Below are 57,415 nucleotides of genomic sequence, written 5' to 3' on the forward strand. Positions count from 1 at the left end.
GAACAAAAACGATGTATGTTTCTTTGTGTTTGTAGCTGAAGCCTTCAGCCCATTCCTGGTATAAGGAATAACCCAGCAGTGGAAACAGCATATCATAAAATTTTCTGGAAGTTTTCAAATTCGATACATTCAACTCAATGTGATGAAGCATCATTGCACCTCTTTCCCCTTGCTCTCGAAAATTTATTTAAAATGAAAATGCTGCAGCTCCATGGAACAGCTGAAGCAAATCGATCTATACTTTAGTTGTGGAAGCCTTTTTCTCCGAAAGAAAAATTCCGAGTGCCAGCAGCAGCGCGATCAATAGCATTGTCAATCCTGCTGACCACCAGAAATCCCCCAAGTCCGGAGCTGCCTCTAACCATGATGCCGCATACGCCGGCAGTTTTAATGGTGAAACGGGCCAGTAGGTACCGAACAAACTATCAATCACCTGACTGATGAAAATCACGCCCAGTGAAACCGCTGCCGCAAGCCCTGCATTGGGCATGAGGGCGCTGGATACGAGTACAATCGAAACCACCAATAGGATCCATAGACTATAAGTCGCGCCAAATTGCAGGAAATCAACCCAGTTGATGCTGCCAAACAACAGGTATGTATAATAATAGCCCCCCAGGAACCCCAGCCATACACTCAGCAAGGAAATGATGGCAGCCATCACCCATTTACTCATGAAATACGCCATAAAAGATAATGGTCGAACATATAATAAAGTGGCCGTCCCGCTCTTCCGCTCGCCGGCGATCGTTCCCATATATGCCAGTGCTATAACCAGGAGCCCAACCAGCTGATACTGCCCCATTATCGCTGCCATAATCTGTTCGGGCAGAGGTGTAGGAAATTCCAGCACCGTTCCTTCCGGCAAATTTCCGACAGAATCCAGGATCTGCGGCAGAAAATAATTGGTGAGGGGTTCCATTATACCGAGCAGTATAAAAACTACCGGTATCCAGAACAATTTATAATTCCTAAGGTTTTCCCGCCATTCCTTTTTCAATAAAACGCCGAATTGATTCATTTTTCCCCAGCCACCTTCAGAAAGATTTCTTCCAGCGAAACATTTTGTCTGTTTACTCCGGAGATGCCGCTGCCATCTTGTGCCAGCGCTTCGAGAACCTGTTGCATTGTCGGGCCATGCTCAGTCAGCGGAAGATCGATCAAATTCCTCGTTCTATCCATCGGCCAAAGCACGCGGCTTTGAAACGCAGCGGCCGCCTGTTCCGATTCAAAGCGTATTTGAATCTTTGGTTCTGCATAGCGATTTTTGACCTCTGCCAACGAACCGTGCTCAACCAATTTCCCCTGTTTCAGGAATAATAATTGATCGGTCATCTCTTCTGCATCGTTCAGAATGTGTGTCGAGTAAAGGATTGTCGTATCTTTCTGCAACGATTTCAGCAGATCCATAATTTCACGCCGCCCAGTCGGATCAAGTGCAGAAACCGGTTCATCCAGCAGCAATAGTATGGGCTGGTGCACAATAGCCTGTGCCAATCCGAGGCGCTGCCTCATTCCTCCTGAAAAAGCACCTGTTTTTTTATTGACCGCAGCTCCGAGCCCCACGAATTCGAGGGTCCGGATCGATTGCTGCCTTATATTTTTACTTTCTACTCCACTTATTTTTGCGGCCATTTCAATAAACTCAAGTGCACTCAGCCAGGAAAAAAACTGAGGATATTGCGGCAAAAAGCCGACACCCGATTTGAAGTCTTTATGTATCGTCCCTTCCGTTTCCTTTAAGAGGCCCGCAATCATGGACAATGTGGTCGTTTTGCCGGAACCGTTCGGCCCGATCAGCGCGGTAGCCGTGCCTTCCTCCAACGCAAAAGAAACGTGGTCAACAGCCAGCGTGCCAGCATAAGATTTCGTCAGTTCTTTCACTTCCAATACGCTCAATGATTTCGCCTCCCAATGACAAAGTATAAAATTGGCCCGATAATATTTACGACTACAATTATGATTGCCCACATCCATTTCGGACCATTTATATATTGGTTCCGAATCAGATCCACCAAGGCAAAAATCATCAACGCCAATTGGATTACTATTACCGGCAACAGCAGCAATACCAGTCTTGATGTCTCCACTGACTTTCACTTCCTTTCGATCCGCAAAATTGGAGCCCGTTGATCTGCACCTTCCCGATATCTTCAGTATTCATTGTAAATCAAAATCCGGCCCTAAATCCTTTTCCCATTAATAGATATTCACCAACCGGTGCATCATCTCCTGCCTTACCGGTCAACAAAAAAGCCGCGCCTGAGTCGGCGGGCTTTTCCCCTGTTGTCACCATTTGATTGTTCCGAGTTTATTGAGCAAAGTTTCCCGGTGCTCTTCTTCAATATTCCAGGATGCGATTTCGTTTTTCAATGAAGACAGCTTTCCAAATCCTTTTACAAAACCGTTCAGCCTTGCCGCAAAAGTGGAATTGACAAGATGCTCTGTGTGCGGCAGGAGATCCTCCAATTGCTTGAGTGTATTCGGATAACGCTTCAGATAATATTTCTGGTGTTTTTCCTCTGCCAGCGTAAAATCATTAAAGACTGCTATATCTGTTTCAATGGACTCGCCCAGTTTCTTTTCCATTTCCCGCTTCACTCTGTCGATTGCTTCCTTTTGCCGGTCGCCATGATAACGCAGCAAGGAAATATACTGCCTGCCTTTATAATTTCCGCGGTTCGGATAATGGTTCAGCCAGAACTTTCTTAAAATCTCTTCGTAACTGATGACAGACGGATCAAAATCAATTTCGACTGTTTCGGTATGATCGCCCATATGAAGGTAAGTTGGTTTCAGGGACGTTCCACCGGCAAAGCCGACTCTGGTCCGCAGCACGCCATGCAAACTCCCAAACATTGCTTCCGGTCCCCAGAAGCAGCCCATGCCAAATGTAGCTGTTTCCACTGTTTCAGATTTCGGATTGAATTTATTTATCATATCTTCTACTGTTTGATAGCCTTGAAACATATAAATCAACTCCTCTTTTAATTTATTCCCGAAATCTCCTGATTTAAGCATTCAAATCATATCAGCATGCCAAAAATAAAAGAGAATTCATGACAGGATAAACAGTTTCTTTATAGAATAGGAGTAGTAATAACAAGCTTATTTCTTCGTGAACTATTATCCCAACGAAAGATGGTGATGATCTTGAAGAAAAGGGATCGGGAAATCAAAGCGTTTTTCCGTAATCTGGACAGAGGTTTTTTTATGGACAGCTTCAAAGAGATGGCGTTTGTTGATGAAGCTGTTCCGATCGGCCATGAACAGACAATTTCACAGCCTTCCCTAGTTCTTGAAATGACACTCTCATTAGACCTTGCCCCGGATTCAAAAGTCTTGGAAATCGGTACAGGTTCCGGCTTTCAAACTGCCTTACTGGCAGAATTCTCAGGAAGTGTCTTTACTGTTGAACGGATCAAGGAACTGCATCAACGGGCGAAAGAAAGGCTGGGAGAATTGGGATATGACAATATTTCTTTTAAACTTGATGACGGCAGTTTTGGATGGCAGGAAAATGCCCCTTACGACCGCATCATGGTGACAGCTGCAGCTTCTGAAATTCCAGAGGAGCTGATCAGTCAACTGGCCCCCGGAGGCAAAATGATCATACCAGTCGGTTCTTCATTCACACAGGAACTGCGGCTTATTGAAAAAGATGACAACGGCAAGCTGTATTCCACTCTATTGAACCAGGTGCGTTTTGTGCCTTTAAAGGGGAAATATGAATGATTAAGAAATGCGACGGCCCCCGTTCAGCTCTGAAAGGCGTAAGACAATCTGGCGAAGCGGCATCTTTTCAGCCGCACAGCCAGAGTGGCTTACGACCCGAAGAGCTGGGCCGCCGGAGTCTGGACAATAGAAATGCGACGGCGCCCGTTCAGCTCTGAAAGGCGTAAGACGGGTCAGCGAAGCGGCATCTTTTCAGCCGCACAGCCAGAGTGGCTTACGACCCGAAGAGCTGGGCCGCCGGAGTCTGGACAATAGAAATGCGACGGCGCCCGTTCAGCTCTGAAAGGCGTAAGACGGGTCAGCGGAGCGGCGTTCTTTGCCGCAGAGCTGATACGGCTTACGACCCGAAGAGCTGGGCCGCCGGAGTCTGGACAATAGAAATGCGACGGCGCCCGTTCAGCTCTGAAGCCTGGACACCAAAAAAGCTGTGCTCAATCCTTTTTCCAGAGGAAGGAGCGCAGCTTTTGAAGTTAAAGCAGCAATACTATTTACGGTGATTCTCTTTTTTTGTCTGCAGAACCATAAACAGTCCGGTGAGAAAGAAAATGGCCCCACTTATATTCCAGGCAAGATCATAAGGAAGGATTTCAAAACCGTAGCGAATTTGATGAAGGCTCAATAGTTTGCGGATGACCAATCCGTCAAATAAAAGATAGATGCCGGAGCCCATCAACGCTGCCCCTACCCACCTCTTTGGCCACAGTGCTTTGCGTTTACGAAGGCCCGACAGCAGGAACAGCCCGGAAACAGTGACGATCCAGGCGACCAGATTCAATATTCCATCCGAAAAAATTCCAGATGCTTCGTCTGAAAGATCGTAGAAATGATGCCATTGCAATAATTGATGAAAAACCGTTCCGACGCCGAATGCCATAATGCCAATCCCAAACAGGAGGCCGGACCAGAAATTCCTGACGGCAAACACAGCTCGATTTTTCAAATTTCCATAGGGAATTGTCTTGTCAGAATTCGCTGCCATAATAATTCCCCCATAGAATATCAGCATTTGGACGGGCTATTTAGCGTGTCTTAAATTCAATGTGAATAAATTGTCCATATAGGATAAAATACCCTTTACGTTTATTTTTAAACAAAAAAATGAATTTCCGTGATTATATTTACTTATTCACATGACGAGTTGCGGTGTTTGGCAATACGAACAGATTCTGAAACCTTCGGACATTTCCAACGTCTCCACATAGCTTTTCGATTTCGTAAATTCGCGTTCGCTTACAGGGGTATCCAGAAATCCACATTTATCTCCGGCAAATTGCTGTTGATGAATTTTCTTGTTTTTATGATCTACAAAATACATGTGTAGTGGCACTCCTTTTATTCAAAATTAAAAAAAGCCGAAAAGAACCCGTTTTCACGGAATCTTCTCGGCTTTGTATACAGCACTATTGTCTGAAACATTTTACCAATGGTTTTTAATCTTTCCTATGTAAAACAGGGATTGGTCCCTGCATTTGTAACTGAATTACAAAATGGAAATGCTAGTTGTTTTCCAGGCACTTTTATCTTACTAAAGACCCCGCTTTACGTAAAGCGAATCGCTTTAAATGACGTGGAAACCCTTGAGCTGTATTCTCTGAATAATTTGCTGTTCTGTAATTTGCTCCTCGTCAAAAGTGATTTTGACTTCTCCGTTCTCCACATCAACTAGAGCTCTTTCGATTTCCTTTACTTCCGCCAATACCCCTTCCAGCGATTGAATGGGATTTTCAGCAGTGGCTTCTTTTACAAAAATCGTCACCGTTCTCATCAAATCATCCTTTCATACTGAATATCTGCTATAAGCGTTTTTCTTCCAGCCTTTTCAGATCGTTTCGATGTCCCATCACAACCAGTATATCTCCTACACCGATAACATCGTCTGGATGCGGGGCAATATTTACATCCTCGCCTTTTTTTATTGCCAGCGTAATACAGTTGAACTTTACACGGAAGTCCAAGTTGAACAGCGTTTTGCCTGCAATTTTTTCGGTAGCTGCCATCTCGACGATGCTATAGTCATCTGAAAGATCGATATAATCGACGATTTTTTCGGAATCGACGTGGTGGGCAGTTCGGATGCCCATTTCATATTCAGGTTGGATGACCCGGTCCGCCCCCACCTTTTCCAGAATTTTCTTATGCTGTAGATCCCGCGCTTTTACCCAAACCTTTTCAAGGCCGATTTCCTTCAACATGAGCGTGCACAGGACACTGGCCTGTAAATCATCTCCGATGGCGATAATGGCCTGGTCGAAATTTCTGACGCCTAAAGCTTTCAACTGCGATTTATCCGTCGCATCTGCCACCGATGCCTGAGAAGCATAGTCGGCAATATTCTCCACCTTTTCCGGATCCATATCGAGCGCCATCACTTCATGTCCGAGTTTAAATAACTCCATGCAGACACTGCTGCCAAACCTGCCTAATCCAACAACCACAACTTGTTTTTTCTTCACGCCATTCCCTCATTTCCACTAAAACTAAAATTCCATTTTCAATTTGCCATCTTCAAGGATGAGCTTGGCACTGAACTTCTTGCCATTCTTCGAGACAAAGCCTTTCATCACAGGCGTCTTGCCTTTCGTACACAGATATTCGATCGTTTTTGCCGTCAGCCTCTTTTTCAGGAATATTCCCGGAAACGACTGTTTGCAGCCATTGGCATTTTCTGTGCAGGTGAAGGACCCCCTGCTGGAAACGATACTGCCTTTTTTGCAGCGTGGGCAAAGCGCAATGGCGTTTTTACTGGTATCCATCTCCATAAGCGCCGGCAAGCCATTCGATTGCAGTTGGCCCGGAACATCCGCCAGCAGCTTTTCGATGAACTTTCCGATGGTTTCAAGAAACACTTCCGGGGATCCTTCGCCACGGCCGATCTTCTTCAAATAACTCTCCCATTTTGCCGTCATGGAAGGGCTGGACAATAAATTCCCTTCAATCGCCTGGCACAGTATCCTGCCTTTTTCGGTGACTGAAACGATATTCTTCCTTATTTGGATGTATTCATGCCTTTTAATCGTTTCAATGATACCACTGCGTGTCGCTTCCGTGCCAAGACCTTCGACTTCCTTCAGGATTTCGCTGTCTTCTGCATCTTCCGCAAATTTCCCGCAAGTTTTCATCATCGCGATCAATTGCCCTTCCGTATAAGGCTTCGGCGGAGTTGTCATCCCTTCTTTTACAGCTACTTTAGCCGCAACGGGTTCCTGTTCACGAAGTTCGGGCAGCGCCGGTTCGGATTTGTTCTCGTTGGCTGGTGGAAATAATTCTTTCCAGCCTTTATCGATTTCTGTTTTGCCGGTAGTGAAAAAATGCAATCCTTTTACGTCAGTTGTCACTTTTGTTTCGGCATAGCGATAATCTCTGTGAAACATCGCCAGTGTCGTACGGAGCACTTCCTCATATAAGTTTCGCGCATCCGGGGCCAGGCCGTTCACTTTCCTTGCGGTCGGTATGCTTTTCGTCGGGATGATGGCATAATGCTCCTGAACTTTCGCATTGTCGACAAACCGTTTTTTCGGCGTTCTGGAAGCGACCGGAAATTCTTCACCGATCAATTTCTGGTAGGATTCCACTTGGCTCGCCAGGTAATTAAATTCTGCATTTGTAATGTGCTGGGCATCGGTACGCGGATAACTGACCAGCTTTTTCTCATATAAAGTCTGCATGACGGACAGCACTTTCGCCGGGCTGTACTTCCATTTCCTGTTTGCTGCTGCCTGCAGGCTGGATAATGAATGAAGCTGCGGAGGCGGCTGGCGTTTTTCTGCGGTTTTGACTTGCAGAACCGTTCCTTGTTCCTTCGCTCCGACCGCATGCTTATCGAGTAATCTTTCCGCTTCTTTCCGCTCTTTTGCCTTTATCTTCGCTTTCCCTTTGTATTTTCCTCTTTCCGCCTGGAAATCTCCTTCGATTTCATAAAAGGGCTCCGGCACAAAAGCTTCTATTTCCTTTTCCCGCTGGTAGATCAAATAGACCGTCGGCGTCTGAACTCTGCCGATCGCAAACACTTCCCGTATGCCTTTTTCCTGCAGCAGCAATGAATATAACCGCGAGCCGTTCATGCCGACCAGCCAATCGCTGATCTGCCTGGCTCTCGCTTCCTGATACAGCAGCAGGTCATGTTTATTATCGCGGAGCTGCTGAAAGCCTTGTCGCACTTCATCCACTTCGAGTGAATTGATCCATAGCCGTTTGACCGTTTTTCGTTTTGCGCCGGTGTGGTTAAAGATGCTGTAAAAGATATTGGAACCTTCTCTATCAACATCACATGCATTGATGACGGTATCCGTCTGGCTGATCAATTTTTTGATGATATTAAATTGCTTGGCTTTGCCCCGTGCTACTTGAAATTGGTAGTTCACCGGCAAAATCGGAAGAGCTGCGAGCGACCATTTACCCCATTTGGGATCGTAGGCTTTCGGTTCCTTCAATTCCACCAGATGGCCGATTCCCCAAGTGATATAGGCACCTTCGGGAAATATCGCGTCCGGCATGATTTCCAGAAAACCTTCTCTTTTCTCTGTCTTGAATGCTTCCGCGTAAGCTTTTGCCTGGCTCGGCTTTTCAGCCACGATCACTGGTTTCATCAATTTCTTCCTTTCGTACGCTGTCTTTTCTTTTATTGTACCCTGCCGGTCAATAAACGACAGCAAACCGAATCTGCTATTCGTGGATATCCTGCTCAGGAGCTGTATAATTACTTAAAAAGAGGAGGCATCAATTCACATGTCCGAAAAATCCGCATTAATTGCCGGTGCTACCGGCCTTACCGGCAACGAACTGGTAAAAATTCTGTTGGACCACCATGCTTACACTAAAATACGTATTTTTGTGCGGCGTCCTTTGGACATCGAACATCCGAAGCTTGAGCAGGTGAAAGTTGATTTTAACAGACTTGATGATTATAAGGAGTATTTTGAGGTTGATGATGTATTCTGCTGCCTCGGCACGACCATCAAGAAAGCAGGGTCAAAAAATGCTTTCCGGAAGGTGGATTATGAATTTTCGACAATGCTTGCGGGTCTTGCAAAATCTGCCGGCGTTAAAAAATTTCTCGTCATTTCCGCGATGGGGGCAGATTCCCGATCGAATATTTTCTATAACCGGGTCAAAGGTCAGACGGAAGACCACTTGAAAAAATTGGATCTGCCGGCTCTTCACATTTTTCGCCCTTCGCTGCTGCTTGGTGACCGAAAGGAATTCCGGCTCGGTGAAAAGGCAGCAAGCCTGATTGCGCCCGCTTTTAGTCCCTTGCTTCGCGGCGATATGAAAAAATACAAGCCGATTCAGGCGAAACAGGTTGCGCAGGCAATGTGTGCAGCAGCACAAACCGACAGTGACGGGGTTCAGGTTTACACGTCCGACCAGATTGCTGAAATGGCCGGGCAGTAATTTTATTCTCTATCTATATAAGCTGAACTAATTATTTTTAATAATTGATATTCCGCAAAACAGCTCCGCTTGCCTGGGGGCTCGCGCTGAGCTAACTCGGTCTCGTTTCACTTCGCCCGAGTGGATCTCAGCACTTCGCTTGGTCCCCTGGGCGTCTTCGCTGTTTTGCTCCATATCTCTAGAGAATTCTCTCAGCAAAGGCGCGGCTCAGGACTGGACGGAGCAATAAGACCAGCGGGCTTCTCGGCTTATTGCGGGAGTCAAGGTGTGCCACACGAAGATGGCATCACCTTTGCGACGAGCTTGCGCAGGAGCATAGTCTTTGCTTTGGCCCTTCTGCGACGAGCAGTGCGCAGGAGCATTGTTCTTGCCCTTCCATAGCGCCGAAGCATTATATATACTATTTCTTAAGTTCAACTTAAATTTATTGAACAACAGAAGAGCTGCCTGCTTTAAAAAGCTGGCGGCTCTTCTGCATTTTATTCTGCTGCGGAAATATCCGCCTCCAGTTCGACTTCCACGTTCCCTTTAATGGCACGCGTGATCATACAGGAGCCCTCCGCTTTCTCTGCAAGTTTTTGCGCCAATGAAAAATCCTTTTCGGTGGCATCTTTCTTCAATACTAACTTCGGCCTGTGAATAATCTTCTGATAGGTGATGACGCCATTCGTCACATCGACCAATCCTTCAGATGCCATTGTCAGCGCTTCTTTCTCGATTTTGCTGCGCTCCAGCATTGCCGCAAGTGTAATGATGTAGCAGGTCGCTGCTGCCCCGAGCAGCATCTCATCCGGGTTCGTCCCGGCCCCCGGCCCATCCATTTCAGGCGGGATGGAAATCTCCGTCTTCAGGTTTCCAGTTTCGATCGTGCCCACATCATTGCGCAGACCCGGCCAATCGGCTTTTAAATGAAAGCTGTGAACAGCCATCCAATCTCCTCCAATAAACGAATTCTACATCTGATTTTGGCATTTATTGCGTTGGCGCGCAAGAAAACCGGCTGCTTCCGGTGTGGACATATGAAGTCAAACTGTTTAAGATTTGGATAAGATACGCAAAAATTTAGAAAATGAGGGATTGCATGATGGAATTTTCAAAACGCTTGCAGCAATTGCCGGAGCAGTTCTTTTCTTCGCTTGCCGCACAGACGATGAAAGCTATGGCCGAAGGGCGTGATGTCATCAATTTGGGGCAGGGCAACCCTGATCAGCCGACACCTGCCCATATCGTCAAGGCAATGCAGCAAGCTGTCGCCGATCCGAAGAACCATAAATATTCGCCGTTTCGCGGAATTAAGGAGATGCGCCAGGCTGCTGCAGATTTCTATAAACGTGAATACAATGTTGATATCGACCCGGATCTCGAAGTGGCCCTGCTTGCCGGCACAAAAATCGGCTTGGTAGAAATGCCGCTCGCATTTCTCAATCCCGGCGATTCACTGCTGTTGCCGGATCCCGGTTATCCGGATTATATGTCGGGTGCTCCGCTGGCTGGAATCGATATGGACCTGATGAAATTAAAGCCTGAAAATAACTATCTTCCGCAATACGGGGAGTTGGAAAGAAACGTAATTGAGCGGGCTGCGATGATGTATTTGAATTACCCCAACAATCCGACAGGCGCGGTTGCCACCAAAGAATTTTTCGATGAAACCGTTCAGTTTGCAAAAGCGAACGACATTGCCGTCGTCCATGATTTTGCCTATGGAGCAATCGGTTATGAAGGGGTCAAGCCACCGAGCTTCCTTCAATCTGAAGGTGCGAAGGATATTGGCATTGAAATGTACACATTATCGAAAACCTATAATATGGCCGGATGGAGAGTCGGTTTCGCTGTCGGCAATTCAAAAATGATCGAAGCGTTGAATCTCATCCAGGACCATCTATTCGCCGGGCTTCCGACTGCGCTGCAGCTGGCAGCGGCTGAAGCTTTGTCCGGCGACCAGTCTTGCGTTACCGAGCTTGTCGAAACCTATGAAAAGCGCCGGCAGGTCTTAAAAGAGGAATGCGCCAGAATCGGCTGGAAGATCGAAGCACCAAAAGGTTCGTTTTTCGCCTGGCTGCCTGTTCCAAAAGGATTCACAAGCATCGAATTCGTCAACCACTTGCTGGAGCACGCCGATATTTCGGTAGCAGCGGGCAGTGGTTTCGGTGAAAACGGCGAAGGATTTGTCCGCGTCGGCCTGCTGGTTGAAGAAGAACGCATTGTTGAAGCCATCCGCCGAATTGAAAAATTGGATCTTTTTTAAATACCGAAAAGGAAATAACATCCACATTTTTTCCATCAGGTTTTATTCCATTTCATATTTTTCAGCAGTATATTGCCTATAAATCGAGAACCCCCGGCAACCTTGTCTATACGAGGTTGCCGGGGGTTCTTCAATTTAGCTGAGAGAACTGCTGAATGAACCGTTTAATAAGCCTGAAACATAAAATCTGCATAAAGAGTTGGAGCAGGTTTCAGAAATCGGCGCTGCACGGTGCGTCATCCTGAACCTTCAGAAGTGTAATAGCCGGAAGGTGCATCATCCTGTGCTTGTTCAGTACGGACAACCAGAACATCGCATTTGGCTGAACGCACAATATGTTCTGAGATACTGCCGATAAGAAAACGCTCTACTGCGTTCATGCCGGTTGCACCACAGATGATTAAGTCCGCATGGATTCGCCGGGAGATATCCCAGGATATCATGGATTTCGGCGACCCATACTCTACCAGCACATTAACGTTCTTAACCCCTGCACTCATAGCCTCTTCCTTGTAATTATTCAGCATTTCTTCTGCAAATTTTTGAGCACGGTCTGCTAAGGAAGGGTCGTAGGGTTCAATCGCCGAAAATGACCGGGTATCAATCACATTCACTAAATTCAATGTTGCATTATTTCGCACAGCAATACCGACAGATTTTCTAAATGCCCATTCCGCTTCTTTCGAACCGTCGACAGCCACTAATATCTGCTTGTACACTAATGCCATAACTTACTTCCTCCTTTTGAAGAATATTCGACTAGAAGAACTGACCGGATAGGTTAAGAAACAGTTTTTTGTATTTTTTATCGTGGAGTATCTTTCATGGTGAAAAACTTAATCGATGTAACCAGCATCCAAAGCTGCAACACGCCGATATTGATCCGCTCCACCAACCCGAAATACGGCCATTGATTGGCAAAAAAATCGCCGCACTGCCTCCTGCAAGAAAGATGAGGATTCCGGTCAAAATTGAATACATCCCATAACGTTCAAGGCCATTAACCTTTCTTAAACCGAGACCGGTCAGCAGCGGTGCCAAAATTGTCAGCGGGATGATAAGAGCTGTGATGACGAGATGCATAATGCCTTCGAAAGTCACAGGTGCACCCGGCAGATCCTGCGGAAACAGCCCGTATGTTATCGAAACCAGATGCATAACAAGAAACAACAACATCCCGACCCTAGAAATTTTTGGAGCGAACTGTTTGATGAAAACATAGGCGCTTGCAGCAAAAATGATTGAAAAGACGCCGTATGAAAATGTGATAGCACTTAGCAAGCCTTTATCCGGAGCTCCTTGTGCCGTCAGATCACTGATCGGCTGCTGCAGATGGCGATAGCCTTCCCATAAAATGCCGCCAAGAACTACGTATGCGAACACACTCAATGCGCCAAAAATGGTCAGTTTTTTCGCCATATCAGCCAATCCTCCCTGTGCTGAACTCCGGACCCGCTCCTTGAGTTTAAATTTCAGGACAATTAAAAACGAAACCATTCTTGCAGCATTTTTCTTGATACAGTTAAATTCAGTTCACTCTACCTGTTTCCAACTTTTTTCTGGTTCTTCCTCTCCGAGCGAGGCTTTCCAGAACCCTTGGATGGCATCGATCAACGAGAACAGAGCAACTGCAAAAATGACACCTCCGATAACCCAATTCAGCGTATTCATCGCCCCGAAAAGATTCTCCAACCAAGCCAGAAAATCTTCTGCGAAAATATTCGGATTCCAGAAAATAATGAAAAAAGCCAGAACAGAAAGCGCATTAATGGTTAGATTGAGCGCAGCAAGCTTCATATCCCAACGTCTGCGCATCCATTTCCACACATCCATCACCACTTGCAGGATGACGATGAGTATCACGAGCGGCCAAAATCTGGTCTTTTTCTCTTGCCCAGTGGCAGTTGTGATTTCACGGGCTAACCTGGTTAATAAAGTGATGAAGGTCACACCACTTTCCATCTGTACATCTTTGGATTTGAGAAAGAAATAAGCAACTCGCTTTTCAGGAGTCAACAGGTTTCGAACCATTTTTTGAGTCCCCTTTCCTGTTTCAATAAGGTTTTTTGTAAATAAAACTAACGGATCGGAAAGTTAGTTTCAGGTTCCTGAAAAATTCAGCCAGTTTGAAGAAAAATACTTAACTCAAGTCGGCTCTATGCCTTTCCTTCTAAGGCAATAAGTTTTCAAATACGATTTCACCTTTTATCATTTCTGATTTCCTTATAATTTGACCTCTATCATACATGGAATAGGCAGTTTTCTTAGAAATGGTTTTTTTGTATACATTGTCCAAAAAGCCGATTGTATAGCAATTTCCATCAACAGTTTCAACAAAATCCAGAAGTTTAAAGTCCACTTCTTTTACTAACATTTCAGTTCCCTCCAGTTTCTTATCAATAAACTTCTTTTCAACACACTCGAAAATCCAGATCATTTGAATTTTTTGCATCCTATACATGCATGTTTCGGGATTCTTACGAATAGTTTCTTGTTATGACTGGAATCTGTTGGTTTAGAATTCGAAATGCCTCGAAAAGACGGCTAGCAAAATTCTCAGGGGGTTCCAGCGATTCGATTTGCAGACACCACATGTCATCCCCCCTCGTCACCTTTTGCACATAGTTGGGCGGAAACAGCAGGGCCTGCTGCCGGAGTGCTGACGCAAAAACAGAAACTTATTCAGACAACAGCAATAGTTCAGCCAAGTTAACAGCAGAACCCCCATTTTGAGTTTCATAAAAGAATACTTCCATATTCAGAGAAACTTGATAACCGGATGTTCTATCCTCCAGTTTGACCATCCGTTTCTTCCTGAAACTCCATATTCCTGAATCCCATTCAACTTCGGCGTTCATCAAATGGCTGATGGCTGCTGCTGATTGCGCCAGTGGCTTTGTTCCTGTCACCCGGAACACTCCTTCCGAACCTTGCGAGAGCAATCCATTAACTTCTTATATAAAGTCCTTTAATGTCGAATTCACAACAATACCATTATTCAGAAATCTTTTTTGATTAAAAAAATACATGATTAAAAATCTGTTGTCTTTGTTCCTGCTCCGATTATATCTGGAGCAATTTCAGGTATCGAAGTTTTTACGGGTGGAATTGAGGTAATGCGGTGTGATGTAAAAAAGCTCAGCCGGACAGGTCTTCGTTAATTCATACAGACTATAGAAGACATTAGGTGTCAGCTCGTAGCGTTCCATACGATTTGGCAGTGCTCTCGCTCTGTCAGTTGCGTGGCCCTCCTTCACCTCATCCAGGTCCACCCACACAGCCTGAATCCTTGTCTTTTCCTTGCCTTCTTTTCTTAATGAAGTTTCTCTTGTCAGGCGGATAAAAAACGTGATAAAAGCAGCTCCATTTTCAATATGCACCTCTTTGGATCTGAGAAAATAATAGCCAACTGACTGTTGAGGCAATTGCTCTGTCTGTTCCATTTGCATTTTTCCCCTTTAACTATCCATAATTGTACGTACCCTCAATTTTTCTGCCTATTGCGCAAAGCCCTTCGCAGATGCTTCCTGGAACCCTCTGCATGCTCCTGTAAATTTAATTTCTTAAATTAGGTTGAGTTTCCAAACACCAGTTTTCCTGATAAACGCAAATTTGCTTTTTTCATATGTTCAGCCTAAGCTACCAAGTTTGAGTTTGCTGTGTTATTTCTCACACTTCACGAACTTTTTTAGTGACTGTCAAATTTCCGACAATAAAACCCGTTTCCTTGAATAAAAGATAATATTAAAAATTAATATTTTTAATCGAAAAACATCATATATATATTCCTCAGATAATCAAATTTAACTATTTTTCTTAGCTCAACCCTATACTTAAGAACAACTAAAGTAAAGAGTTTTTTTATTATTAATAATATTCAGATTACTTATACACTTTACAAATCCTAAATATTCAATGTCTTTGTAAATGACCGCTTGATAAGGGATTGATGCAATAAAATAAATCAGATTTATCAGCTGGCCAACTGAGCTTTCGATAACCTTGTAATTCGCATGAAATTTCCGGCGTATGTGGCATTTTCAGCGATAACCTTCCATTTAATAATCTTCGGGTTTCAGATAAAAAATTATCCTTTCTCAAATAGTTTGTGGCAACTCTGTTTCGCAAAAAAGGGTTTTTTTATACGCTTAGGAGAACTGGCCTAGAGCTCCGTCGGTTTGGACATCAGCTTTTTCTTTTGTATACAAAAAAGGGACTGTCCCAAAAAATCATTTTTCATGACCTTTTGGGACAGCCCCATTTTATATATTATTTGAAATCCACCCGTTCAATGTAATTAATAATAATACAAATTTCTATGGTCCCTTTTTAAGAAACCACACTCTTTTTGACACCGTGATAAGCCTCTTCCAACAGGAAAGATGCAATTCGCTCAATATCGGGACTGAATACGCGGTCTTCGTCAATCGGGCCAGCGACTCTGCGGATTGCGCCGAGGCGCTCCGCAGTTCTCGGCGACATGCGTTCTGCTCCACGGTATTCCGCAGCCTGTGCCGCGCAGAACGCTTCAATGGCAAGCACACGCCTTGCATTATCCGTAATATCGCGGGCATGGCGCGACCCGATTGTGCCCATACTGACATGGTCTTCCTGGTTGGCAGAAGATGGGATTGAATCGACAGAAGCCGGATGTGCCAGCGTTTTATTTTCTGACACGAGACTTGCCGCTGCATATTGCAGGATCATCGCACCAGATTGAAGTCCGGGCTCCGGGCTGAGAAATGGGGGAAGCCCCTCATTCAATGACGGATTGACAAGGCGTTCGATGCGCCGCTCCGAGATATTCGCAAGTTCTGCAACAGCAACTTTCAGGAAATCCATCGCAAAAGCGATCGGCTGGCCGTGGAAGTTCCCTCCAGAGATCACAACTTCCCCATCTTCAAAGATCAACGGATTGTCGGTAGCCGCATTCATTTCAATTTCAAGTTTTTCTTTTACATAAGCGAGCGTCTGCCAGCTTGCCCCGTGAACTTGCGGAATGCAGCGCAGTGAATAGGCGTCCTGCACACGCTTTTCCCCCTGGATCGTCGACAGGCGGCTGCCTTCGAGCCACCAGCGCATGCGCTCGGCTACTGCCATTTGTTCTTTATAGCCTCGGACTTCGTGGACCGCGGGATGGAAGGCATCCATGACGCCGAACAGGGATTCGAAGGTCATCGCCGCAATCCATTCACTTTGCAGCGCCAGCGTTTCTGCTTCGATATAAGTGACTGCGCCTTGTGCGGTCATCGTCTGTGTGCCGTTGATCAGCGCCAGCCCTTCTTTCGCCGCCAGTTCGACAGGCGACAGGCCGTATTGTTGCCACACAGAAGAAGCATCTGCGGTTTTTCCGTCTTTCCAGTATTCACCTTCTCCAATCAGCACCAGCGCCAAATGGGATAGCGGCGCGAGATCACCTGAAGCACCGAGCGAACCTTGCTGCGGAATGACCGGATGGATTCTTTCATTGACCATCATCGCCAGCCGTTCAGCCACAATCGGCCGGATTCCGGAAAAACCTTTTAACAGCGCATTGAGGCGCAGTACGACCATCGCCCGTGAAACGGATTCCGAAAATGGTTTGCCTATACCGCAGGCATGCGACCGGATCAAATGGAGCTGCAGCGGATTCACGTCTTCTTCCGAAATGCTGACATCACTGAATTTGCCGAATCCTGTGTTGATGCCGTAAACCGTCTTTCCTTCTGCCACAATCCGTTCCACAGCTGCTCTGCTGTTGCTGACGCGTTCCATTGCAGCGGCGTCCAGTACAACGGTTTCGTTCTTAAATAGGATTCTTCGCAATTGTTCTATCGTCAAATCGTTTCCTGTTAACGTAATCATTTTTCATCCGTCCTTTAAGAATCATTTTTCTTGTGTGTGAATTATAAATTTTCAAATAATAAAAAGCAAACAATAAATGTATTTTTTTACCAAGATGCAGTGTTAGCACATTAGCATGCTAAAGTATTTAAAGCACCATTGCAGCAATGATTCCAAAAATGAATAGCGGAATATTATAATGCAAGAATGTCGGCACACAGGTTTCCCAAATATGGTGGTGTCGCCCATCAGCATTCAATCCCGCAGTCGGACCCAATGTACTGTCCGATGCAGGGGACCCGGCGTCACCCAATGCCCCGGCTGTTCCAATCAGCGCAGCCGTTGCCATGGGTGACAGTCCTACAGCTAGGCAAATAGGCACGTAAAGTGCTGCAAGAATCGGTATGGTACCAAACGATGAACCAATTCCCATTGTAATGACAAGACCAACTGCCAACATGACAACCGCCACGATGAAATGCGAATCTCCTGTCAGTGCCGTCGTTTTTTCTACCAGTTCATCGACCGCTCCTGTCTCTTGAAGCACCGTCGCATAACCTGAAGCAATCAGCATAACGAAAGCGATCATCCCCAGCATTCCGATTCCCTCATTCACCACACGGTCTCCTTCATTAAAAGGAACCACTCTCGTTAAGAACATAATGATGATACCCGCTAATGCACCTAGAACGAGCGATTCTGTCCACAACTGGATGCTAAGCGCTGAGAGAATCGCTATGACGGTCATCGTATGCTGAACGTTCCAGTGTATGATTTCTTTGTTTTCTTCTAAACTCTTACCAATTTCAAGATCCAGCGTATGTAAATTTGCTGCTTTTTTTGATACACGGTCCTTTCGGTATGTAATGAAAACAGCAATGAATAATCCAATAAACATTCCAGCTCCAGGAAGCAGCATTGACAAGGTTACTTCTTTAAGCGCAATTTCCATTCCGTTCGCTATCATTTCTTCCTGTATAATACCTTGGAAAATGAGACCGAATCCGAGGGGTACCATCATATATGGTGTCTTCAGACCAAAAGTTAATGCGGCTGCTACAGCTCGACGATCAAGTTTCATTTTGTCGAATAATGACAGCAATGGCGGTATTAAAATTGGAATAAATGCAATATGTACAGGAATTACGTTTTGCGATAAACTTGCGATTCCAGCAATGGTGAAAACAAGAAACTTTCTTTTGCCCTCAAAGGCAAGTAGCATTTTGTTGACAAGTATACTTGTAATGCCCGAGAGACCAATCATGACAGCGAACATTCCGAGAAGAATGTAACTCAGCGCCGTGTTAGCCTGACCGCCCATTCCTGACACTAGAACTTCCACTGTTTCTGTAAGACCCATACCTGCTGCAATTCCTCCTGTAAGCGCCGCCAAAAGAATCGCAAAGATAACGTTGACTCTCAATAAACTTAAAACGACCATAACAATGACACTAATCAAGACTGCATTAAAAATTAACATAAACATCCTCCCAAGAATGCGACCGTTCTAGTCATCACATTTATTTTCACTTAATATAAATTTGTAGAGTAAAATTTATACGATAATATTTCATTTTCACTCAAATGTATAATGAGATGTAGCTCGTCGAACGGTTAAGATGGTTAAATTCAATGCTACAATCGAACATAAATAAATTTTTTAAGCGGTTGCTTTTTTCTCTCCTCTCTTTTTTTGGATTATTTCCTCATTGCAACTCCGGTCATAAATTGCAGCCACGCATAGACCCCTGTTTTGACTGTGGCTGAAACGTGATTGTCTTTTTGCGGATCCAGACAGACAAAATCGATATGCTTCACTCTTTCTGTTTTGCCGATTTCAAGCAACGCTTCGAACAGCTCTTCCGATTTCATGCCGCCCGGCGTTGAAGCCGGCACACCCGGAGCAACGCTGATATCCAGCACATCCATATCGATGGTTGCGTAGATGCGGTCCACGTGGCCAAGAGATTTCACAGCCCTTTGGATTGTCTCAGTAAGACCATCCCTTCTTGCACGCTGCATCGTCACCATTTGGATGCCTTTTTCGTCAGCATATTCCACAAGTTCTTTCGTATTGAAATAGCCATGGAGACCGATATTCACAACGTCTTCCCCTTTGACTGTTCCGCCGTCGATCAGTTGGCGGATTGGTGTACCATTCGCCGGTCCCAATTCTTTCGGATCCCGCACGTCCAGGTGCGTATCGAGCTGCAAAATGCCAATTTGTTCATATGGAAATGCTTTTTTCACACCTCTCACAGCACATGCGGTCGTTGAATGATCGCCGCCGATCATGCAAGTCAACTTGCTGTCTGCCAGACTTTCTGCTGTGTCTTCAATGCGCCGATGCGATTCTTTGATATTGGTCGTGTGCATCATGATATCGCCGGCGTCGCGCACGGAAACTTTTGTCAGATCGATTCGTTCATCCAGATTATAAGCGGCAAAACCTTTCCACATTTTTCGGAACGCCTCGGGATAATACGAAGCCGCCGAAGCCGAAATCGATGAACGGGAAAGAGGCGCACCAAACAAAATGACGTCCGCCTTCCCCTCCTGTTTGACCCATTGATGCACGTGGGTAACACTTTCCGACGGCCGCCAGCTCCAGTCCGGTTTCTGCAAATAAATCATCCAACCATCCTCTCACCATTTTTCCAAACGGTCTGCACGTGATTAACGCCAAATAAATACTGAAGCTCCTGATAGGATTTCACTTTCCAAAGAACGATATCTGCCTGTTTGCCGACTTCTATCGAACCGGCTCGGTCTTCGCGCTTGATTGCGCAGGCGGCATTATACGTAGCCGCCACCAAAGCTTCCGCTGGAGTCAGGCGCATCGAGATGCACGCCAGATTCATAACGAGCGGCATCGACACAGTAGGAGACGAGCCCGGATTGCAATCTGTTGAAATGGCGACCGCCACACCTGAGTCGATCATTTTCCGTCCCTGCGCTGCTTCTTCCCGAAGATAAAGTGCGGTCGCAGGCAGCAGACAGGCAATGACGCCGGCATCTGCCATCGCTTGGATGCCTTCATCGGAAGCTTTCAATAAATGCTCCGCTGAAATGGCGCCGACTTTTGCAGCGAGTTCGGCACCGCCGTAGGAAACGATTTCATCCGCATGGATTTTCGGCGTCAGGCCATATTTTTTTCCTGCCTCCAGAATGCGTTCCGACTGTTCCGGGGTGTAGACATTCTTTTCGCAGAACACGTCATTGAACTCCGCCAGCTCGGCGACTTCCGGCAGCATCGTGTCGATCAGGTAATCGACGAATTTGTCTTCTTTTCCTTTGTATTCGAATGGCACCGCATGAGCTCCCATAAATGTTGGAACGAGATCTATCGGATGTTCGGCATTCAGTCTTTTCATGACTTTCAATTGTTTCATCTCGGTTTCGAGGTTCATGCCGTAGCCGCTTTTGCCCTCAACTGTCGTTACGCCGTGTTCCAGAAAAGAATTGAGCCGTTTCGTTGTTTGCTCCACCAATTCCTCTTCGGTCGCTTCGCGGGTCATGCGCATCGTTGCGTGGATGCCCCCGCCCGCATTCATGATATCCATATAGGAAGTGCCCTGCAGCCGCTTTTCGAATTCATCTTCGCGGCTGCCTCCGTATGCAACATGCGTATGCGGATCGACGAGGCCGGGTGTCACCAATTGACCTTTGGCATCGATGACTTTGGCTTCTGCCGATCGATCTGCATATTTCCCTTCCAATTCAGCCGTTGTGCCCACTGCGCTGATCCTCCCGTCTTCCAGCCAGACACTTCCGTCTTCGATTAAGCCGAGTTCGCTCATCGCTTCTTTTGATCTTGGCCCTTGCTGCCCTTTGATGGTTGCAAGAAGTGCATGTTTGATCCAAACCGTGTTAGTCATTTTGAGGGTTGCCACCTTTCATCATCGGAATATTGACCCCTTTTTCGCGCGCCGTGTTCTCAGCAATTTCATAGCCCGCATCAACATGCCGCGCTACGCCCATTCCCGGATCTGTCGTCAATACGCGTTGGATCCGCGCTTCGGCATCTTTCGTGCCATCCGCAACTATGACCATACCGGAGTGTATGGAATAACCCATGCCGACTCCGCCGCCGTGGTGAAGTGAAATCCAAGTTGCGCCGCCGACAGCATTGACCATTGCGTTAAGGATTGGCCAGTCAGCCACTACATCCGAGCCATCTTTCATCGATTCTGTTTCGCGGTTTGGCGATGCCACAGAACCGGAGTCCAGATGATCGCGCCCGATGACGATCGGTGCACTCAGTTCGCCGCTTGCCACCATGTCGTTGATGATCTTTCCGAAGCGTGCGCGTTCGCCATATCCAAGCCAGCAAATGCGCGCAGGCAATCCCTGGAATTGAATCTTCTCCTGCGCCATCTTGATCCAATTGCAAAGATGCGTATTGTAACTGAACTCGCGAAGAATCACTTCATCCGTTTTGCGGATATCTTCCGGATCGCCGGATAATGCAACCCAGCGGAACGGGCCTTTACCTTCACAAAATTGTGGACGGATATAGGCGGGAACAAAGCCCGGGAAATCGAAAGCATTCTCGACACCTTCGTCTTTGGCGACCTGGCGGATGTTATTGCCGTAGTCGAACGTGATGGCACCTTTCTTCTGCATTTCAAGCATCGCCCGAACATGCTGTGCCATCGACGCTTTGGAAAGCTTCACATAGCCAGCCGGCTCCCTTTCACGCAGAGCCGCTGCATCTTCCAGTGACATCTTCGACGGAATATAGCCGTTCAACGGATCATGTGCCGACGTCTGGTCAGTCAGAACATCCGGCATAAATCCTCTTTCGATCATTTCCGGCAGCATATCCGCTGCGTTGCCCAGTAATCCGATCGACAATGCGCGGCCCTCTCCCCTCGCCTCTTCCGCCAAACGGATCGCTTCATCCAGGGAATCGGTTTTTACATCCGTGTAGCGCGTCGCAATGCGGCGGTCAATTCTTGTTTCATCCACTTCGATGCCGATGCAGACGCCGCCTGCCATCGTTACCGCAAGCGGCTGAGCGCCCCCCATTCCGCCAAGTCCCGCGGTAAGCGTGATGGTTCCTTTCAATGATTCGCCGAAATGCTGCTTCGCAAGTTCCACGAAAGTTTCATAGGTTCCCTGCACGATTCCCTGCGAACCGATGTAAATCCAACTGCCCGCTGTCATTTGGCCATACATCATCAGGCCCTTTTTATCGAGGTCATGGAACGTTTCCCAGTTGGCATAAGCCGGCACGATATTGGAATTAGCGATTAACACCCTCGGCGCATTTTCATGCGTTTTAAAGATGGCCACCGGTTTTCCGGATTGCACCATCAGCGTTTCATCGTTTTCCAGCTCTTTCAAGGATTTGACGATTGCATCAAAGCTTTCCCAATTTCTCGCCGCTTTGCCGATGCCGCCGTAAACCACCAGATCCTCCGGACGTTCCGCAACATCCGGGTCCAGGTTGTTCATCAGCATGCGCAACGCCGCTTCCTGCTGCCAGCCTTTAGTATTCAGCTTTGTTCCTCTATATTGGATTACTTTTTGCTCTGAAACCGTTTTCATTTCAACTTCCTCCTTTGTGTATATTTTCATTCTAAATGAATTATTCAGTTATTTTATTGTGAAATATTTCATTTTTATTAATTTATATTTAACATTTCTATTTTAACTCATATATTTTAGTTTTATTTCACTCCGGTAAATTATAGAAGCATATTTTAACAAATAGAAAAACGGCTCTCAGGACGAGGCCGTTTTATTTCAATAAATGCACTTCACCCTGCCGGTACTGGGAAGGCGTCACCCCTTCATGCTTTTTGTAGACCGCGCTGAAATAGGAAGCGGTGCCGAATCCGCTGAGTCTTGCCACTTCATCAAGCGGGATACCCGTTTCTTTCATCAGCCGATTGGCTTCGCGGATGCGGATCTGCATCAGCAAGTCGCTGAACTTTCGGCCATTTTGTTGTTGGAAACGGCGGCTCAAGGTGCTTTTGTTCATGCCGAGATGGTCCGCGCATGCGGAAAGATTCCAATCCGGATTCCAATAATTTGCTTCCATTAAAGCACGAATTTCCTCCGCGGCGGCAGATTCCCCACTTTCTGCACTTTTAACCGCAGCTGAAACGATGTTCACGATGAAGTTCAGCGTCGCTTGGGCAATTTTATAAACGACTGGATCTTTGACGATAATTTCAAAAACGTCATAATAGCTCCGCTCCCACTGCTCATCCTGCAGATGGACGGATTTCATATAACGGCGCGCCTGGGCCAATACACTCGTCAGCCGGACGCGAATCATCTCGGGATCCGGGTAGGGACGCGTATAAGATAGAAACTCATTTTGCATCCAGGCATGGATGGCGCGACTATCCTTTTTCTCCAGCATTTCAATCCATTGCCGCTGTTCAACCGGTGACAGGAACGGATCAAGAGGCTGCCAGGCAATCGGCTCGTATTCGATGACCGATATGTCATAGCCTTCATAGAAAATGAGCGAGGTCATATCCCTGGTTCCTTGATAATATTCTTTCAGCCGGTTTTGGCGATTGGCATTGACGAAAATTGATAAGTCCCCTTTTTTCTCCCGTTTCCATGATTCATAGAACATCCGGCATTCTTCGATACAGGATTGCTCATCTTCAGTCAAAAAGGCGACCAGCACAAAATCGGAGAAAGCAAAAACCTCAGCTCCTTTATGGAACGGGTAATTCTTCAGCTCTTTACTCAGCACAGGATAGTCCGATTTTTCGGGCAACACAAAAGCTGCCAGCGTCACAGCCGGTGTTAAAACATCTGCATCAAAAAAATCTTCATATCTTAAAAGACTCCTTCTGACGTTCTCTTCTTCCTGATTTTCATTGCGCAGCTGGAACCGGATCTGCTGAAGCTGCTTCACCAGCAGCAATGGATCGAATGGACGGAACAGCAAATCAGCTGCTTTCCCCTTCAGCGCCCGGTAAGCGGTTAAGAATGTTCGGCCAGAAGAAAGTCCGATCCACGGGATATCGCGCTGGGCAAATTCCTTCTCCAGTTCCTCACTCCAAAGATCCATATCAACAATCAGACAATCTGCTGCATCTTCTTTGGCGAACGACACTTCCACGCCGTTCAAATGGGATTCCGCGATCCATTTCAACCCCTGTGCTTCCAGTTCATTTTGCGTGATGACAGTGATTTTCACAAAACCCCCCCTTCCTGGCCTACTCTGTTTTCTCTCATCATACTATACGGCCGAGCAGCCCGCATCCCGGCTTTTGCTATTCAAACCGCCAATTGCTACAATTAACTAAATTATTAGAAAAGGAGAGATTCCATGTATAAATTATCTACCAATGATGTCATTTACTCATTCTCCAGTATAAATCCCCCGGTTCTTCGGGTGCAATCCGGTGATACCGTTGCAATCGACACCTTCGATTGCTTTACCGATCAGATTCAGAGGGCCGACCAGGAAGTATCGGCAATCGACTGGGACCGCATCAATCCTGCGACGGGACCCATATACATTGAAGGTGCGGCCGCCGGAGATTTGCTTAAAGTAACGATCGACGATCTGGAAATCGGCAATCAGGGCGTGATGGTCACCGGCCCCGATCTGGGGGTAATGGGCCATCGAATGGAAAAGATGGAAGCCAAAATCGTTCCAATTGAGGACGGCAAAGCTCTTTTCAATGAAAAATTGCACCTGCCGCTCAATCCGATGATCGGTGTTATCGGTGTAGCTCCGGAAGGCAAAGCGGTTTCCTGCGGAACGCCGGGTGCGCATGGCGGAAATATGGATACAAAGCAGATCACTAAGGGAGCCACCTTGTATTTCCCTGTCTTTGCAGAAGGTGCCTTGTTTGCACTTGGTGATTTTCACGCGGCCATGGGCGACGGTGAAATCAGTGTCTCCGGCATCGAAGTGCCCGGACGTGCAACGGTCACGCTTGAAGTGATCAAAGGATTTCATTCAAAATATCCGGTGCTGGCTAATAAAGATGGGGTCTCACTCCTTGTTTCCGCAATGACGCTCGATGAAGCTGTAAAAATTGCAGCCGAAGAGATGATCGATCTTTTATTGCCATTCACCGATTTGAGTGTCAGTGAAATGACGATGCTCATGAGTGCCGCAGGTGAAGCGCAGATCAGCCAGGTAGTCGACCCGCTAGTAACGGTCCGTTTTTTTGTCCCGCAGCATGTGCTGGATGCATTGGACATCCGATTATTCAGTCACGAATAAAGAAATCCTTATTGAAATCGACGTCAGAATCGTCGGACTTTTGAGTGAAGCCGCAATGTATGGTACACTCAAGAAAAAATGTAGGTGATTGGAATGGTAGGAAGAAATGATCCATGCCCATGCGGCAGCGGAAAGAAATACAAGAAATGTCACGGAAAAGAACAATCTGTGTCGATTAATGATTTGGTGAACGAAGAACTATTCAAAGTGCGCCAATTGTTCTTTTCAGAAAACCCGAATCAGGATCAGATTGTGGATTTCCGCGAATTACAGCAGGAATGGCAACCACGCCTGATGGAATCTATGGCAGAAAATGATGCGCAGGCATTTGTCATCGAGAATTTCCTGTTCATGAAAAAACCCGAACTTTGGCAGGAGCACCTGGACAAACAGATTGAAAACTCCCAGCGCCCTTCCACTCAGGATGTTCTTAAAAACTGGAATGATGTGAAAGTATTCGTCGGCCAATATGTAAAAGGCGACGAGAGTTCAGCCCAGTTCAAAGATGCCTTTACCGGCGACACGTATACAATGGCTGACCAGCCGCCGACAGATATGGAAGATGGCCAGGGCTTGCTTGCAATTCTCCTGCCGGATTCGCGCGTCGGAGGGGAAGGTGCTTTATTCCTTAATGGCTATTTGACCATCGTGGGTGAATTTGCACCATTCTTCGAGCAATTGAAAGCCGAAATGGCGAAAGAAAATGCAACGGATGGCGAGCACTATGTCCGTGATAATTATTTATCGGTTGTAGAAAGCATCGTCAAGTATTCCACAGGAACTGTTGACGACAGCATCGACTTGTCACCGGAACATCAATCCGTGATGGATGAGCTCGAAAAACATGTGCAGAAAGCTGACTTTGATGAAGAAACGGTCGAAAACGTGACAAGCATCATGAGCAGCTACCTCGCGAGCCAACAGCCAAGCGTGCAAAAGCCCGAGGCACTTGTGGGCGGTTATTGGAGATTCCTGCAGGATCATGAATTGATCAAGGGACCTATGCTTGCACCAAAAGACTTGAGTGAAAAATTCGATGTCTCTTCAAGCACAATCCTGAAGCGTTCGAAGGAATTCGGTTCATATTTTGAGGAATTGCTTTCTAAAAAGTAAATATGTATGAAAGTAAAAGAGCAGCTTCGGCTGCTCTTTTTTTATTTTGATAAGAACATTATTGACTGATAACCGATATTCCGCAAAACAGCTTGCTTGCCAAAAACCGTGCTCCTGCATCGCTGCGCTAGCTTCGTCGCAAAGAGTCGGCCGAACTTCCTTCGGCCGACTCTTGCCTGCTCTTTTTTTATTTCCTTCTCCGAAACCTAACCAGGATGTAGGCAAGAATTCCTGTGACGGCGAAGAATAGATAGAGCCGGATAAAGATTGGTTGCATCCACTGCATGTCCGTGAACGATACAAAGAAATTGAGGATAGTCGCCAGCAGCAACAGGATACTTAATACGAAAAGGACCAACCCTGCATACCGGATGAATTTCAGTAAAACTTTCATTTTTCTCCACCTCTTTTATATTCTGTCTTCTATATGTATCTATACCCAAATTTAAGTTTAACGCTGCATTACTGAGAAATGAAAAGCTGAAATCAGTTTGGCTTCAGCGATAAGGGGAAAGGATGGAATACAGGAAAACTTTGAGTGTAATGAGAATAAATTTTTCATTCATATTAAAGGATTCCACTGTATCGACTTATCAACATGTGGGTAAGTCCAGCGATGAACGTTTTCCCACAGGAAAGGATTGAGATATCATGTTTGAAATCACTTTAAGCAGTTTTATCCGTATTGTCACCGTCGGATTTTTAGCGTATGTAGGACTGATTTTCTTTCTGCGAATATCCGGCAAACGGACGCTGACAAAACTGAACGCTTTCGATCTTGTCGTGACCGTTGCACTCGGTTCAACACTCGCTACGATTTTACTGAGCAAAGATGTCAGCCTTCTCGAAGGATTGACGGCATTCGCACTGCTGATTGCCATGCAATACGCAATGACTTTTCTGGCAGTTCGCTCGAACAGTTTCAATAAATTCATAAAGTCAGAACCCAGATTGCTGTATTTAAACGGCACGTTTCTGGAGGATACCATGAAAAAAGAGCGAATCAACGAAGTTGAAGTTTTGCAGGCTGTCCGCAATCAAGGCAAAGGCAGCCTTGAGGAAGTGCAGGCTGTCGTTCTCGAAACCGATGGCAGCATGTCGGTCATTCAAGGCGAACCGGGAAATACACTCGCTAACGTTCAATCTAAAAAGAAAATATAAAAAGGTTCCGGATTTTTCCGGAACCTTTTTTATTATCTCGGTGTTTTCGCTCTTTGTTTTCGATGTTCGCGGCGCGCTGGCGCAGTTTCAAAGAATCGTTTTTCCCCCTCGGATTCCGGGATCACAGCTGCAACCGGTGTAGGCTTGCCGTCGTCGCCCATCGCGACCATCGTCAGGAACGATTCGGTCGTCAGACGCTCTTCTCCCGTCTGCAGATTCTTCGATTTCACCCGCACATAGACTTCCATCGAAGTGCGGCCGGTTGAAGTGACATTCGCTTCAAGTTCTAGGACATCCCCGACATGTGCGGATGACAGAAAGTCGACCGAATCGATGGAGGCCGTCACCACAACTTGTCTGCGGGCATGCTTCATTGCCGTAATACCGGCAATTTCATCTATATACGCCAACACTTTTCCTCCAAAAATCGAGTTCATGTGATTCGTGTCGGGTGGAAGCACCAACTTCGTCTGGATTGTGCGGGATTCTTTCATTAGCCTGGCTTCCATATTTTCCACTCCAATTCTATTTGAATATAAACTTCCTATAAGTTGAATTAAAGATTCAGCATAAATATGCCGCTTCGTCGCTTTGGATAACGGCAAAGATTATGATCCTGCTCAAACCGGAGGCGCGCCGGCGCTAGAGAAATCTCTAGAGATATGGAGCAAAACAGCGCAGACGCCCAGGGGACCAAGCGAAGTGCTGAGATCCACTCGGGCGAAGAGCCCGAGTTAGCTCAGCGCGAGCCCCCAGGCAAGCAAGCTGTTTTGCGGAATATCGGTTGCCTCGAATTATTATTTCAACTTATATAATATTTTATTGTTTGATTGCTCTCCATCTAATAATGCTATACCCAAAATTCTTAGCCGGCAACTTTTAGCCTTATGGTATATTGAAGGAACAGGAGGTGCTGTATGTCAGAATTGATGAGCATTTTAAACACACCCGTTTTCCAATCAAAGGAATCTCTGAAAAAACAATTAAAAGAACTCGGCATCGGAAAAAGCAGCCGGATCATGGTCCACTCTTCATTGATGTCGATGGGTTGGATTGCAGGCGGCGCCCAAGCGGTCGTTGAAGCCCTCATGGAAACCGTGACGGAGAGCGGGACGATTGTGATGCCTTCACAATCCGCTGACAACTCCGATCCAGTTTACTGGATGGAACCGCCCATTCCCGAAAATTGGCACAAAGAACTGCGTCAAAAACTGCCAGCTTATGATCCCTATCTGTCGCCGCTGAGGGGCATGGGCAAGATTGCCGAATGCTTCCACCGACATCCTGACACTATCCGCAGCGCGCACCCTGCCCACTCGCTAATGGCTTGGGGGAAGGATGCTGAGCTGTGGATGTGTGATCACCCGTTGGATGATTCTTTCGGCGCAGGATCACCGCTCGCGAAAATGATGGATGCTGATGTTCAGATCCTGCTCATCGGAGTCGGTTTTGACACTTGTACAGCATTGCATTATGCCGAATATGCGCAAGACCATCGTACGACATCCCCGCAAGGAGCGGCGATTACGCGAAACGGCCAAAGAGTTTGGCAAAGGTTTGAATGTGTTGATATGGATTCGGACCGCTTTCCGGATATCGCCAAAGATTATCCGGATGAAATTAAAATTAGCCAACTGGGACAGGCGGAGGTGAAACTGGTCTATATGAGGCCCTTGGTGGAATTTGGAATTGAGTGGCTGCAGAAAAATAAAAAACAATAAAACCATAGGATTTCCGCCTTTCGCATGCGGCAATCCTATGGTTTTATCATTTCATCAAGAAGGTTTTTCAGCCGGTCGTTTGTGGAATTGAATGAATCCACAAATGCATTGATAATTTCTGCAGGACCCGCAATCTTTTCCCAGTTCAATTGATAACCTGCATTTGCCATCAATTGGCGCGCAAATTCACGCACAGTCCGCCCGTTGCCTTCCCTGAATGGGTGCAGCGCATTAAGCTCAGCAAGATAATGGGCCAATCGCTCGATCATCTTGTCGCGCGGCAGATCTTTCAAATAATTTTCTTCTTCCAGTTCATTAAAAATCCTGTGCATCTGGACTTCTATATGGTCCGGATGTGCGAAGGAAGAAGACCCTTTGGAAATCATCTCTTTGCGCAATTCACCGGCAAAAGGATAGACATCCTGAAGAATAGTCCGATGGATTTCTATGAAAGCATTCATATCCAGCGGATCAGCCGGTTCTTTCAACTTCAATTCAGAGAGGCGCAACAATGTATACACCGTCTCCAATTCCTTCAATTTGTTATCATCCTTGATGGAAAAGTGATTGATCAGAACGTCCGAGTCCGGATAGCAATACATGGAAGAATGCTTATACCTAGACATCAAATCTGTTTCGAATGGCCTTATGGAATTGAGCTTCCGTTTTTTCTCCTGTCAAAACCGCGCGGACAAAATTACAGTCCTCATGTGTCACATCAAAGCCTTCAATATGAAGTGAATGTGAAGCATAGGAAATGGCGTGTTCGGCTTGCTCAAAAGAAATACGGTTAACTAATTTCGTCAAATTGATGACCACCTTTCATTCTCCCATTATACCATTTAACAAGTGCGGAATCTATTGACAGCAAGCGGTTTTGAAGAAAAAATACACTTTGTCGGGCTTGATATTCAATGCATTTTTTAGGATTTCAGAAAGGATGAAAATCATGCAGTTTTTCACTTGAAATTCTTTACAGAAATAATTATTAACAAGTCTTGGCAGCTCAAATATTGAAATACTTGAAATTACATTTCCATAATTTGGCGATACTTTCCGGTTCAACCAAAATACTTTCCAGTTCTGCTAAAATACTTTCCAAAACACCTAAAATACTTTCCAATTCGGCTCAAATACTTTCCAATTTCATTTTCGAAATTCATACGTGAATTTATTGTATATATATAACAGTCCCATCCCCATAATTTTGCCAAACAAAAAAAGACGGGATCAAAATCCCGCCTTCTCTTTAAACCTGTTCTTGCAATTCCTTCGTTTCTTCCGTTGTAAACGCTCGGGATCTCGTCAAAAAGCGTTTTCCTTCGACGCCTTCAAGTGAAAACATCCCCCCGCGCCCCGGTACTACATCAATTATCAATTGAGTATGGCGCCAGTATTCAAACTGATTTTTGTGCATATAGAATTTACTGCCTCCAATGTCTCCCATGTAAACGTCCTGGTCACCGATAAACAAGTCGCCTTCCGGATAGCACATTGGCGAACTGCCGTCACAGCAGCCGCCTGACTGGTGGAACATCAGAGGTCCATGCTTCTCTTTTAAAAACTCAATCAATTCAAGGGCGGCATCAGTAGCTATGACACGTTCAACCATTGGAATTCCTCCCTTTCAATGAAGAAGGACCTTTTCTTCCGATCAAAAGAACCCTTGCTTGTCCTGGCTGTAGCTGACCAGCATATTTTTCGTGTTTTGGTAATGGTCCAGCATCATTTTGTGGTTTTCACGGCCAAAACCGGACATTTTGTAGCCACCGAATGCAGCGTGAGCTGGATACTGGTGATAGCAGTTTGTCCAGACTCGTCCCGCTTGGATGCCGCGGCCGAAACGGTAAGCCGTATGCGTATCGCGTGTCCAGATGCCGGCTCCCAGTCCATATAATGTATCATTTGCAATTTCCATCGCTTCTTCTTTAGTTTTGAAAGTTGTTACGGAAACGACCGGTCCAAAAATCTCTTCCTGGAATACGCGCATTTTGTTGTTTCCTTTAAACACGGTCGGTTTGATATAGAAGCCTTCCGCCAAATCACCTTCAAGCACATTTCGGTCGCCGCCGGCAAGGACTTCCGCGCCTTCCTGCTTGCCGATGTCCAGATAGGACATGATTTTTTCCATCTGCTCCTGGGAAGCCTGCGCACCCATCATCGTTTCCGGATCAAGCGGGTTACCAATTTTGATTGCTTCAACACGCTTCAACGCGCGTTCCATAAATTCTTCATAAATATCTTCCTGAATCAGAACACGGGAAGGACACGTGCAGACCTCTCCCTGATTCAGCGCGAACATGACAAATCCTTCAATTGCTTTATCAAGGAAAGCGTCATCCTGATCCATAATATCCTTGAAGAAGATGTTCGGTGATTTGCCGCCCAGCTCCAGAGTAACCGGAATCAGGTTTTGCGACGCATATTGCATAATCATCCGGCCAGTTGTCGTTTCACCTGTGAAAGCGACTTTGGCGACACGCGGACTGGATGCAAGCGGTTTCCCTGCTTCAAGTCCGAAACCGTTAACGATATTAAGAACTCCCGGCGGCAACAGATCGCCGACCAGTTCAGCCCATACAAGAATGCTTGCAGGGGTCTGCTCTGCCGGTTTCAATACGACACAGTTCCCTGCAGCAAGTGCCGGGGCCAGTTTCCAAGTCGCCATAAGCAACGGGAAGTTCCATGGAATAATTTGTGCAACCACCCCGAGAGGCTCATGGAAATGATAGGCGACAGTGTCTTCATCTATTTGGCTGAGCGACCCTTCCTGGGCACGGATGACTCCTGCAAAATAACGGTAATGGTCGATTGCCAAAGGAATATCAGCATTCAGAGTTTCCCGCACTGCCTTGCCGTTGTCCCAGGTTTCTGCAACTGCAAGCAGTTCGAGGTTTTCCTCCATCCGGTCAGCAATCTTCAAAAGAATATTAGCGCGTTCCGTAACCGAGGTTTTTCCCCAGGCATCCTTGGCTGCATGAGCAGCATCAATCGCGGCTTCAACATCTTCCGCGGTCGAACGTGCAATTTCTGTGAATTTCTTTCCATTTACAGGAGAAACGTTATCGAAATACTGCCCTTTTGCCGGTGCTCTCCATTCACCGTTAATATAGTTTTCATACCTTTCCTTAAAAGAACTCTTAGCCCCACTTGTGTTCGGTACTGAATATTCCATTACCATTCTGTTTCCTCCCCTTGATTAAATTGCCGTTATGTATGCGCTTTCATTATATTATTGATTTGTCTGCACATAATGAAACAGCTTATCTCCTATATTGTCAAACAACTTAGAAAATTGCAATAGATTAAACTTTTCTTTTTCCATATATACGTAATTAACGCTTCGTTTTGTTCTGTCCCTTTTGAGGGTATAATGGAAACACACAGCAAATTCTATAAGTCGAAGGGATTTTATTATGCGAATCAATAAATTTTTAAGTGAGACAGGAATTACATCCCGGCGTGGGGCAGATAAATTCATCGAAGCCGGTCGCGTCACTATTAACGGGACGCCGGCGGAACTCGGCAGCAAAGTCCAGCCTGGTGACAGCGTGCATGTCGACGGTAAATTGATCGAACAGCCACGACAGGAATACGTTTATCTCGCGCTGAATAAACCGGTCGGCATCACGAGCACAACCGAACGCCATATCGAAGGAAATATCGTCGACTTCGTGAATCATTCCGAGCGGATTTTCCACGTCGGCCGACTCGACAAAGATTCCGAAGGACTCATCCTGCTGACCAATGACGGCGATATCGTCAATGAAATTTTGCGGGCAGAAAATGAGCATGAAAAAGAATACATTGTCAGAGTTGATATGCCGATCACCGACTCTTTCCTGAATAAGATGCAGGAAGGCATCAAAATTCTGGATACAGTCACACTTCCGGCAAAAGCAGAAAAACTGACAAAATATATTTTCAAGTTGACGATCAAACAGGGATTGAACCGCCAGATCCGCCGGATGTGTACGGCACTCGGCTACGAAGTAAGAAGCCTTCAGCGTATCCGGATCATGAATATCCAGCTGGGTGATCTCCCTGTCGGAAAATGGCGCGACTTAACGAATGATGAGCGCAATGAATTATTCAGGCAGCTCGGCTATAAACCGAAACGTTGAGGAGGATTTCGAATGCTGACGATGATGAGCACACCGAATCATACCGGTGTTAAAATAAGTGGGGATTACTTTGATCTCGATGATTTAAACCAGGCTTTCTATAAAGTAATCGGCAAAGAAGGACAATTTCACGGCTACGAAGGATCGCGGATGCGCCTCCTCGGCCTTTCCTATGAAATCCGGCACGCCGCCCAGGGAGACCGCAATGTCGAATTCGTCTTTAACGGCCTCCATGAACATATGATGAAAGAAAAAGGATTTATTGCACCAGATAAAAATATCTACTTTTCTGTGGAAATTCTTTGGCCTGAACTGATTTACGCTGCGATTGCAATGAAGGATTTCGTCAGCCTTTATCAGAAAAATTCTTCAAAATCGGTGTGGGATATCCACCTGCCCGTCATTTACCGTTTTCAATCGCTTGTTCTTGATTGCCTGCAGGGACATATTCCTGACAATCAGTACGAAATAATTTTACAAGCTTTCGACCAGCCGGTCACAGTGAATAATTATGCGATCCAATACGTTGATCTGCTGAATTTAAAATACATCGCCATGACGAAAGAGGAGCGTGAACAAAGCCTGTCCACCATCGCTATGAAACTCGCCGTTCAGGACAAAGATTATCAGGCGTTCCGCCAGCAGGTGCTGGCTGCTGCCACACCAGGAAAAAAACAGATTCATGAAATTGAAGTTTCGGCGAAATATCCCGAGGACTTTGACTGGTGAAATAGCTGGCTTGAGCCATGTGAAATTATCCAAAATCTAAAAATCCCGGGTCACGTGGACCCGAAATTTTCTATTGCTTGATTTGAATTACCAAAAAATCCGAATCTTCAAGGGCTCGAAGGCTATGTCTTTCTTTCGGCGTCATTCTCATCATAGTCTCTGGAGAGACCTCCGCATTTTCACCCTCTACTGTAAATTCGAGCTTGCCCCTCTTTACAATGATTAAGACGTCTGCGTCCGCATCATGCTCTGGAATTTCTTCTCCTTCAGCTAATTGCATGTTCACGATATTGGTCTTCTCAAACTTTGCGACTTTCTGGACATGCTTCTTTTTGTTGTCCAATTGATAGGGCATTTCAAACAATTCCATGCCTGCACCTCATTTCTTCTATCATAGTTAACGGTATTCGACAAAAAAGATTGTTCCCCTTCAAAAACCCTGTTCTCCTAATGTTACAGGTAGTCAACGATCCTTTATTGCTCACTTCAAAATTACAAACCGTTTAAGAAACACATAACGAAGGGTATATTTCTAACAACATCAAAATTTATGGTGATGGAGTGATTGGGATGAAGAAATGGTATTTGCCAATAGGTATAGTGCTGTTGTTATCTGCTTGCGGCGGCGAAGAAACACCGGAACTGGAAGATGAATCACAAACAGAAGTTTCCGCTCCTGAAGGTGATGAGCTCGACCCCACTGAACCTGAAGAAGTGGAAGATGCCGAAACAGCAATGATTGCTGATCTGGCTGAAGGAAATATCGAAGATGGTACTGCTGTAATAATTTCTGGCACAGTGGAGGAATTGACTCACGATGTCGCCTTCCCTTCATTCATTCTCAGCAATGGCGATCATCAAGTCTACATTCGGAATATGTCTGAAACGCCAGTTGAGCCGGATGACACGATTCGGGTGGAAGGAATTTATGATGGCAATGCTGAAGAAGATATGCCATTGGTATCAGCTTCTGTGATAACTGTGGAATAGGAGATTCAGCTTCAAAAATTATGAAAACCGGCCTGGGATGGCCGGTTTTCTTGTTTGTATATTTCAATGATTATTTTTCCGGCTCAGCCGGTTCTGAAACTTCATCAAGCGCAATATCTGCGTTGCCGTATGATTTATCCTTCACGGCAATATCCCCAAGCGATACAATTCCAACAATTTTATCATTTTCTACAATTGGCAAACGGCGTATCTGATGGTCGGCCATCAATTCCGCCGCATCTTCTACCGACATCTCTTTGCTTCCCGTAACAATGCTTTCAGAGAGTATTTCCGAAACTGCTGAATCCAGCGAAATGCTTTCTGCAATTCCGCGGACAACGATATCCCGGTCCGTTATAATACCAACCAGTTTATCATTGTCGACTACCGGAATAGATCCCACGTTAATCTCTTTCATTTTTGCTGCTGCTTCCTGTAATGAAGTATTCGGCATACACGTGTCCACTTCACTGGTCATAATATCTGCTACTTTCATCATAATACCTCCTTTTATTTTTTCCTCATATTCTATGTTTATCCTTTCTAAAGCCATCGAAACATTCCTGCCAATGAAAAAAAGCGATTCCATTTAAAAATGGAATCGCCACCTTCAATATTATTCAACCAATTGAATGAATTGTTTTGTACGTTCACTCTGTGGATTTTCAAAGAAATTTTTTGGATCTGCCGATTCGATGATGGTGCCCTGATCAATCATGATGACCCGGTCCGCAACTTCTTTCGCGAATTTCATCTCGTGGGTCACGACAACCATTGTCATGCCCTCCTCAGCCAGCTGTTTCATAACCTGCAGCACTTCTCCGACCAATTCAGGGTCAAGAGCCGAAGTCGGTTCGTCAAAGAGCATAACTTTGGGCTCCATAGCCAGCGACCGCGCAATGGCAACCCGCTGTTTCTGTCCACCAGAAAGTTTGCTTGGATAAACATCGGCCTTTTCTTCAAGGCCGACTTTTCTGAGAAGATCCATTCCCAGTTTCTTCGCTTCTTCTTTTTTCATCTTTTTCACCGTAACCGGTGCTTCGATAACATTTTCCAGAACGGTCTTATGCGGAAACAGGTTGAAATGCTGGAACACCATTCCGACCTCAGCCCGAACTTTAGCTAAATCCTCTTTTTTCGGATTAATGGTATGACCGTCTATAATGATTTCCCCACTGTTGATCATTTCCAAAAAGTTGAAACATCTGAGAAGCGTACTTTTCCCGGATCCACTGACACCGACGAGAACTACCACCTCTTGAGGCTTCACATGCAAATCAACGCCTTTAAGCACTTCAAGATCACCAAAGGATTTGTGTATATTTTTTCCGATTATCATATCTGTCCCCCCTTAGGCTTTGTCCACATCGAGTTTATTTTCATACCAGCGCAACAGATACGTAAAGATCATTACGAGTACGAGGTAATACAACGCAACAACCAGGAATGATTCGAACGCCTGATAGGATTGTGCTGCTTCACGGTTCGCAAGTGAAAAGATTTCTGCCACCCCAATGATGTATACAAGGGATGAATCTTTTAATGTAATGATGAATTGATTGCCAAGCGGTGGAATCGAGCGGCGCAAGGCTTGCGGAAAGACAATACGCTGCATCGTCTGCTTCCGGTTCATGCCGAGTGACATACTCGCTTCACGCTGCCCGGGGTCAACCCCCTGAATCGCACCACGGAAAATTTCCGCGATATATGCACCATTATGGACACCCAGCGCGATGGCACCTGCCCAGAAATTGGACATTGTGTAAATTTCTACTATTCCGAAATACAGGAACATAATCTGAACAATCAGCGGGGTCCCGCGAATTACCGTAATATAGATATTGGCAATTGTTTGCAAGATTTTGGATCCCGATATTTTCATCAGGGCGAAAACCAAACCGATAACAGTACCAAGAATGACACCGATCGCCGTCAGTTGAAGTGTGACGACTGAGGCTTCCAGGAACCCCTGGTAAGTACGCATAAATACGTCAAAAACGTCGACAAATATGTCTGGCATAAATTTCACTCCTCCAATTATCCCTCTTTAAACGGCCAGCAAAACCCCATATATAACTAGCAGAGGTTCTACTGGCCGTAAATGTTGGATCAGCTAACACTGCAAGGAGAAAAGAAAATTGTCCTGCAGTTAAGCATCTTTTTTCTCATTTATTTTTATTCGAGAATTTCCACACCTTCAAGATCTACATCGAGGAGATTGCGGCCAAACCATTTTTCTGAAATTTCATCGTAAGTTCCATTTTCAATAATTGTATCCAAAGCTTCATCGATTGCGGCCAATAATTCTTCATCATCTTGGCGGACTGCAATGGATGGTTGCTCAATCCATAAAGGATCTCCGACCATTTCAACTTCCAGACCTGCATTTTGCGCTTCGAAGCCGACAACGTCAGCAGTGATTACTGCATCAAGACGACCTTCAATTGTTAAATCCCGCAAGGCTACAACATCACTCGTGTAGTACTGGATATCTTCTGTGTATTCTTCAGCAGCTGTTTCATAAGTACTTTGTCCAACTACCCCAATTGTTTTACCTTCCAAATCCTCAGCTGACTGAATCTCTGTATTTCCTTCACGTACGAAAATCGCACCGCCTGAGTAATAATATGGATCAGAAAAGCTTACCTGTTCAGAACGTTCAACAGTGTTCGACATCGACCCGATAATTGCATCGTAGCGGTCCGAGTTCAACCCCTGGATAATCGTTTCAAAAGGAGTTGTCTCCGGATTCGGTTCCAAGCCCATTTCTTCTGCGATCGCATTTCCGATATCAATATCGAAACCTTGCAAGTCTCCGCCTTCTTCAAAGCTGAAAGGCTTATACAATCCACTTGAAGCAGTCGTGAATTGGCCATCATTCACCAAATCAAATTCACTTCCGCCTTCCGATCCGGTTGATGCGTCGTCCTCACCACACGCCCCCAAAATCATACCTGCTGACAAAACTATACCTAAAAATGGTAATTTCTTATTCATAAATTGTTCTCCCCTTTTTTGGTTTATGATTGACCAAAACGCATGAACGCTTTGGGACTTGCTTTACATCGGGTTAAAAATCAGATGAAAATCTCTTTCTTCATATAAATTTCTTCCACCTTGGCCAGATTGCTTTTTACTTTCGCATGTTCTTTGACATAAATGAAACGCATGATTGAAGCGATCAGCGCATGAACCGCGGTATAGGAATCTATATTCAAATTCGAGTTCACAAAAACTTCCAAAGAAATATCAGCATAAGCAACTGCAGGCGAATCTGCAGAATCCGTAATCAGGATTATTTTCGTGCCCTGGTCTTTTACTGTTTGCAGCGTGTCGATAACGGATTTCGTATAACGTGGGAACACAAAAGCTATTAGCGTGTCTTCTGAGTTCAAGTCCGACACTTGACGGTAATATTGTCCGTCTCCCTGCATCAGCAATTCTGCATGATCAAGCGTCAGGTTCAGCCAGGAGGTCATAAAATGCGCAAGACCATAATCGAAAAAATTGCTGGTGACATATATATTCCTGGCCTGGCCGATGACATCAATTGCCTGCAGCAGCTGGTCTTCATCCATCGTTTGCTTTAACTGAGTAATACTGGCAATATCGGCATCCAGCAGATTGGCAAAAAAGGATTGTTCTACTGCCGGTGGTGTTTCCGACTCCTCTACCTGTTCAATGCGCTCCTCTGCAAGTTTCCTCTGTAAAACATGCTGAAATTCAGCGTAACCGCGATAGCCCAATTTCTGAGACCAACGAATTACTGTCGACTCACTTACGTTAACCTTTCGCCCAACTTCAAGGGCGGAAGAAAAAGCAAGAAAGATTGGTTCCTTGAAAAAAAGATCACCTATTTTTTTTTGCCCGGAACTGAAATTCTTGTAAGAATTAGAAACATTCCGCATTAAATCCTGCATTTTTTTAGCCCCCAATGTAAAAACAAGCTAATGTCTTAGACTAAGTATACAATAATGCAGGATTTCCTTCAAGAATTAATGGAATATTCTTTTTTAACAGTAAAATCTCAGTGAGTATTTTCACTTCTTTTCCCCTCTACCGCCCCTTCTAAACTCCCATGAAATATTCAGGATTTTCCGTCTGCAGTTATTCATCTCAATTCCATTAGTTTTGAAGTATACTATTTGTATAACTATCTACTGGAGTGTTGTTTGTGAAATGGGAAGATAAAATTTACCGCCTCTTTTTAATATGGTATGCAATAGGAATCATACTGCTGGCATTCGACTTGCTGCCCCCTTGGTTGGAATGGGCAAATGCCGTATTTCTGATTCTTGCCGGCACTTTAGGTTTCATGTACTTCTTGCACCGCTTTGGCAAAATTGCAGGCATAGCCATTGGTTCAATAATATTTCTGGCTACTTTTATCATCGAGTGGGCCGGCGCCAGCTCTGGATTTCTTTTTGGCTCTTATGATTACACAGACCGGTTTGCCCCTAATCTATTTGGGGTGCCGATTGCAATCGGCTTTGCCTGGCTGATGGTCGTCGCCACTTCCCATGTAATCGCCCGCTGGATTTTCCCTACCGGAACTTTTGGCTACGCGGTGACAGGTGGAATTGGCGCTGTAATAATGGATCTGATCATTGATCCTGTCGCCTATCGTTTGAAATTTTATTGGGTTTGGGAAGACACCGGATGGTATTACGGCATTCCTTGGACCAATTTTCTCGGGTGGTTCCTTGTGTCATTCGCTCTTCATCTGCTGATCGACTTTATAATGCGGCGTAAATCGATGATCATTACCAATGAAACCTCTGAGCGCAGACTTGTACTGTTGTACCTGTTGATGATCAGCATGTTTGCTATGCTCGGCGCTCTTGGCGGCTTATGGCTGGCTGTCGCAGCAAGTACTATTCCTGCATTGCTCTTGGTAGCAGTCGCGTGGAAGAGGAGGCCCTTATGATAGAAGCAAAAAAGAGTCGTTTATTCGAAAAAGCCTTTGCCCTTTACCTGTTCTCATTGATGCGCCGGTCTTTCACGCGTTTTCTCGGACAAGGGATCCAGGAAATCCCCCGACAACCGGCAATTTTCATTGCCAACCACAGTTCCTGGTGGGATGGGTTGCTGTTCTTTTTCTTAAACCGCACAGTTTGGAAACACGATATCCATATGATGATGCACGAAAAGAACCTGAAGAAATATAGTTTTTTCCGTTACTTGGGCGCATTCTCGATTGATAAGCAAAACCCGAAAGACATCATCCGTTCTCTTCAATACACCGAAGACTTGCTGAAGCAGGGGAAATCAGTTGTGCTGTTTCCCCAGGGGGATGAATACCACCAAGAGATCCGGCCTTTGTCATTTCATAGCGGAATCGGATACTTACTGGACAAACACCCCGAAATTCCGGTAGTCCCGATTACGTTTTATTATTCTTTTGGACATGAGCAAAAACCGGAAGTTTGGATCCATCAGGGACTGTCTTTATCTATAGAGGAGATTCCCGGAACATCCCGAAAACAAAAGTCGGGTTCGTTACAACAATTTTTGACAACCCAATTGGATGAACTCAGACAAAAAGTCATTGCCGAAAACACTGCTGAATTTCATGATTTCTTAAGAAAGGGCTGATGGACAGTAATGCTGATATGGATCCTGATTATATGTACTGCCTCTTTTGGGTTGTGGACGATCTTCAATAGCCTGTTCATGCCGGCATTGCCGTCGGAGCCAAGCGTCGACGGCCAGCCCCTGCTGTCAGTAATGGTGCCGATGCGCAATGAAGAGCGTAATGTGAAAGCCTTAATCGCTTCTTTGAAAAAGAATACATACCCGAATTGCGAATTTATCATTCTGAACGACCAATCCACAGACAACACACAGCAGTTTCTTGAAACTGAAACAGCAGGCGACAGCCGCTTCACACTTTTGCATGGAGTTGAACTGCCTCACGGCTGGATTGGAAAAGTCCATGCTTGCCATCAACTGCAAAAGGCTGCCACCGGTGATTACTTGATGTTCGTGGATGCTGATATCAACTTTAGCCCGCAGGCTTTTAAGCAATCGCTGTCGCTGTTGCAGAAAAAGAACGCACAATTGCTGTCCGGTTTCCCGGCTTTCGAAGTGGCACCTTTTTTGAGTAAGTTGCTCGTACCCATGCAGCATTTCGTTGTCTTTTTTCACTTGCCGCTCGCTTTTGCGAATTACAGCTCGTTCCCTGCCGCAACTGCCGCTCATGGGGCATGGATGCTCTTTGAAAGGAAGGCATATGATGCCATTGGCGGTCATCAGACTGTTTATAACTCACTTGTTGAAGATGTTCATATTTCCCGGGAAATAAAAAAGGCGGGTCATCGCATGTTGCTTGCCAATATTACAAAATCCGTAAACAGCAAGATGTATGAGACCAACAGTGAAGTATGGGAAGGGTTTTTAAAGAACAGCTACACCGGCATCGGCCGTTCCCCTTTAATGGCGATTGCCTTGGCCGTTTTTTATGTGGTATTTTACATATCACCTCTCTTCATCGCAGTAATCGGCCTATTCACTCTGGAATGGCTGTACTTTATCCCTTATATTCTCATTTCTCTGCAACAGCTTTACATCATGCTTCGGACAGGCCAAAATCCTGCCTTGGCATTTCTGATACCTCTTCAAGCCGGCGCCATGATCGCCGTACTCCTGCATGCAATGAAAAAATCATGGAGCAAGCAATCCTATTCATGGAAAGGCAGGAACTACTCATGAAGAAAATAATCATCATCGGCGGTGGTCTTGGCGGTCTTTCGGCAGCGGTAACTTTAGCGAACGCCGGCATGGACGTTGAGCTATATGAAAAAAACGATCATTTTGGTGGTAAATTGATGCCGGTTCGTCTGGGAAACCATACGTTCGATTTTGGACCAAACACGATCACGATGCCGGAAGTATTCAATTCTGTTATTGAGCAGACAGATGAGCCCGCCTCAGATTATTTTGATTTCATTCCTTTAAACACCCATACGCGAAATCATTTTCCGACTGGAGAGTATCTCGACTTTTCATCTGACCCGGACGAAATGCAAGCGGAACTAAACCGCGTGGCACCGGAAGACAGTGTTAATTTCCGAAGCTTTCTGAACGAAATCAGCCGCATCTACAAGTTGGCCGAACGATATTTCTTCCCTTCCACTTTCCAATCCTGGCACGACTATTTATCTCCCACCTTAGGTAAGGCTTTGGTGCAGGTTCGCCCAGCAGAGACAATGGACCATTTTTATAAACGCTATTTCCGGAATCCACAATTGCTGCAGGCATTTGGCCGTTATGCGACCTATATCGGCTCCTCTCCCTATAAAGCTCCAGCCACTTTTTCGCTGATTGCCTATTTGGAACTGGTGGGTGGCGTCTATTACGCGAAAGGTGGAAATGCCAGCATAGCTGAAGGCTTTGCAGCAGTTGCACGGAAAAACGGCGCGCTTCTTCATGCTGGAAAAGCAGTAAAAAAAATTATTGTGCGTGACGGAAAAGCCGTAGGCGTGGAACTTGAAGGCGGCCTTCTTTCCGAAGCAGATGCGGTGATCCTGAACGGTGACCTGCTTTCGGCTTTTCCGCAATTAACTGAGGAAAGCGAGCGGCCATCCTTCAGCAATAAAAAGGCTGTTTCCTACGAACCATCAATTTCCGCTTTTGTAATACTGGCTGGGTTGAATACCAGACTGCCTGAACTGAAACATCATAACGTCTACTTTTCAGGAGATTACAGTGGAGAATTCGATGACCTATTCGATAAGAAACGTTATTCCGAACAACCGACCGTTTATATCAGCAATTCTTCCTATACAGATCCGACCGTATCACCAGACGGGGATAACCTTTTCATTCTTGTGAATGCGCCTGCCCTAACCGCAGACGGAAAATTGCAGATTGATGCGGAGGCTTATAAGAACCGCATCTATGATTTCCTTGAATCGTATGGACTCGATATCCGCAATCACGTGGTTGAAGAAAGAACTTACACTTCATCCTTCATCGCAGAGAATTTCAATGCTTACCGCGGTTCTTTGTATGGTCCGTCATCGCATAAAAAAAAGGACGCATTTCTGCGTCCTGCCAATGCCAGCCCGGATATTAAGAACCTCTATTTTGTCGGCGGCAGCACACACCCAGGGGGCGGTTCTCCCATGGTAACGATGAGCGGCCAAAATGTCGCAAAACGGATTCTGAAAAAATATGGCCATTCCAACTCCTAAGTTCCGACACGACAACACTCACGAAAACAAGCTAAGGATATGTCCGCGGACATATCCTTTTTGTTTTGTATTGATTCCCTCCTATAAATAGGCAAGGATTTGCTGTTTCGACTGGTCCGGCACAAAATGCTTCTGACCGAATACATTATAGTCTTTTTTTCGGATGGTTGTCAGGATTTCCCTGTAGACTAACCCTGCGCCTTTTACGGGAATCCGAGAACTTACCGGATATTCATTTATTGTTTCAAAAGCTTTTTGGTATTGGTATTCTGCTTCTTCCGCCATATCTTCCCAAACGGATATAAAGGCCGGAGTTACGGCTTTTCTTCGGAGATCTTCCAAATTCAAATTATGTTTTTCCATCAATTGGGAAGGCAAATAAAGTCGCCCTATCTCCAGGTCTTCATCGATATCCCGCAATATATTCGTAATCTGCATCGCATAACCAAGTGCTATTGCGCCTTCTTTCAATATATTCGTTTTTCCCGGAGCCAGAACCGGCAACAGCATGAGCCCTACAGAACTGGCAACATGATAGCTGTATTCCAAAACATCCTGCACTGTTTGATAGCGCTTTTGCTGCAAATCCATTTCCTGCCCGGTTATCATGCTTCTATAGGCTTCTTCATCCATGTCGTAGTTTTTAAAGACATCAGAAAGTGCCAGCCACATAGGATTCATTGAGTCAAAATCACCGTTTAAAAAAGATTGGAATTCCTGTTTAAAGAGAGATAATTGTGCAGCTGGTTCTGCCCCTTCGTCCACGATGTCGTCAACCGTCCGGCAGAATGCATAAATCGCCCACACAGCTTTTCTGTTTTCCTTTGGCAGCATCGAAAAACTTTTATAGAAACTCTTAGAATTTGCGGCAATGATTTCTTCACAAAAACGGTATGCCTGATTCAAGTTCATCAAGAATCTCTCCTCTCACGTAAGGAATCACGTTCAATTTGTTGTGCCAGCAATTTTGCGCCCTGCATGACAATTGGTATGCCGCCACCAGGATGTACTGAAGCCCCGACCGCATACATCCCTTCCACATTAAATGGCTTAACTTGCGGACGAAACACACCTGATTGGAGCAGCGTTGGCCCTATTCCAAAACTTCCTCCGCGAAATAAACCGAATGTTTCTGCATCCCGGGGAGTCCTCACTTCCATCCACTTGATGGCATCTCTCAATCCTGGAAACGACAGCTTTTCCATCCGGTCAATCACTCCATCGATCCATTCTTTTTCATTGTCCCAGTCCACATCCGAACCGGCAGGAACCGGAATCAGGGTATACAGGACCCCCTTGCCTTCCGGGGCAAGCGAAGCATCGATTTTTGAGGGATGGAATGTATAGAAAGCCGGATCTTCGGGTTTTTGCTTGTTCGTAAACACGTCTTTCATATGCTCGGCATAATCATTGCCAATAAAAAATTGATGAACATTCACTTCTTCATAAATACGGTCCAAACCGAAATACAATAAGAGACAGGCTGAAGACGGCACAAACTTCTTGCTCTTCTGCTCCGGCATGAGATGGGATACTGTCGGAAAGTCGCCGTTATAAACAACTGCATCAAAATCTTCTTTACCGGATTCCAGTTCCAACCCTTTTGCCGTGCCATTTTCAGTAATGATCCTTTTCACCATTTCCCCTTTTCGAATAATGACATTCGATCGGGCCTTCAAGTTTTTCTCAAGCAATGGTACGATGCTCGCGTAACCGCCTTTCAGATAATGGACGCCATGTTCGTGTTCACTGAAAGGCACCAGCGAATACATACCCGGTGCGCTGAATGGATCGCCACCTATATACAAAGTTTGCAGCGTATAAGCCAATTGAAGACGCTCATCTGTGAAATAGCGCGCCATCAATTGTTTCACAGAAAGCTGCGGCTTCAACGCCAACAGATTTCTGACGTTACCAGGTGTAAAAAAATCTTTTTTCCGAACAAATGAATGCTCAAGGAATGCGGACTTGCCGATTGCAAACCGTTCGCGTCCTTCTGTCATGAACCGGAGGAAACCTTCTTCCTGACCAGGAAACACTCTTGCAACTTCTTCAGCCTGCCGCTTACTGTCCGGATATTTTGTATATACTTTTCCGTCGTTGAAGCGAATTGTATAAAGTGGATCGCAGAGCAGTAACTCATATTGCTCTTTTCCGATTCCCGCTTCGGACAATAAATCCCGGAACATTTCCGGTAGCAGCACAATAGTTGGTCCTTCATCAATTTTAAAGCCGTCGCGTTCGACAAAATTCATGCGTCCGCCGAGCCGATTTTCTTTTTCGATGATCGTCACTTCATGTCCATTATTACTCAAATACAAAGCACCCATCAGGCCGCCGATACCACCGCCGATTATTGCGATTCTCATGCAAAGCCCTCCAATGCCGGCAATGGAAGAATCGGAATCCCTTCATTTCCATCCCGCTTCAATATGCCATTCGCGGTGATGCGTGCCGATTCCAGAATGGTCGGCAAACCGCTTCCGGGGTGCGTGCCCCCGCCCACCAGCCAGCAATGTTTCAGTTCTTCGAATTCATTGTGGGGACGGAACACCATCATCTGGGTCAGCTGATGGCCAAGATTGAACGTCGCTCCTTTATAGACAGAGTAATCCTGTTCCCAGCCAAAAGGTGTCAATACTTTTTCAACTTCGATATGGTCACGCAGACCTTTAAACTCCGTCTTCTCTTCAATAATATTCAACACGAGCTCACGAAATTCCTGCTGTTCATTGTCCCAGCCGATGTCGCTGAAATTATTCGGGACCGGCGCCAATATGTAAAGTGCCGACTTCCCTTCCGGTGCCAGCGTCGGATCCGTAACACTTGCGTTTTGGATATAAATTGATGGATCTGCAGACAGCAGTTTTGAATCTGTAATCTCTTCGACATTCTTTTTGTAATCCTTGGAAAACACGATCGTGTGATGGGATAAATCATATGTCTTATCCAGGCCGAGATAAATCATGAAAGTCGAACACGAATATTTTTTCTTCTCCAATTTTTCAGGCGTATACTTTCTTAATACACCCGGTTCCACCAGATTCGTCATGACATGGGCGAAATCTCCGTTGATGATCACTTCATCCGCGGATTCCCGGCTGCCATCTTCAAGATCGACGCCTTTAACGGTGCGTCCTTCCAGCCATAATTTTTTTACGCCTTTGCCGGTATGGATCCTGCCACCCAGTTCCCGAACCACTTTAGCCATCGATTCGGAAAGCTGGTTGACGCCGCCTATCGGGTGATAAATACCATAGGCATGTTCCATGTAAGAGAGGATGGTGAACGCACCGGGACATTCCCAGGGCGACATCCCCAGATATTTGGATTGGAAGGCAAAAGCCAATTTCAGCCTTTCATCTTTGAAATAACGGGACAGTACGTCGTACAGGCTCTTATTGACCTCCAATTCAGGCAATGCTTTCAATACTTTCGGCTGGATCATATGAGAGAATTTATCCATCCGTGTCTGAAGAAGAGGAGATAGGGCTTCCAATTTTTTGGCGGTCTCTTTCATAAAACGAACATAACCTTCACCATCACCTTTAAAGTCTCTGTCGATTTTCGCCATCATTTCTTCAGCATTCCGTGTCATGATCAATTTCTGATCTTCAAAAATCAATTCATACATTGGATCCAATTCCACTGGCACCATATAATCCGCAAGATTTCGGCCGGCCACATCAAACAATTCTTCCACTATGTGGAGCATACTCAAAAAAGTCGGCCCCGTATCAAAAGTGAAGTCCCCCAGCTTCAAGGCCGCGTTGCGTCCTCCCACCCGTTCATTTTTCTCGTAAATATCCACCTGGTAGCCTTTAGCTGCCATCAGCATACCGGCAGCCAAACCGCCGGGACCTGCACCAATGATAATTATTTTTTTTGCCATATGATTACCCCATTTTATAATTCTTAAGTTATATATAATTTATATAAAAATTATACATTATGCGATTTAATAAAACTATTATTTAGCATTCAAAGAATAGTAATCATCACGATGAATTCAGTCCGTTGAAATGGCCTCTGTATTTTTCATGCCAAAAATCTATTATATCTATCATACCCTATGTTCATAACCTTTAACTTAAAGCAGCCCCCTAGTACCAAATATTTCTAAATCACTTTTTATAATTGCCTTAATCTCATTCAGACCAAAAAAACCGCCTCAAGGAGAGGCGGCTTTTTGCACAGCTATTATTTCTTCGCTTTATGGACTTTAAGAGTTTTGCCTTTGACAGGCGTGTTTTTCATCGCTTTCAAAACCATCGGCCCTTTGCCGTTTAGGATATCGATATACGTCACTGTATCCTGGATTTTGATGATGCCGATGTCTTCAGCAGTGACGCCTGGAATGTTTGTCAGTGTTCCGACAAAATCAAAAGCGCGCAATTTTTTCTTTTTCCCACCATTGAAATAGAGTTTCATAATATCTTTGTTCACTTGCTCATTCTTGTTGCGCTTAAGCTGCGGACGGCTTTCAAGTTTTTCGGTAAAAGCTTCTTTCGCTGCAGCCACTTCTCCTGAAGAAGGCGCAGATTTTTCAGGAATGGCGAAACCGATATAGTCTTCGATTTCCTGCAGGAATTTGCCTTCATGCGGTGTCACAAAACTGATCGCCTTACCGGTTTTTCCAGCCCGCCCGGTTCGTCCGGCACGGTGGACATAACTTTCTTTCTCAAGCGGGATATCGTAATTGATGACATGGGTGATGCTGTCAATATCGATTCCCCGAGCAGCTACATCCGTTGCCACCAGGTAACGGAACTCTCCCCGCTTAAAATCATTCATTACTTCGAAACGATCTTCCTGCACCATTCCGCCGTGCAATTTATCACAGGTGTAATAATGCTTTTCAAGCTGCTCCATTACGAAGTCGACATTGTCCTTCGTCCGGCAGAAGATGATACAGCTGTCCGGATTTTCAACGATCGTGACATCGCGAAGCAATGAAAACTTCTGGTTTTCCACAACCCGGATCAACTGATGCTCAATCTGATTTTTCAGTGTTTCTGTTGAAGCAATTTCAATATGCTCCGGTTTGTTCATGTATTTTTGCTGCAGTTTTTCCACATTTTCCGGCAATGTTGCCGAGAACAGCATCGTCATACGCTGCTTCGGTAATTTATTGATGATGGCTTCCACTTGTTCGATAAAGCCCATATTGAGCATTTCATCCGCTTCGTCCAATACCAGAAACTCGATTCGTTCCAGATTAAGAGTTCCGCGCTCAATATGATCGAGAACACGGCCGGGTGTCCCCACTACCACATGGCATTTCTGTTTCAGTTCAGCCTGCTGGTAGGCAAACGGCTGCTTGCCGTAGACCGCAGCTGCTTTGATGCGTTTGAAACGGCCGACATTGGTGATATCTTCCTTAACCTGATCCGCAAGTTCTCTTGTTGGCGTCAACACCAATGCCTGTGGTTTGTTTTCTTCCCATTCGACCATTTCACAAATCGGAATCCCAAAAGCTGCAGTCTTACCGCTGCCAGTTTGAGATTTCACCGCAATATCGATTTTTTTCATTGCGACAGGAATCACTTTCTCCTGAACTTCAGTGGGTTCCGTATAACCCAAACCTTCAAGTGCCCGTAAAATGGGATCACTGATATTAAAATCTTTGAATTGTTTACTATCCATGTATTAAATCTCCTTCTCCGTCCAAAATGCCAGATAGTTTCATTATTGCACGGATTTTATACAATCTCCATTAAACGATTATTAAGTTTAATGAAATATTTAAGCAGAACTTATAATTTACAGAAATCGATATTCCGCAAAACAGCTTGCTTGCCTGGGGGCTTGCGCTGAGCTAACTCGGTCTCGTTTCACTTCGCCCGAGTGGATCTCAGCACTTCGCTTGGACCCCTGGGCGTCTTCGCTGTTTTGCTCCATATCTATAGAAATTTCTTTCAGCGTCGGTGCGTTCCAGGGGCAGTCGAATGCCGACGAAGCAACAGACGAGTGGTTTTCTCGGCTTATTGCGGGAGTCAAGGTGTGCCCGAAGATGGCAGCTCCTTTTCGACGAGCTTGCGCAGGAGCATAATTCTTGGCCTTGTCCAAAGCGCCTAAGCGGTATATTAAGCCGAATTCATATGTTCAACTTATATAGAAAGTTTTAAAGTTTCATTGATCCAAAAGGCTGACGGAAACTTTGACGTCCAGGGATTGGCTGCCGCCCCGGTAAATGCCCTGTACCGGACTGACATCATTATAATCCCGGCCCACTCCTACACGGATATGATTTTCAAGCGCTTCTATGTTATTCGTCGGATCCAGACCTACCCATCCGACACCTGGAACCATCACTTCTACCCAGGCATGGCTGGCAGCATCACCGACTAATGCCGAATTTTCACCCACATATAAATAACCGCTGACATAGCGGGCCGGGATATGCTTACTTCTAAGAATTCCTAACATGACGTGCGTGATATCCTGGCAAACACCATTTCGCAGACCAAAGGATTCGGACGCTTTTGTAGAAACGTCCGTCGATTCGCCGTTGTATGTGAAGTGGTCATGGATATAGCCCATTACATCGATGGCATATTGAACCGGATTTTCAATCTGCCCCAGCTCCCGGTCCACTTGCTTAATCTGTTCCGGATTCAAATACGTATAGGCGGTGTTGCTGAGGTACGCCAGATAATGTTCCCCGAATAATTTCGAATGAAAAATTGCGCGCATTTCCGGTGAATAATCAATTTGATGAATGAATGGACTTTTTTGTATGCTGACGATGGAAGTCGTCTTCACTTCCAAATGCTGATGATGTTCAGCTATGAAGAAAGTCTCCACATTGTTGCCCCAAATGTCGATATGTTCTTTGGTAAGAGAGGCGGGGGTAATTTCAGCACGATATTCCAGCAAACGCTGGACCTCATCTGTTCTTGGTTTGAGCCGGATTGAATTCATGCTTTGGTCAACGATTGTATCGTATTCGAAAATATTAGTATGCTCTATTTTATATTTCATGGAAGTTATTCCTTTCGCATTCGCTGTTTGATTTTGAGTGCTCGTGTAGTTTTCGGTTTCCGGGTCGATGAGGTAATAAGTTTTCGAAAAAACTTTGCCGATTTCATTGCAGCCATTCTGGAAATCATTCAAGAAATCCATCATGTCTTCGGGTTCCAGCTCCTGAAAATTAAATCTGTCGAAATCAGCTGTCAATTCATCGATTTTCGCAAATAATTCCCATGAGTAATGAGAAACTTTTCCGTCCTCCAATTTGACGATCGCTTCCCGCATATGATCCAGGCAATAGCGGATGGACCGTGGGAATGTGGAATTCGATACCAGGAAAGAAAGGACCAGGGATGGATCCATTTTGGGCGGATTCGCTTTCAGATAAGCATCATAGCCATTCGTCATCCGAAGAGCTGCCAGCCAGTAGTAATAGTCCTCTGATTGATGCGCCTTTGCGCGTGCCAAAGTTCTTTCACAAACAATGTTCAGGATACGCGCCGTTTTTTCAGCGCGTTCGAGCCATTTTCCGATTTTTATCATTTGGTATTCGACCCCGCGCGACATGGAAGATTCTATGATGCCCTGGGAAGTTAATGCCGTATTTTTGACTTTCTCTAAAAACTGTCTCATCTCGTGCACCTGCAAATTATCCGTATCCATTTCCTGTAAGCTCAAGTAACATCTGTTCCAGACTTCCCAATAATCGTCGGTGATGTGATCACGGCTTACTCGGGCATTTTCACGGATAAAACGCACACAGCTGGCAACGGAATTAAAATTATTTTCTTCCATTGAAAGGTAATGAACCAGTTGGTCTTCATTAAATTCGGGCAAGGATTTGATATACTCCATCATATCCGTTGAAGCGCAAATTTCAAATATAAGCTTCCAATCTTCATCACGCACCAATTCTTCATCTGATGCTTCGATCATCTGCAATAATTGTACATCCAGGATACGCGCATTATTTTCGGCACGTTCCGCGTTTCTTGACATCCAATATAACGAATTTGCTACTCGACTCAACATTCAGGAATCTCCTCCTTCTTCTTTTTTCTTGAAGACCCATGTATCTTTGCCGCCGCCGCCCTGTGAGGAATTCACCACGAGCGAGCCTTCTTTTAGAGCAACTCGTGACAAGCCGCCCGGCAGGACATTGGTTTCTTTTCCGCGCATGACGAAGACCCGAAGATCTACATGGCACGGATAGAAATTATCCCCTTGATAGGCTGGGGCACGGGATAATTTGATTGTTGGCTGCGCAATATACTGATGCGGCGATTCAATGATTTTCTCTCGGAATATCTCAATCATTTCCTTCGAAGCATGCGGGCCGACCAGCATATCGTAACCGCCTGAAGCACCTACGTTTTTCACGACAAGTTCCTCCAGATGGTCCAGCACCCACTCGCGTTCTTCTTTATTCTCAAGCAGATATGTTTTTACATTTTCTATTAGAGGTTCTTCATCCAGATAATAACGGATCATTTCAGGAACGTATGCATAAATAGCCTTATCATCAGCCACACCGTTTCCGATGCCGTTGAGTATAGCGACATTGCCGTCTCTGTATGCCTGCAGCAATCCCGGCACCCCTAAGGCAGAATCTTCATTGAACGCCTCCGGGTCCAAAAAATCATCGTCAATCCGGCGGTAGATGATATCCACCCTTTTCAGGCCGCGGATCGATTTCATATAGACAACATTCTTTTGCACCACCAGGTCACGGCCTTCAACGAGTTCGATCCCCATCTGCTGAGCCAGGAAGAGATGATCGTAATAAGCGGAATTGTACATGCCCGGCGTCAATAAAACGGCCAGAGGCTTGCCTTTTTGTGAGACCGGGGCATGATCCAGAATTGCCTGGTGCATATGGGTCATCTGATGCTCCAGTGTCTGGACAGAGTGTTTAGCGAAAAACTCAGGATAAACCTGCCGCATCACATAGCGGTTCTGGTAGACATAAGACATTCCCGAAGGATTTCGGAGGTTATCTTCCAGCACATGATATTTGCCTTCTTCGTCACGTATCAAATCGATGCCGGCCAGAAAAATATGATTATTCAAAGGGATTTCAATCCCTTTTACCTGTTTTTCATAATAATACGGATTTTCCTCCACCAGATTTCTCGGCACAACGCCATCATTTAGAATGCGCTGTTCACCATAGACATCTTCCAGGAAAAGATTCAGCGCTTCTGCGCGTTGGATCATTCCCTTCTCTACCAGTTCCCACTCTTCAGGCGGAATGATGATCGGTACAAAATCAAAAGGCATCGTCCGTTCAGTGCCGACATTATTATTGTAGACCGTAAACGTGATACCTTGCCTGAGAAACGATAATTGGGCTGTTTCATGCTTTTCGCGCAATTCCTCTTCGCTGAAATGCTGGAGCAATTGGAAGAAGTTCTGGTAATGGGGTTTCGGCTGCTTGTTCTCTTCGAACATTTCATCAAAAAATGGTTTTACTGAATATGATTGAAACATGGTTGCCCTCCTTTTTTTAAATCTTCAGATATTTTTGAGTAAAAAAACTACCACTCACTATCTGCGAGTGGTAGCCTGATGACTTTAATTCCTTCTTATTTTATCAAAGCTTTTATCGCTCTTATTCCTTTTTCGACAAATCTTCGTCATTCCCCTTTTTTAGGGAGTCGGAATATTCCGTGCTGCCGCCAAAAGCACCGCCGCTCGGAGTCGAGCTTTCGGAAGAACTGCCCGTTCCCTGTGATCCGCTCGGTTTGGAAGAATCTGAACCTGCAGATGATCCTGAACCGCTTTCTGTTTTCCCGCCGACTTCATCCTTCAATGTTTTATCAGCTTCATCCAGCATATCTTTTTCTTTGTCCATCATTTTCTGCTGGCTGTCAATTGCTGTTTTGACTTGTTCAACAGCCTTGGAAACGTAAGGCTTGGCTTTATCGACCATTCCGCCTGATTGTTCATTGAAGCGGTCGAGGCCCTTTTTCACATTCTCTTTCATATTGCCGGATTGAGAGGTATTTGTTGAAGTGCCATTCGAGTCCACTTTCTTTTGTGCCATAGCGGATCCGATTGCTGCACCTATACCTAATAATACTAATTTACCGAACATGCCGCCTGAACGCTTTGCCATTTGAATCTCTCCTTTATCAGTATTGGAATACACTGTGTTCTTATTATTTACTAATTCAGGATATTCTAAACATTTTCTGCAGGAAAAAAGACACCTTAATTATTTACCAGGTGTCTTTTGAGCATGCAAATCATAATATTATATTTTACCTTCCTGCTTAAGCACCTCTTCAAATGCACATACAACTGCAGGATCATATTGAACTCCAGACAGCCGGCGGATTTCATCCATCGCAAATTCCGCTGTAAAGGCTTTGCGGTAGGACCTGTCTTCGGTCATCGCATCAAACGTATCACAAACACCGATGATTTTGGCTTCCAAAAGGATTTCATCCGCACTCAGACCCAAAGGATAACCTTTGCCGTTGACTCGTTCATGATGCTGCTCGACGATATCGGCAAGTTTTTTATAGGCTGTCTTCCGAAGCATTTCCGCACCGTCCACTGGATGTTTTTTGATCAGAAAAAATTCTTCTGCCGTTAATTTACCCGGTTTATTAAGTACTTCTTCAGGTATATTAATTTTTCCGATATCGTGAAGAATGGAGGCGATAAACAGATCGTCCATCTTTTGCCGGTCCAACTTCAGCTTTTTCGCAATTTTAACGGCATATTGCGAAACCCGAAGGCTGTGCTTATGTGTATAGCGATCTTTTTTCTCTACAAGGCCGCCGACCCGCTGTAATTCTTTTATTTCTTCACTGATGGAATGAAAAAATAAAGCATTTGAAACCGAAAGAAATGAAACATCGGTTTTAGCGACAATTTGAACCGGTTCCTCCAAATTATTCGTTGAAATGAAATCATCAGGCCCAATTTTCACTGTTCCTTCGATGGCTTGCAACTCCATTTCTCCCTTTAATATATAAAAAAATTCCTGGATTTCTGCATCATCCCCAGGATATAAGATCATTAGTTTATCCTTTTGAACAGTCTGCTTCATAACTTCCATATTCCCACCACGTCCGAGCAAACTCAGAGTAGTAGAGCTGTTTTGGACTGTCTCCAGGTATTTTCCATTAAGTATATCCAAGCCTTTCACTAATACACATCCTTCCTCAAAAAAGCACTATAAAAGTATGCAAGTGCCATACCTTCATAGTACTCTAATTGAAGCTTCTGTGACAACAGGTTTTACCAGCCAATCACTTTGATAGGATCTATCCATGCCTGACGGTCAGCGAACTGAACTAAAATCCATTCAATCTCGACATGAACTCCTGCCTCAGCTGCTTTTTCGACTCCATCACGAGTCATTTGCTGTGTTTTTTCATCAAGATCAGAAATTAATTTTACGATCTCTTCTTCGTATTTCTCTTCTATTTCAGCAAGTTTTTTCGCTTCTGTTTCTTTCCCAAGATCCTCGAGTTTCTTATCATACAACTCATGCGATTTTTCTTGGGCTTTTTCGATTTCCTCATAAATTTTAGCGTTAGTCTTCTCGACTTCTTCCAAAGCTTTTTCTACATCTTCGCTTATAGTCGCTTCTGCAGCAAAAGCTCCTGAAGTGCCTAATACTAAAGCAAATACCATTGAAAATAATACAGCCAGTAAACTCTTCTTCAACATAGTATCTCCCCTGTCTTATTTTATACGGCTGCCCTAATGAAACTGATGTCATTAAATAATGCCCGCCACGTTCTCCTGCATTACAAAAATCCTTAAAAACCATTTCGGCATCCTACTTTAGTATATAGAAAATGGGTATAAAGAACAATTATTGTTTTTTCTTAATTTTCTATTAAATGTGACTCACATTCTCTGAATATGGATATCAATAATAATCTAAGAAAATTCTTCCGGTTTTCCTAGGCTGTCGAGAAACTCTCCACTTCTCAAATCCTTTTGTTTTAGACGGACGCTCCACTCGGGTTCAAGTTAAAATCATAATGCTTGTTTCTTGAAATTGACTAAAAAGTGTATGCTTTTAGAGAAAGCAATCTGAGATATGGAGCAAAACAGCGAAGAGTTGACCGAAGCCTGCGAGGGCGACTCTTTGCGACGAAGCAGCGAAGCGATGCAGGAGCACAGGGTTTTGAGTTAGCCCCGGCAGTAGGCGTCGCGACGTCCTGTCGCGCCGACTGCATGACCCACATCCTGTGGGCCCGCAAGCAAGCTGTTTTGCGGAATATCGGTTTTCATGTTTCTTTCTCAATAAGCTGAAAAAACCGGGAGAATTCCCCCGGTTTTCCTTACCGTTTTTATGGCAGTACAGTTGCACCCATTAAATAACGGTCGCATTCTCTTGCTGCTTCCCGCCCTTCATTGATTGCCCATACAATCAGGCTTTGCCCGCGTCGCACATCGCCCGCTGCAAAGACACCTTCTGAGTTGGTGGTATATTTTCCGTACTCAGCTTTGACGCAAGAGTTTGACTCAGTCTCTACGTCCATTTGTTGGATCAGATCTTGCTCCGGCCCGCTGAATCCGATAGCTATCAGCACGAGATCCGCTTTCCATACTTTTTCCGTTCCAGGTATTTCTTCACGGATTCGATTGCCTTCTGCATCAACCTTCAGTTTGACATTTACCGTATGAACTTCTTTTACATTCCCCTTTTCATCACCGACAAATTTCTTGGTCATGACGGCATAGGCTCTTGGATCTTCCCCGAATGCAGCTGCCGCTTCTTTATGGCCATATTCCACGCGATGCACTTTCGGGTATTGCGGCCAGGGATTGCCCTGCTCATCGCGAATCGCACCTTTTTTATCATAAACATCGAATTGGACGAGACTTTCGCAATCATGGCGGACAGCTGTAGCGAGACAATCCGTCCCGGTATCGCCGCCTCCAATGACAATTACATGTTTGCCTTTGGCAGAAATATAATTGCCATCATCAAAATTCGAATCCAAAAGGCTCTTCGTGCTGGCATGCAGAAAATCCATCGCGTAATGGATGCCGCCGAGTTCACGACCCTCCAACTGGACGTTGCGGTGAACTGTTGCACCGGTGCACATAATGACCGAATCGAAATCCGCTTTCAGTTTTTCCGCGGCATAATTTTTGCCGATTTCAATATTCGTTTTAAAGGTGATGCCTTCCTGTTTCAGAATTTCGACACGGCGGATGACCATTTCATATGGCAGCTTCATTTCCGGTATGCCATAAGTAAGCAAACCGCCAACTCGGTCATTCTTTTCAAAAACAGTGACCCAATGGCCAGCTTTATTTAATTGTGCTGCTGCCGCAAGACCAGCCGGGCCGGAGCCGATGACTGCGACATGTTTGCCGGTGCGCCTCTCCGGCGGTTCAGGTACGACCCAACCTTCCTCAAAACCGCGTTCAATAATCGATCGTTCAACTGTCCGGATTGCTACCGGGGGGTCGGTTATGCCGAGAACGCATGAGCCTTCGCACGGCGCCGGACAAGCCGTTCCCGTAAACTCGGGAAAATTATTTTTGAGATGCTCACGTCGAAGCGCTTCTTTCCATTGTCCTTTATAAACCAAATCATTCCATTCAGGAATCAGGTGATTAACCGGACAGCCGGTAGTCACCCCTTCCAATTCCATACCGGTGTGGCAAGTCGGCACACCGCAATCCATGCAGCGCGCTCCTTGTTTTTGCACTTCTTCATCGGATAGTGGAATGGTGTAATCGTTCCAATCGTGTTTTCTTTCTGCCGGGTCGCGTTCCTTCAAAGTTTGTCGGTCGAATTCCATAAATCCTGTGCTCTTTCCCATCAGATCCCTCCTCTATCGATTCTGCTAAAAACTGATCTTCTATTTTACGGCTTCAGTTATTTTACTTTCTTCAAAAGCTGTCATTTCAGCATCGAATTTCGTCATGCCGTTGCCCTGAAGAGCAGTGATGCGGTCGTTAATCTGCAAATACGCTTTCGGGATGACGCGCACGAATTTTCCGGAGAAAATTTCCCA

The 57,415-nt window shown here is 45.3% G+C and carries 60 protein-coding genes (2 of these 60 only partly in view); 14 read left to right on the top strand and 46 right to left on the bottom strand.

Features of this window, described 5'->3' with window-relative positions; translation table 11 throughout:
* From ACFQ1X_RS00965 to msrA, 5 genes are all read right to left on the bottom strand, one after another.
* Positions 1-151: the 5' portion of a VOC family protein gene (locus ACFQ1X_RS00965; RefSeq protein WP_144840556.1), read on the bottom strand. 266 nt of this gene lie to the left of the window's left edge; only the first 151 of its 417 coding nucleotides appear in the window; its start codon is at positions 149-151; its stop codon lies beyond the left edge, outside the window.
* Positions 152-235: 84 nt separating this feature from the next.
* On the bottom strand, positions 236-1,021 hold the full coding sequence (locus ACFQ1X_RS00970) for an ABC transporter permease (RefSeq protein WP_144840555.1): 786 nt from the start codon (positions 1,019-1,021) through the stop codon (positions 236-238).
* A complete protein-coding gene (locus ACFQ1X_RS00975) occupies positions 1,018-1,899 on the bottom strand; it encodes an ABC transporter ATP-binding protein (RefSeq protein ID WP_144840554.1) in 882 nt (293 codons plus the stop codon). The genes ACFQ1X_RS00970 and ACFQ1X_RS00975 overlap by 4 nt, the downstream gene beginning before the upstream one ends.
* Complete coding sequence (locus tag ACFQ1X_RS00980) at positions 1,896-2,090, bottom strand: PLDc N-terminal domain-containing protein (RefSeq protein WP_144840553.1); 195 nt, start codon at positions 2,088-2,090, stop codon at positions 1,896-1,898. The genes ACFQ1X_RS00975 and ACFQ1X_RS00980 overlap by 4 nt, the downstream gene beginning before the upstream one ends.
* A gap of 199 nt (positions 2,091-2,289) precedes the next feature.
* Positions 2,290-2,970 carry a peptide-methionine (S)-S-oxide reductase MsrA gene (gene msrA / locus ACFQ1X_RS00985; protein ID WP_144840552.1) on the bottom strand — a complete coding sequence of 227 codons (681 nt, stop codon included), beginning with the start codon at positions 2,968-2,970 and terminating at the stop codon, positions 2,290-2,292.
* A gap of 177 nt (positions 2,971-3,147) precedes the next feature.
* Here msrA and ACFQ1X_RS00990 point away from each other — a divergent pair, with 177 nt between their 5' ends.
* The gene (locus tag ACFQ1X_RS00990; RefSeq protein WP_144840551.1) at positions 3,148-3,735 is read left to right on the top strand and encodes a protein-L-isoaspartate(D-aspartate) O-methyltransferase; all 588 of its coding nucleotides are present in this window, start codon (positions 3,148-3,150) and stop codon (positions 3,733-3,735) included.
* 484 nt (positions 3,736-4,219) lie between these two features.
* Here ACFQ1X_RS00990 and ACFQ1X_RS00995 read toward each other — a convergent pair whose 3' ends face one another.
* From ACFQ1X_RS00995 to ACFQ1X_RS01015, 5 genes are all read right to left on the bottom strand, one after another.
* Complete coding sequence (locus ACFQ1X_RS00995) at positions 4,220-4,714, bottom strand: DUF2243 domain-containing protein (protein WP_144840550.1); 495 nt, start codon at positions 4,712-4,714, stop codon at positions 4,220-4,222.
* 147 nt (positions 4,715-4,861) lie between these two features.
* Positions 4,862-5,050 (bottom strand): hypothetical protein, encoded by a 189-nt coding sequence (locus ACFQ1X_RS01000; RefSeq protein ID WP_379080974.1) that lies wholly within the window; start codon positions 5,048-5,050, stop codon positions 4,862-4,864.
* A 243-nt stretch (positions 5,051-5,293) separates the two neighbouring features.
* The gene (locus ACFQ1X_RS01005) at positions 5,294-5,500 is read right to left on the bottom strand and encodes a heavy-metal-associated domain-containing protein (protein WP_144840548.1); all 207 of its coding nucleotides are present in this window, start codon (positions 5,498-5,500) and stop codon (positions 5,294-5,296) included.
* A 28-nt stretch (positions 5,501-5,528) separates the two neighbouring features.
* Positions 5,529-6,188: a potassium channel family protein gene (locus tag ACFQ1X_RS01010; RefSeq protein WP_379080977.1), complete on the bottom strand. Its 660-nt coding sequence runs from the start codon at positions 6,186-6,188 to the stop codon at positions 5,529-5,531.
* A 24-nt stretch (positions 6,189-6,212) separates the two neighbouring features.
* On the bottom strand, positions 6,213-8,321 hold the full coding sequence (locus tag ACFQ1X_RS01015; protein WP_144840547.1) for a type IA DNA topoisomerase: 2,109 nt from the start codon (positions 8,319-8,321) through the stop codon (positions 6,213-6,215).
* A 139-nt stretch (positions 8,322-8,460) separates the two neighbouring features.
* On the opposite strand from ACFQ1X_RS01015, the gene ACFQ1X_RS01020 reads away from it, so the two are divergent.
* On the top strand, positions 8,461-9,126 hold the full coding sequence (locus tag ACFQ1X_RS01020) for an oxidoreductase (protein ID WP_144840546.1): 666 nt from the start codon (positions 8,461-8,463) through the stop codon (positions 9,124-9,126).
* A gap of 479 nt (positions 9,127-9,605) precedes the next feature.
* Here the strand turns inward: ACFQ1X_RS01020 and ACFQ1X_RS01025 are convergent, their stop codons facing one another.
* Positions 9,606-10,055: an OsmC family protein gene (locus tag ACFQ1X_RS01025; protein WP_144840545.1), complete on the bottom strand. Its 450-nt coding sequence runs from the start codon at positions 10,053-10,055 to the stop codon at positions 9,606-9,608.
* Positions 10,056-10,210: 155 nt separating this feature from the next.
* On the opposite strand from ACFQ1X_RS01025, the gene ACFQ1X_RS01030 reads away from it, so the two are divergent.
* A complete protein-coding gene (locus ACFQ1X_RS01030; RefSeq protein WP_379081019.1) occupies positions 10,211-11,374 on the top strand; it encodes a pyridoxal phosphate-dependent aminotransferase in 1,164 nt (387 codons plus the stop codon).
* A 236-nt stretch (positions 11,375-11,610) separates the two neighbouring features.
* Here the strand turns inward: ACFQ1X_RS01030 and ACFQ1X_RS01035 are convergent, their stop codons facing one another.
* The 12 genes from ACFQ1X_RS01035 to ACFQ1X_RS01090 all read right to left on the bottom strand — a co-directional run bounded on the left by ACFQ1X_RS01035 (position 11,611) and on the right by ACFQ1X_RS01090 (position 24,368).
* Positions 11,611-12,102, bottom strand: coding sequence for a universal stress protein (locus ACFQ1X_RS01035; protein ID WP_144840543.1), 492 nt, complete (start codon positions 12,100-12,102; stop codon positions 11,611-11,613).
* Positions 12,103-12,196: 94 nt separating this feature from the next.
* On the bottom strand, positions 12,197-12,793 hold the full coding sequence (locus tag ACFQ1X_RS01040; protein WP_379080982.1) for a DUF998 domain-containing protein: 597 nt from the start codon (positions 12,791-12,793) through the stop codon (positions 12,197-12,199).
* A 114-nt stretch (positions 12,794-12,907) separates the two neighbouring features.
* Positions 12,908-13,405, bottom strand: a complete 498-nt coding sequence (locus ACFQ1X_RS01045) for a hypothetical protein (RefSeq protein WP_144840541.1) — start codon at positions 13,403-13,405, stop codon at positions 12,908-12,910.
* Between the two features lie 139 nt (positions 13,406-13,544).
* A complete protein-coding gene (locus tag ACFQ1X_RS01050; RefSeq protein WP_144840540.1) occupies positions 13,545-13,748 on the bottom strand; it encodes a hypothetical protein in 204 nt (67 codons plus the stop codon).
* A gap of 304 nt (positions 13,749-14,052) precedes the next feature.
* Positions 14,053-14,283, bottom strand: a complete 231-nt coding sequence (locus ACFQ1X_RS01055; protein WP_144840539.1) for a hypothetical protein — start codon at positions 14,281-14,283, stop codon at positions 14,053-14,055.
* 171 nt (positions 14,284-14,454) lie between these two features.
* Positions 14,455-14,817 (bottom strand): hypothetical protein, encoded by a 363-nt coding sequence (locus ACFQ1X_RS01060; RefSeq protein WP_144840538.1) that lies wholly within the window; start codon positions 14,815-14,817, stop codon positions 14,455-14,457.
* A gap of 886 nt (positions 14,818-15,703) precedes the next feature.
* Positions 15,704-17,218: a histidine ammonia-lyase gene (gene hutH, locus ACFQ1X_RS01065; protein ID WP_144840537.1), complete on the bottom strand. Its 1,515-nt coding sequence runs from the start codon at positions 17,216-17,218 to the stop codon at positions 15,704-15,706.
* A 127-nt stretch (positions 17,219-17,345) separates the two neighbouring features.
* A complete protein-coding gene (locus tag ACFQ1X_RS01070; RefSeq protein WP_144840536.1) occupies positions 17,346-18,677 on the bottom strand; it encodes a Na+/H+ antiporter family protein in 1,332 nt (443 codons plus the stop codon).
* A 218-nt stretch (positions 18,678-18,895) separates the two neighbouring features.
* A complete protein-coding gene (locus ACFQ1X_RS01075) occupies positions 18,896-19,831 on the bottom strand; it encodes an agmatinase family protein (RefSeq protein WP_144840535.1) in 936 nt (311 codons plus the stop codon).
* On the bottom strand, positions 19,828-21,075 hold the full coding sequence (hutI, locus tag ACFQ1X_RS01080) for an imidazolonepropionase (RefSeq protein WP_144840534.1): 1,248 nt from the start codon (positions 21,073-21,075) through the stop codon (positions 19,828-19,830). Before hutI ends, ACFQ1X_RS01075 begins: the two co-directional genes overlap by 4 nt.
* Positions 21,068-22,750: a urocanate hydratase gene (hutU, locus tag ACFQ1X_RS01085; RefSeq protein WP_144840533.1), complete on the bottom strand. Its 1,683-nt coding sequence runs from the start codon at positions 22,748-22,750 to the stop codon at positions 21,068-21,070. Before hutU ends, hutI begins: the two co-directional genes overlap by 8 nt.
* 193 nt (positions 22,751-22,943) lie before the next feature.
* A complete protein-coding gene (locus tag ACFQ1X_RS01090) occupies positions 22,944-24,368 on the bottom strand; it encodes a helix-turn-helix domain-containing protein (protein ID WP_144840532.1) in 1,425 nt (474 codons plus the stop codon).
* Between the two features lie 132 nt (positions 24,369-24,500).
* On the opposite strand from ACFQ1X_RS01090, the gene ACFQ1X_RS01095 reads away from it, so the two are divergent.
* Both ACFQ1X_RS01095 and ACFQ1X_RS01100 read left to right on the top strand, forming a co-directional pair.
* Positions 24,501-25,409: an acetamidase/formamidase family protein gene (locus tag ACFQ1X_RS01095; protein ID WP_144840531.1), complete on the top strand. Its 909-nt coding sequence runs from the start codon at positions 24,501-24,503 to the stop codon at positions 25,407-25,409.
* 93 nt (positions 25,410-25,502) lie between these two features.
* Positions 25,503-26,522, top strand: coding sequence for an SEC-C metal-binding domain-containing protein (locus tag ACFQ1X_RS01100; protein WP_144840530.1), 1,020 nt, complete (start codon positions 25,503-25,505; stop codon positions 26,520-26,522).
* Between the two features lie 187 nt (positions 26,523-26,709).
* Here the strand turns inward: ACFQ1X_RS01100 and ACFQ1X_RS01105 are convergent, their stop codons facing one another.
* Positions 26,710-26,916 carry a hypothetical protein gene (locus ACFQ1X_RS01105; protein WP_144840529.1) on the bottom strand — a complete coding sequence of 69 codons (207 nt, stop codon included), beginning with the start codon at positions 26,914-26,916 and terminating at the stop codon, positions 26,710-26,712.
* A 257-nt stretch (positions 26,917-27,173) separates the two neighbouring features.
* Between ACFQ1X_RS01105 and ACFQ1X_RS01110 the strand changes: the two genes are divergently transcribed.
* On the top strand, positions 27,174-27,683 hold the full coding sequence (locus ACFQ1X_RS01110) for a DUF421 domain-containing protein (RefSeq protein WP_144840528.1): 510 nt from the start codon (positions 27,174-27,176) through the stop codon (positions 27,681-27,683).
* Between the two features lie 32 nt (positions 27,684-27,715).
* Here the strand turns inward: ACFQ1X_RS01110 and ACFQ1X_RS01115 are convergent, their stop codons facing one another.
* Positions 27,716-28,192 carry an acyl-CoA thioesterase gene (locus ACFQ1X_RS01115; RefSeq protein WP_144840527.1) on the bottom strand — a complete coding sequence of 159 codons (477 nt, stop codon included), beginning with the start codon at positions 28,190-28,192 and terminating at the stop codon, positions 27,716-27,718.
* A 408-nt stretch (positions 28,193-28,600) separates the two neighbouring features.
* Here ACFQ1X_RS01115 and ACFQ1X_RS01120 point away from each other — a divergent pair, with 408 nt between their 5' ends.
* Positions 28,601-29,404 (top strand): aminoglycoside N(3)-acetyltransferase, encoded by an 804-nt coding sequence (locus tag ACFQ1X_RS01120; protein WP_144840526.1) that lies wholly within the window; start codon positions 28,601-28,603, stop codon positions 29,402-29,404.
* 35 nt (positions 29,405-29,439) lie between these two features.
* On the opposite strand, the gene ACFQ1X_RS01125 is transcribed toward ACFQ1X_RS01120, so the two are convergent.
* The 4 genes from ACFQ1X_RS01125 to adh all read right to left on the bottom strand — a co-directional run bounded on the left by ACFQ1X_RS01125 (position 29,440) and on the right by adh (position 32,579).
* A complete protein-coding gene (locus tag ACFQ1X_RS01125; protein WP_379080994.1) occupies positions 29,440-29,943 on the bottom strand; it encodes a Fic/DOC family protein in 504 nt (167 codons plus the stop codon).
* 79 nt (positions 29,944-30,022) lie between these two features.
* Complete coding sequence (locus ACFQ1X_RS01130) at positions 30,023-30,211, bottom strand: hypothetical protein (RefSeq protein ID WP_144840524.1); 189 nt, start codon at positions 30,209-30,211, stop codon at positions 30,023-30,025.
* 442 nt (positions 30,212-30,653) lie between these two features.
* On the bottom strand, positions 30,654-31,016 hold the full coding sequence (locus ACFQ1X_RS01135) for a DUF779 domain-containing protein (protein ID WP_144840523.1): 363 nt from the start codon (positions 31,014-31,016) through the stop codon (positions 30,654-30,656).
* Between the two features lie 42 nt (positions 31,017-31,058).
* A complete protein-coding gene (gene adh / locus ACFQ1X_RS01140; RefSeq protein WP_144840577.1) occupies positions 31,059-32,579 on the bottom strand; it encodes an aldehyde dehydrogenase in 1,521 nt (506 codons plus the stop codon).
* 241 nt (positions 32,580-32,820) lie between these two features.
* Here adh and rluF point away from each other — a divergent pair, with 241 nt between their 5' ends.
* Entirely contained in the window at positions 32,821-33,528 is a 708-nt protein-coding gene (gene rluF / locus ACFQ1X_RS01145; protein WP_144840522.1) for a 23S rRNA pseudouridine(2604) synthase RluF, read from the top strand.
* A gap of 12 nt (positions 33,529-33,540) precedes the next feature.
* Complete coding sequence (locus ACFQ1X_RS01150) at positions 33,541-34,257, top strand: DUF6904 family protein (protein WP_144840521.1); 717 nt, start codon at positions 33,541-33,543, stop codon at positions 34,255-34,257.
* Positions 34,258-34,327: 70 nt separating this feature from the next.
* Here ACFQ1X_RS01150 and ACFQ1X_RS01155 read toward each other — a convergent pair whose 3' ends face one another.
* Positions 34,328-34,627 carry a cupin domain-containing protein gene (locus ACFQ1X_RS01155; protein WP_144840520.1) on the bottom strand — a complete coding sequence of 100 codons (300 nt, stop codon included), beginning with the start codon at positions 34,625-34,627 and terminating at the stop codon, positions 34,328-34,330.
* A gap of 200 nt (positions 34,628-34,827) precedes the next feature.
* Between ACFQ1X_RS01155 and ACFQ1X_RS01160 the strand changes: the two genes are divergently transcribed.
* Entirely contained in the window at positions 34,828-35,247 is a 420-nt protein-coding gene (locus ACFQ1X_RS01160; RefSeq protein ID WP_144840519.1) for a hypothetical protein, read from the top strand.
* A gap of 70 nt (positions 35,248-35,317) precedes the next feature.
* Here ACFQ1X_RS01160 and ACFQ1X_RS01165 read toward each other — a convergent pair whose 3' ends face one another.
* From ACFQ1X_RS01165 to ACFQ1X_RS01185, 5 genes are all read right to left on the bottom strand, one after another.
* A complete protein-coding gene (locus tag ACFQ1X_RS01165; RefSeq protein WP_379080999.1) occupies positions 35,318-35,743 on the bottom strand; it encodes a CBS domain-containing protein in 426 nt (141 codons plus the stop codon).
* 120 nt (positions 35,744-35,863) lie between these two features.
* The gene (locus tag ACFQ1X_RS01170; protein ID WP_144840517.1) at positions 35,864-36,586 is read right to left on the bottom strand and encodes an amino acid ABC transporter ATP-binding protein; all 723 of its coding nucleotides are present in this window, start codon (positions 36,584-36,586) and stop codon (positions 35,864-35,866) included.
* Positions 36,587-36,598: 12 nt separating this feature from the next.
* Positions 36,599-37,267, bottom strand: coding sequence for an amino acid ABC transporter permease (locus tag ACFQ1X_RS01175; protein ID WP_144840516.1), 669 nt, complete (start codon positions 37,265-37,267; stop codon positions 36,599-36,601).
* A gap of 155 nt (positions 37,268-37,422) precedes the next feature.
* Positions 37,423-38,244 (bottom strand): transporter substrate-binding domain-containing protein, encoded by an 822-nt coding sequence (locus ACFQ1X_RS01180; RefSeq protein WP_144840515.1) that lies wholly within the window; start codon positions 38,242-38,244, stop codon positions 37,423-37,425.
* Positions 38,245-38,324: 80 nt separating this feature from the next.
* Entirely contained in the window at positions 38,325-39,167 is an 843-nt protein-coding gene (locus ACFQ1X_RS01185; protein ID WP_144840514.1) for a MurR/RpiR family transcriptional regulator, read from the bottom strand.
* A 254-nt stretch (positions 39,168-39,421) separates the two neighbouring features.
* On the opposite strand from ACFQ1X_RS01185, the gene ACFQ1X_RS01190 reads away from it, so the two are divergent.
* Genes ACFQ1X_RS01190 through ACFQ1X_RS01205 form a run of 4 tightly spaced genes read left to right on the top strand, consistent with a single transcriptional unit; the run spans position 39,422 to position 43,442 of the window.
* Positions 39,422-40,174 (top strand): carotenoid biosynthesis protein, encoded by a 753-nt coding sequence (locus ACFQ1X_RS01190; protein WP_379081004.1) that lies wholly within the window; start codon positions 39,422-39,424, stop codon positions 40,172-40,174.
* The gene (locus ACFQ1X_RS01195; RefSeq protein WP_144840512.1) at positions 40,171-40,842 is read left to right on the top strand and encodes a lysophospholipid acyltransferase family protein; all 672 of its coding nucleotides are present in this window, start codon (positions 40,171-40,173) and stop codon (positions 40,840-40,842) included. The genes ACFQ1X_RS01190 and ACFQ1X_RS01195 overlap by 4 nt, the downstream gene beginning before the upstream one ends.
* A 9-nt stretch (positions 40,843-40,851) precedes the next feature.
* On the top strand, positions 40,852-41,958 hold the full coding sequence (locus ACFQ1X_RS01200) for a glycosyltransferase (protein WP_144840511.1): 1,107 nt from the start codon (positions 40,852-40,854) through the stop codon (positions 41,956-41,958).
* Positions 41,955-43,442 (top strand): phytoene desaturase family protein, encoded by a 1,488-nt coding sequence (locus tag ACFQ1X_RS01205; RefSeq protein WP_144840510.1) that lies wholly within the window; start codon positions 41,955-41,957, stop codon positions 43,440-43,442. Before ACFQ1X_RS01200 ends, ACFQ1X_RS01205 begins: the two co-directional genes overlap by 4 nt.
* Before the next feature lie 81 nt (positions 43,443-43,523).
* On the opposite strand, the gene ACFQ1X_RS01210 is transcribed toward ACFQ1X_RS01205, so the two are convergent.
* From ACFQ1X_RS01210 to gltB, 11 genes are all read right to left on the bottom strand, one after another.
* Positions 43,524-44,354, bottom strand: a complete 831-nt coding sequence (locus ACFQ1X_RS01210) for a phytoene/squalene synthase family protein (protein WP_379081008.1) — start codon at positions 44,352-44,354, stop codon at positions 43,524-43,526.
* Positions 44,354-45,811, bottom strand: a complete 1,458-nt coding sequence (locus tag ACFQ1X_RS01215; protein ID WP_144840508.1) for a phytoene desaturase family protein — start codon at positions 45,809-45,811, stop codon at positions 44,354-44,356. Before ACFQ1X_RS01215 ends, ACFQ1X_RS01210 begins: the two co-directional genes overlap by 1 nt.
* A complete protein-coding gene (locus tag ACFQ1X_RS01220) occupies positions 45,808-47,334 on the bottom strand; it encodes a phytoene desaturase family protein (RefSeq protein WP_144840507.1) in 1,527 nt (508 codons plus the stop codon). Before ACFQ1X_RS01220 ends, ACFQ1X_RS01215 begins: the two co-directional genes overlap by 4 nt.
* 308 nt (positions 47,335-47,642) lie before the next feature.
* The gene (locus tag ACFQ1X_RS01225) at positions 47,643-49,088 is read right to left on the bottom strand and encodes a DEAD/DEAH box helicase (RefSeq protein ID WP_144840506.1); all 1,446 of its coding nucleotides are present in this window, start codon (positions 49,086-49,088) and stop codon (positions 47,643-47,645) included.
* 486 nt (positions 49,089-49,574) lie between these two features.
* Complete coding sequence (locus ACFQ1X_RS01230) at positions 49,575-51,446, bottom strand: alpha-E domain-containing protein (RefSeq protein WP_144840505.1); 1,872 nt, start codon at positions 51,444-51,446, stop codon at positions 49,575-49,577.
* The gene (locus ACFQ1X_RS01235; protein ID WP_144840504.1) at positions 51,447-52,904 is read right to left on the bottom strand and encodes a circularly permuted type 2 ATP-grasp protein; all 1,458 of its coding nucleotides are present in this window, start codon (positions 52,902-52,904) and stop codon (positions 51,447-51,449) included. It lies immediately after the preceding gene.
* 121 nt (positions 52,905-53,025) lie between these two features.
* A complete protein-coding gene (locus ACFQ1X_RS01240) occupies positions 53,026-53,532 on the bottom strand; it encodes a hypothetical protein (RefSeq protein WP_144840503.1) in 507 nt (168 codons plus the stop codon).
* Between the two features lie 138 nt (positions 53,533-53,670).
* Positions 53,671-54,483: an HD domain-containing phosphohydrolase gene (locus ACFQ1X_RS01245; protein WP_379081014.1), complete on the bottom strand. Its 813-nt coding sequence runs from the start codon at positions 54,481-54,483 to the stop codon at positions 53,671-53,673.
* A 182-nt stretch (positions 54,484-54,665) separates the two neighbouring features.
* Entirely contained in the window at positions 54,666-55,100 is a 435-nt protein-coding gene (locus ACFQ1X_RS01250; RefSeq protein ID WP_144840501.1) for a hypothetical protein, read from the bottom strand.
* 632 nt (positions 55,101-55,732) lie between these two features.
* Complete coding sequence (locus ACFQ1X_RS01255; RefSeq protein WP_144840500.1) at positions 55,733-57,220, bottom strand: glutamate synthase subunit beta; 1,488 nt, start codon at positions 57,218-57,220, stop codon at positions 55,733-55,735.
* 39 nt (positions 57,221-57,259) lie between these two features.
* Positions 57,260-57,415, bottom strand: the final stretch of a protein-coding gene (gene gltB, locus ACFQ1X_RS01260; RefSeq protein ID WP_144840499.1) for a glutamate synthase large subunit. Its footprint extends 4,431 nt past the window's final position; the window shows 156 of its 4,587 coding nt (coding positions 4,432-4,587); its start codon lies off the right edge, out of view; its stop codon occupies positions 57,260-57,262.

Origin of the sequence: Metaplanococcus flavidus, assembly GCF_042675885.1 — a bacterium.
Classification (GTDB): domain Bacteria; phylum Bacillota; class Bacilli; order Bacillales_A; family Planococcaceae; genus Planococcus; species Planococcus flavidus.

Coding starts and splice junctions, on each gene's coding strand:
- ACFQ1X_RS00970 (WP_144840555.1), bottom strand. CDS start 1,021: ATGAATCAATTCGGCGTTTTATTGAAAAAGGAATGGCGGGAAAACCTT.
- msrA (WP_144840552.1), bottom strand. CDS start 2,970: ATGTTTCAAGGCTATCAAACAGTAGAAGATATGATAAATAAATTCAAT.
- ACFQ1X_RS00990 (WP_144840551.1), top strand. CDS start 3,148: ATGATCTTGAAGAAAAGGGATCGGGAAATCAAAGCGTTTTTCCGTAAT.
- ACFQ1X_RS00995 (WP_144840550.1), bottom strand. CDS start 4,714: ATGGCAGCGAATTCTGACAAGACAATTCCCTATGGAAATTTGAAAAAT.
- ACFQ1X_RS01000 (WP_379080974.1), bottom strand. CDS start 5,050: ATGTATTTTGTAGATCATAAAAACAAGAAAATTCATCAACAGCAATTT.
- ACFQ1X_RS01005 (WP_144840548.1), bottom strand. CDS start 5,500: ATGAGAACGGTGACGATTTTTGTAAAAGAAGCCACTGCTGAAAATCCC.
- ACFQ1X_RS01015 (WP_144840547.1), bottom strand. CDS start 8,321: ATGAAACCAGTGATCGTGGCTGAAAAGCCGAGCCAGGCAAAAGCTTAC.
- ACFQ1X_RS01020 (WP_144840546.1), top strand. CDS start 8,461: ATGTCCGAAAAATCCGCATTAATTGCCGGTGCTACCGGCCTTACCGGC.
- ACFQ1X_RS01025 (WP_144840545.1), bottom strand. CDS start 10,055: ATGGCTGTTCACAGCTTTCATTTAAAAGCCGATTGGCCGGGTCTGCGC.
- ACFQ1X_RS01030 (WP_379081019.1), top strand. CDS start 10,211: ATGGAATTTTCAAAACGCTTGCAGCAATTGCCGGAGCAGTTCTTTTCT.
- ACFQ1X_RS01035 (WP_144840543.1), bottom strand. CDS start 12,102: ATGGCATTAGTGTACAAGCAGATATTAGTGGCTGTCGACGGTTCGAAA.
- ACFQ1X_RS01040 (WP_379080982.1), bottom strand. CDS start 12,793: ATGGCGAAAAAACTGACCATTTTTGGCGCATTGAGTGTGTTCGCATAC.
- ACFQ1X_RS01045 (WP_144840541.1), bottom strand. CDS start 13,405: ATGGTTCGAAACCTGTTGACTCCTGAAAAGCGAGTTGCTTATTTCTTT.
- ACFQ1X_RS01050 (WP_144840540.1), bottom strand. CDS start 13,748: ATGTTAGTAAAAGAAGTGGACTTTAAACTTCTGGATTTTGTTGAAACT.
- ACFQ1X_RS01060 (WP_144840538.1), bottom strand. CDS start 14,817: ATGGAACAGACAGAGCAATTGCCTCAACAGTCAGTTGGCTATTATTTT.
- hutH (WP_144840537.1), bottom strand. CDS start 17,218: ATGATTACGTTAACAGGAAACGATTTGACGATAGAACAATTGCGAAGA.
- ACFQ1X_RS01070 (WP_144840536.1), bottom strand. CDS start 18,677: ATGTTAATTTTTAATGCAGTCTTGATTAGTGTCATTGTTATGGTCGTT.
- ACFQ1X_RS01075 (WP_144840535.1), bottom strand. CDS start 19,831: ATGATTTATTTGCAGAAACCGGACTGGAGCTGGCGGCCGTCGGAAAGT.
- hutI (WP_144840534.1), bottom strand. CDS start 21,075: ATGACTAACACGGTTTGGATCAAACATGCACTTCTTGCAACCATCAAA.
- hutU (WP_144840533.1), bottom strand. CDS start 22,750: ATGAAAACGGTTTCAGAGCAAAAAGTAATCCAATATAGAGGAACAAAG.
- ACFQ1X_RS01095 (WP_144840531.1), top strand. CDS start 24,501: ATGTATAAATTATCTACCAATGATGTCATTTACTCATTCTCCAGTATA.
- ACFQ1X_RS01100 (WP_144840530.1), top strand. CDS start 25,503: ATGGTAGGAAGAAATGATCCATGCCCATGCGGCAGCGGAAAGAAATAC.
- ACFQ1X_RS01105 (WP_144840529.1), bottom strand. CDS start 26,916: ATGAAAGTTTTACTGAAATTCATCCGGTATGCAGGGTTGGTCCTTTTC.
- ACFQ1X_RS01110 (WP_144840528.1), top strand. CDS start 27,174: ATGTTTGAAATCACTTTAAGCAGTTTTATCCGTATTGTCACCGTCGGA.
- ACFQ1X_RS01115 (WP_144840527.1), bottom strand. CDS start 28,192: ATGGAAGCCAGGCTAATGAAAGAATCCCGCACAATCCAGACGAAGTTG.
- ACFQ1X_RS01120 (WP_144840526.1), top strand. CDS start 28,601: ATGTCAGAATTGATGAGCATTTTAAACACACCCGTTTTCCAATCAAAG.
- ACFQ1X_RS01135 (WP_144840523.1), bottom strand. CDS start 31,016: ATGGTTGAACGTGTCATAGCTACTGATGCCGCCCTTGAATTGATTGAG.
- adh (WP_144840577.1), bottom strand. CDS start 32,579: ATGGAATATTCAGTACCGAACACAAGTGGGGCTAAGAGTTCTTTTAAG.
- rluF (WP_144840522.1), top strand. CDS start 32,821: ATGCGAATCAATAAATTTTTAAGTGAGACAGGAATTACATCCCGGCGT.
- ACFQ1X_RS01150 (WP_144840521.1), top strand. CDS start 33,541: ATGCTGACGATGATGAGCACACCGAATCATACCGGTGTTAAAATAAGT.
- ACFQ1X_RS01155 (WP_144840520.1), bottom strand. CDS start 34,627: ATGGAATTGTTTGAAATGCCCTATCAATTGGACAACAAAAAGAAGCAT.
- ACFQ1X_RS01160 (WP_144840519.1), top strand. CDS start 34,828: ATGAAGAAATGGTATTTGCCAATAGGTATAGTGCTGTTGTTATCTGCT.
- ACFQ1X_RS01165 (WP_379080999.1), bottom strand. CDS start 35,743: ATGAAAGTAGCAGATATTATGACCAGTGAAGTGGACACGTGTATGCCG.
- ACFQ1X_RS01170 (WP_144840517.1), bottom strand. CDS start 36,586: ATGATAATCGGAAAAAATATACACAAATCCTTTGGTGATCTTGAAGTG.
- ACFQ1X_RS01175 (WP_144840516.1), bottom strand. CDS start 37,267: ATGCCAGACATATTTGTCGACGTTTTTGACGTATTTATGCGTACTTAC.
- ACFQ1X_RS01180 (WP_144840515.1), bottom strand. CDS start 38,244: ATGAATAAGAAATTACCATTTTTAGGTATAGTTTTGTCAGCAGGTATG.
- ACFQ1X_RS01185 (WP_144840514.1), bottom strand. CDS start 39,167: ATGCAGGATTTAATGCGGAATGTTTCTAATTCTTACAAGAATTTCAGT.
- ACFQ1X_RS01195 (WP_144840512.1), top strand. CDS start 40,171: ATGATAGAAGCAAAAAAGAGTCGTTTATTCGAAAAAGCCTTTGCCCTT.
- ACFQ1X_RS01200 (WP_144840511.1), top strand. CDS start 40,852: ATGCTGATATGGATCCTGATTATATGTACTGCCTCTTTTGGGTTGTGG.
- ACFQ1X_RS01205 (WP_144840510.1), top strand. CDS start 41,955: ATGAAGAAAATAATCATCATCGGCGGTGGTCTTGGCGGTCTTTCGGCA.
- ACFQ1X_RS01210 (WP_379081008.1), bottom strand. CDS start 44,354: ATGAACTTGAATCAGGCATACCGTTTTTGTGAAGAAATCATTGCCGCA.
- ACFQ1X_RS01215 (WP_144840508.1), bottom strand. CDS start 45,811: ATGAGAATCGCAATAATCGGCGGTGGTATCGGCGGCCTGATGGGTGCT.
- ACFQ1X_RS01220 (WP_144840507.1), bottom strand. CDS start 47,334: ATGGCAAAAAAAATAATTATCATTGGTGCAGGTCCCGGCGGTTTGGCT.
- ACFQ1X_RS01225 (WP_144840506.1), bottom strand. CDS start 49,088: ATGGATAGTAAACAATTCAAAGATTTTAATATCAGTGATCCCATTTTA.
- ACFQ1X_RS01230 (WP_144840505.1), bottom strand. CDS start 51,446: ATGTTGAGTCGAGTAGCAAATTCGTTATATTGGATGTCAAGAAACGCG.
- ACFQ1X_RS01235 (WP_144840504.1), bottom strand. CDS start 52,904: ATGTTTCAATCATATTCAGTAAAACCATTTTTTGATGAAATGTTCGAA.
- ACFQ1X_RS01240 (WP_144840503.1), bottom strand. CDS start 53,532: ATGGCAAAGCGTTCAGGCGGCATGTTCGGTAAATTAGTATTATTAGGT.
- ACFQ1X_RS01245 (WP_379081014.1), bottom strand. CDS start 54,483: ATGGAAGTTATGAAGCAGACTGTTCAAAAGGATAAACTAATGATCTTA.
- ACFQ1X_RS01250 (WP_144840501.1), bottom strand. CDS start 55,100: ATGTTGAAGAAGAGTTTACTGGCTGTATTATTTTCAATGGTATTTGCT.
- ACFQ1X_RS01255 (WP_144840500.1), bottom strand. CDS start 57,220: ATGGGAAAGAGCACAGGATTTATGGAATTCGACCGACAAACTTTGAAG.